Here is a 57,671-nt window from a genome sequence, read left to right as displayed (position 1 = left end):
TCCTTTGAAGTCGATGACGTATTTAAAACTTATATGGTTTTGCTTGGGTTTAAAGTGCAAAAAAAACATGCAGATGGGATTAAATCCTATTTAGCTGAACATTTACATGGTGAAAATGCTTTTTATAGTTGTAGTTTTTCTGGTGAAGAAGGTTTATGGGAACTAAATATCCCAATCGATTTTATGGAAGGTTTCCACGAAGAACAATCAATAGAACAAGTTTTATCGATTACTTATCACTTTTTAGATCAATTAACAAAATCAATTGAATATCAATAGAATGAAGGATGATTATTTGAATAACCTACAAGATTACGACACTTATATTTACACTTACGTTCACCATAAAGATGAATTCGATCTTTGTCGAATGGAGATGCGTTCCTTTTTTGGTACCGATACAACTTCAAATTATATGATTAGCGATGTTAAAGTAGACCCAAGTCGTAGCCCATTTATTGAAGAGCGACTACAAGTCATCTTTCAAGCCCACCATTTATCTGAGATAAAAGATTCTTTGAAAGAGATGCAAGAAACAGCTACTACCTTTAAAGTCGTTTGTTTAAACAAGATGGATATCGGGGAAACAAAAAAAATTCCCCATCCAGAGCGCCGGGCCATTGAACGTGAAGTTGGATTATGTATTGACGGAGAGCCAGATTTAGATCATCCTGAAATAATTTTCGGATTAATTTCGATTGAAAATAACTGGTATTTCGGAAAATACGAAAAAAGTATTTCCGTCTGGCGTGAACACTTACATAAACCAAACAGTTATTCTACTGCTTTAAACACGAGAGTGGCTCGAGCTATTGCCAATATTGCCGTTCCTAAACCAGCTGGTATTTCTGTCATTGATCCATGCTGCGGAATTGGAACAGTAGTGATTGAAGCTCTATCAATGGGGATTGATATTGTCGGAAGGGATATTAACCCCCTCGTATGTATAGGAGCAAGGGAAAATATCGCTTATTTTGGACTAGAAGGTACAATTACGAAGGGACCGATTTCGGAAGTTAACGAGCATTATGATGTAGCGATAATCGATTTACCATACAATATTTATACGCATATAACACGTGAACAACAATATGAAATTATTCAAAACGCAAGACGAATTGCAGATAAAGCGGTCATCGTAACCGTCGATACGATTGATCATTTAATTGAAAAATCCGGTTTTACAATTAGCGATCGTTGTGTTGCGAAGAAACATTTATTTGTTAGACAAATTCTGTTATGTGAATAATTTATCCATTGGAAAATCCATTAAAAAAGGCTTCAATCCTTAAAGGATTGAAGCCTTTTTTGTTGTAACAGATGCTTAATTCGTTGTTTTTTGACCATCCACTACTGATAAGCACCATGAGAAATTATCCCAAGCCGAATACCAACCACTAAAAACTTCTGAAGAATCATCCCAACGGACATCAAATTTTTTCTGACCATCCACGTCTATTAAATATAGTGCAAGGGTATCATCCGCTCTAGATACCGCTAATTTCATACCGTTTTCAAGTTCTTCTTCTGTAAATGGAACGTCGGAAACCGAACGTAATTGTGCTTGTTCAAATACTTGTTTGTTAATAATTTTGTAATTCATCGTAATCCTCCAATAAATCTTTAGTTAACGTTTAGGAGATGTTTCGTTAAAACATAACTTTAAAAGTATATTCTATTATCATCTTACACTTAAACAATAACTTCATATTTTATTTTTCTATTTGTTCTATGAATTCGTTCAAAAAACCTTTCAGTTTCTCAAAAAGTCTTCCATTTAGAACAATTATTTTCATATTGCAGCTCCCTTAAATAAGGCATAAATGATTACAATACGTATTTTGATAATAACATAGATAGCCGATAAAAAAAATCACCTCTTGATCATCAAAGGTGATTTACTAGATGATTGTTCACTAGTTGATAATTTTTCAAAATAGTAAGGGAATTGACATATTTTCCAATAGTGAATATACTATATGTAATTAACTTGAACGGAGGTGAAGAGAATGAATCAATTAGCTGTGACGACATGTGTGGAAATGAATTGTTACCACTATTTTGCACGTGTCATTACTTTCGATTTTGCCATTAACGGGATTAGTCTGCCCTTTTTTAATGAAATAAATCGAAAACACAGCTGATTAGCCATTCTTTTCACAATTAGGAAGAGACTGCTTGTTAATCGAGCAGTCTTTTTTGTTTGGCTTCACTGTGTATAAAATGGAGGAAATCACAGTGTCGATAAAAGCGGAAAACATAACAAAAATTTACGGTGGATCAATTATTTTTGAAAATTTAACGATTGATATTCATGAACGAGAACGAGTAGCTATTGTTGGACGAAACGGTTGTGGTAAAACAACGATTTTAAAAATGCTCGCAAATATAGAAACCCCTGACGCAGGACGAATCATTAAAAAGAAAGGGGCAACAATTGGTTATTTACATCAAATACCACCCTATGAAAATAGTTTCGTTTATGACGTATTGAAAGAAGCCTTTTCCCCTTTACTTCATATGCAACATCAAATGGAACAATTAGAAGGACAAATGGGAAATAGTAACAATTTACAAAAGTTATTAAAACAATACGGTGAAATACAGGAACAATTTATCGCCCAAGGCGGTTATGAAATGGATGCTCAAATTCAAATGATTGCAAATGGTCTTTCCATTAAAACCCTACTTAATACACCATTCCATTTACTAAGTGGTGGCGAAAAAACAAAAGTAATGCTCGGACAAATTTTATTAACAAATCCTGACATTTTACTTTTAGATGAACCAACGAACCATTTAGACATGGAAGCGATCGAATGGTTAGAAAGTTACTTGAGTCATTATTCAGGAACGTTAATTGTTGTTAGCCATGATCGACAATTTATGAATGAAGTCGTCACGAAAGTAATTGAAATTGATAATGGAGTTGCCTACCCTTATATAGGAAATTATGATGCCTTTATAAAAGAACGGGAAGCACGTATATTAAGCGAGTTTACACAATACGAAGAACAACAAAAGAAAATTACGAAGATGAAAGAAACCATTAAAAGGCTCAAACAGTGGGCAAATGAAGCGAATCCCCCAAACGCTTCCCTCCATCGACGAGCAAAAAGTATGGAAAAGGCGTTGGCGAGGATTGAGCTAGTGAAAAAACCTTCGATTGGGAAAAAAATGCAGCTTAAGTTACAAGTAAATGATCGTAGCGGAAAAGATGTCGTTCTATTCGAAAACGTTAGTAAAACCTTTGATAAATTGCTATTTCAAAATGTTTCATTCCAACTCAATTGGCAAGATCGTTTTGCAATTGTAGGTTCCAATGGCACTGGTAAATCTACATTATTAAAAATGATTACTGGTGATGTTATTCAAGATGAAGGGAAATGTCGAATCGGCAGTAATGTGAAAATAGGTTACCTTTCCCAACAGTTTTTATATAACGATGTAAACGCCCGATTAATTGATGTGTTTCGAGAGAATATATCTATGAACGAAGGCGATGCCCGACATATTTTAGCCAAGTTTTTATTTTATGGCTATGATGTATTTAAAAAGGTAAAGAACTTAAGCGGAGGCGAGAAAATGCGGCTTCGTTTAGCCCAATTAATGCAACAAGACATTAATTTGCTAATATTAGATGAACCAACGAATCATTTGGATATCGAATCCCGGGAAGTATTAGAGGAAACGATTCAACAGTTTGAAGGGACCGTTGTCGCAGTTTCCCACGACCGGTATTTTATCAATCAGCTGTTCCATCGAATCGCCTGGTTAGAAGCTCAACAACTGTTTTTATACGAAGGAAACTATAGTTGGGCTCGTCAAAAGCATAGTGAGCGTACAACCGTTCAAAAAGTTGATCGTCCATCTGAAGAAAAACAAGAAAAGACTATTTCAATTGAACAACAAATTGAACAGCTGGAACAAAAAATAGAAAAGAAAAAACAGCAATTTACTCAAACAAATAATATCACCTATCAAAAGGAATTAGAAAAATTAGAACATCGATTGGATGAACTATTAACCCTTTGGATTAGTGAATAACAAATAAGCACACTGTTATTGTTTAATAAATAGCAGTGTGCTTCGTTTTTCACACCGCAATCGGTGCTTTAATTGTTGGATGTGGATTGTAATTTTCAATTGTTATATCTTCTAATTCCATATCAAAAATCGATGTTTTATTTTTATTAATGTTCAACGTCGGCAACTCTTTCGGTTCTCTTTGTAGCTGTTCCTTTACTTGTTCCAAATGGTTTAAATAAATATGCGTATCCCCTAAACTATGAACAAATTCTCCTACTTCCAGTCCACATTCGTGGGCGATGAGATGGGTTAACAATGCATACGATGCAATGTTAAACGGAACACCTAAAAATACATCAGCGCTTCGTTGATATAACTGGCACGAAAGCTTACCATTTGCCACATAAAATTGGAAAAAAGCGTGACAAGGCGGTAATGCCATATCATCGACTTCAGAAGGATTCCAGGCAGTTACGATTAGTCTTCTTGAATCAGGATTATTTTTAATTTGGTCGATGACTTTTTTCAACTGATCGATCGTCTCACCGTTTGAAGTTGGCCATGAACGCCACTGTTTACCGTAAACAGGCCCTAATTCCCCATACTTTTCGGCAAATACATCGTCTTCTAAAACTTTATTGTTAAAAATAGACATCTGTTCCTCTAAAACTTTAGCAAACTCGGTATCCTTTGCTGCTCTCAAACCAAAGTTTGTCATATCTGGACCTTGATAATCCTCTGATTCTACCCATTTTTTAAAAGCCCATTCGTCCCAAATATGATTTTTATTTTGTAATAAATAACGAATGTTTGTATCTCCTTTTATAAACCATAACAATTCACTTGCAACTAGCTTAAAAGGCACCCGTTTTGTCGTTAATAACGGAAACCCCTTCGATAAATCAAACCGCATTTGATGCCCAAATACACTCATTGTGCCGGTCCCTGTTCTGTCTTCCTTTGTTACACCGTTGTCTAAAATATGTTGTAATAAATTTAAATAAGTAGTATCTGGATGTTCCATTTCTACCACACTCCTTGCTCTAATTTTTTCATTATAACAGATAATGTGGCCTTTAAAAATATGAGGGTAAAATACTTTCATAGATTTATGGTACATGTATAAGAGAACGATGTTCATAGTTATTCCGACCATGTTGTTTAATATAGTAGAGGGCAGCATCTGCTTCGTTTATACAATGAGTGATTTCCTCTTTTTTATAAATTCTCTTTGTACAAGCACCTATACTTACCGTTACTGTCGAAGAAATCGTAGATGAACGGTGATGAATATTTAAATTTGAAACTCCATCTTGTATTTTTTGACAAATATTGTCTACCTGTTGCTCTGAAACGTCCGTTAATAATAATATAAACTCTTCCCCACCCCATCGTGTAGTAAAACAATTCCATTGTTCGGATAGCTCTTTTAATAATATTCCGATTTGAATTAATACATTGTCACCTTCCATATGACCATATGTATCGTTGTACAATTTAAAACAATCGACATCAATCATCACGACTGAAAGTAAAATCGGTGATTGTAACGTTTGTAATTGCAACTTTTCCAAATATTCATTATAAGCCCTTCGATTATATAAATTCGTAAGTGGATCAAGTAAAGTTTGTAATTCTAGCTGATCATTTGCTTCTTTCAACTTCTCGGTTAAACTTCGAGTATGATTTCTTTCTTTTAACATTTCCAATTGACGATAAAAGTTTTTCTCAAAGGATACATAATGAGAACGGGAAAGTAAAAAGGAAGTCGGAAGCAGAATGGCGATATAAACCCATTGTAAATAAGAAACAGAGAACTCACCATGCTCACTATATAGGCCTATAAGTAAAATAAAACTTGAAATGATTAGCGGAAGTAGAAATTGTTTCGCTTTTAAAATTAAAAAGGAGCTACAAGTAAATAAAATAAATGTATAAATAAGAAAAGGATTATATAGAGTTAAATCTTTTATCGAAACGAGTGCTGCTAAAGATAATGAAAACGTAACATAGAAGTTAATAAAAAACGCCATTTTTTTATTATTCAATGGAGTTAAATGTATTTTACGGTATCGAAATATAGAATAAATGACTAAATGAAAAACAAGTAATAGGATATACCCCAAATGACTACCTGCATTTTGAGGAAATTGTAAAGAAGGAAATAAGGATAAAAAATTGATGACGAGCATGATTATCACAATGACAATAGTAAAAATCTGATTCATAACCTTCATTTTCCGAATGTTATGTTTTAATATTTCAACTTCTAAATCTTTAGTTTCATATTCACTATTCATCATCTCTTCACCCTCTTCATTTCTAGTTATCCATACTAAAAATGTATTATCCTCTATATTAGCACCAACCATTTTACTGACAACTGTTGCCTTCAAACGCCTTCCATTTCCTTTAGAAAGTTAATTTCATTTCTATTCTTTTTTCTTAATTAAACATATGTATAAAATATGAAAAATAGACCAATGATAATTTTTCTAAGCACAACTAAAGACTCCTATAGAGGGAAAGAAATTAGCAAATAGACTTAATGAAAAATTTGTGATATTCATCATTTTACTTATTACCATTAAAGTACTAACTGGGTTAGGCAATCATTTTATCTATTTCAAAACATTGTACCTTGCCACTATTCCCTTTTAAATATTGATGGGAATAGAATAAACATTAATAATGAAGTTTGCAGATATTTTTAAAGGAACTTGTAAAAGTGAATTTCATAACAAGAACATTTACAATTTTAGAGGAAGACTTCTTGTTAAAGAACAGGGTTTTAAACGATTCTTAAGTATCAAGTGCTAACCTAGATAAGGAATAATTTGTTTATTGCCCAAAAGGAAGCGGGTGCTGTAAGGTAGTCAATAGAGACTAGCTCTTATCCACTCTTCGGTCCGCACAGCTACTTTCCACTGACTATCGCCATATTCAAATTCATTCTACGTAAAAAAGGAGTAGACAAATTTTTGTCTATCCCATAATACAAACAAATAGATTACTCACTTTTTTCATCTAATCGCCGACGAGCTATTAAAGCTAAGATAGCAAAAATAACGAAAGCTATTGTTGAAGAACCAGTAACCATCTGCAACATATTTCCTATTGGGGATTTGAACAACAAAGGGATCGATATAATTAAAACGGCACCAGTTAAACCCATTCCTAAAATCGAGATTGCCAAAACTTTATTCATCTAATCACCTCACAGCTAATTGAAACGAACTACCACCACTACTAATAACTGTTTGCGCTGCATCCGAAAACCAACAAGCAGCAAATTCAATAATTCTAAATCTAATGGCGGATAGTTGTTATTAAATGTTTTCTCTGAAAATCAATTTGAGCAGTGAAAACGAACAAAATACAGAATTATCAGTCATTTAAAGTTGAATTTACAAAATGGACTATTTTCTTTTCATTTTTAATTTCGATACAATGAAGTCCTACATCTGAAGTTGGAAAAATAACCTGCTCATTTATAGAATGGTTAAGTAATATGTTCATAATGTGCGAAATAGTCCCACCATGACTTACAATTAATATCCGATGGCAATCTTTATGTTTTTCAAGCATCTCAAATATGACTTCTTCAACACGATGGCGAAAAGCCAATTCTGATTCACCTTCTTCAATTGCTTCTGTTAATGGGCGACCGTTTCGTGGCAACGGAAATTTCTCCATCACTTCTGCTCGTTTCATTCCAGCAAGTACACCATTATTCCACTCCATCAGTCTCTCATCAAACTCAACATACGTATCACAATATCTTAAAATATGCTCAGTTGTTTGTCTTGTTCTCGTCATCGGACTAGAAATAATGACGTCAGGTTGATAATGATTTGTAATGTATTTCGCTATTTTACTTGCTTGAAGGTAACCTTTTTTAGTTAATTGAAAATCTGCTCGTCCTTCATGAACATCGAGTAGATCTGCTTCTGTTTCACCATGTCTTAAAATAAATATGTACAAAACTAAACTCCCAATTGTGAATTTTATGTAATTATATTAGATTTGGATAAATAAACCAATAGGCATAAAACAAAAACAGGCGCTGCTCTTATTCCTTATGCTGAGCAGCGCCTTTAATCAAATGTGTCTAAATCATCATACAATTCAATTTGTTTTTCCAATTGTTATGTTGCCTCCCGTAAAATCTGTTTATTGTTTTCAATAATTTGAATAATTTGTTGAAGAATTTTATCTTCTACTTTCGGAGTTGAATTAACCTCCTTCATAATAATTTTGTTTAGTTCCAAAATTGTACTTACGTCGAGTTTATGTTTCTCTGCTAATTGAAACGCTCGCTCTAACTGACCGGTTATCATCGGCATCCTCCTCATTGTTTTAATATTCTTATTTTACCTTGTAATTAGAAATTTTTCACTATTTAAGCGTGAAATTAGTTTATTTATTTGTAATTTACTCATTTTATGCGACAGTTATTCGTTTTGTCTTTACTCTTTCACCCATTAATTATTTGCTCGTTTGTCACTTTTCAAAGTAGCAATTTTCATTAAAAAAACACCGCCTATGATGGGCAGCGTTTTAAGATAACCATTTTGGTGGAGTATTTTTCGAATAAAAAATATCACCTAATGAATGGTGGGCAACAAATTTATCTTTTGAAGTGTGGTAATGGAAATTGTAGTAATAACCGTCTTGTGGGCGTTTTTCAGTTCGCACATGGAAACGGATTAAATCTTTACCGCTTGTCCCATCGGAAATATGGAAAATTTTTTCTCCATATTGGCCACTTGGTCGATCTGTAATTGCTAAATATTTTATTGAGTCTTCGTCCAAACTAGATAATGTCATCGTAATGACTTCTTCTAATTTCGGGAAAATTTTTTCTTCAAATTCTTGACCAATAACTGGTGCGATTCTAGGTCCAAACTTTATGTATGATTGTTCTTTCGCTGCGAATAGGATGGAATCCAAATCTTGTTTATCTTCAGACTGTTCAATAGCATAACCATCTTCAACAACAGTTGTAACTTGTTCGTTTGAGGCATTACTTTGAATAGTACTATCTGAAGAACCGTTATTACCGTGTCCATTTTCTAATGCATCCCATATCTCATGGTTAGGCGTTATCAACCCAAACGTTAGTAATGCTACGGTTATAACAAGCGTTTTTTGTAGCCATTTTTTCATGGAATCACCTTCAATTTCGCACAATATTGTAAAAAGCTTCTATTAATATATACGTTTTACACATTAAAAGGTTTCAACTTTTTCTAATTCATTGTACAATAAGTAAGTAAATAAAGCTTGTTTTTTTCACAAGGGAGGTTCAACTGAATGACTGCTGCTATCGGAATTGGCTTATTTGTATTATTAGGTTATTTAACTTCAATGTGCTTTACCGACTAATAAAGGTAAATCCTAAGCTACTGTTTAGTAGCTTTTTTCATTCTGAAAATTAGACAAGGGGTGCCTGATTTATCAGGCACCCCTTTAGCATTCAAAGGTAACATATAAATAAATTAAATCTCAACCCTATCATCAGGGGAATTTTATAAATAGATGCACAACATGCATCGTTCTTAACCGCGGTAAAATTCCACTAAACGCCTTCTAACTTAAGCAACGCAAACCCTACCTACTTTCGCGTCCTTGCAAGCCTATACTTGCGCCAGTGTGAATAAGTATCTTCAAAAACTCTAGCGAAACGCCAAATTTATTTACCTGCTACCCTAAAATAGCATATAGACATTATAACATCATTTCACTGTAAAGTAAAATCCATTGATACTACAGCCGTTTAACACAATATTTCACTTATCTATTACGCCATAATGGAATTTCGAAGTAAATCGGATTTCCCTTTGAAAATGAAAGCGATCAAATAACTTTGATTTATAGTGGGCCTTTAAAACAATTCGTTTTTTAGCCACCCTTATCGCTTCCATCACCCATTCATCTGAAAGCTCAATATGACGTCCCGCTTCCCTTAATGCTTCGAAATTATTTGCTTCTTCAATAACTTCTTCAAACATTGGATCCATGTAGACAACGTCAAAGGAATCGTTTTTTTGATGTTTTAAAAAGGCAACTGCTTCACTTTGAACGACTTCAATATGACGCATACAGTTTGTTAATGGTAGTTCGGATGTATCGTAGGTTTTCATTCCATTACGCACAATGAAAGCTACATTCGGATCAGCTTCTAAGCCGACAACTCGCCCCTTTTCTCCTACCGCATACGCAGCTAACATGGCATCCGAACCCATTCCTAAAGTACAGTCTAAAAAAGAATGACCTTCTGCAAGTTGACAGCTTTGTAAAAAAGGTTCCTTTTCCCCACGGGCAACCCGCTTTAAACGAAAGGCTGCTGAATTAGGATGAAAAAAGAAAGGTGTTTGAGCACCTTTCGGATAATATTCATATCGATTTTTTCCTGCTACGATTACATTGGCGTCTAATAGTTGGCTTATTTTCGTAACAGATCGCTTTTTCCTTGGTTCGAAGGGTACATTTAATTCCTCACATGCTTTTTTAGCAAGCATCATGGATAACTCATCTGGTCTCCCAGCTGTTGTCACGACAGTTACTTGGCACATGCTTGTTTCAGAACACCAGCAAGATGATCCGTAATTTGCTCTACTGGATATCCTTCAATTTGTTCACGTGGAATAAAATACTCTAATTGACCGTCCCGTAAAATTGCAATAGACGGTGAACTTGGAGGAATTTCCTCAAAAAATCTGCGCATAGCAGCTGTCGCTTCACGATCTTGACCTGCAAATACCGTTACTAAATGATCGGGTTTTACTTCTTCAATAGCTTGGCGAACTGCTGGACGTGCTAACCCTGCTGCACAACCACATACTGAGTTAATAACTACTAAAGAAACTCCTTTTGTTGTCGCCATAAATTCATTTACTTCATCGGCAGTTGTTAATTCTGTGAAACCTGCATCTACTAATTCTTGGCGCATTGGTTGCACAATGCCTTTCATATATTCATCATAAGCGTTCATCATATATCGCCCTCTTTCTTTTTTATTACCAATTTCATTATAACAACTGTTTACTTTCATTTACACAAAGTTTGCTTACGATTCAACTTCCCATTTAATTTCTAAATGGTTTTAAAATAAATCCGTCACCAATTCGGACATTCGAATGATGAGTAAACTAATAAAAGTAGCTATAGTACGTAAAAGACCTGTTTTTATTAGTACAAACAGTCCAAAACCAATGACAATAACCATATTTATGACAGATAAAATACGAGTTAGTCCATTAAAAATATTTAGTTTTGCTAATAGAAACAAAAAAAGATAACATACAATTCCAATAAAAAATAGTTGAACCACTATTTAGCCTCACTTTTCATGACGTTCAAACTGTTGTTTCAGGGATGACAGTCAATTGATTGTCTTCTTCTTTTAAATAAATAACGAGTTCTTGTCGATAAACTCCATTTTCTAAATAATGGTCTAATGTATGAAAATCATATTGATAACTACCGAAGGGAAATGTTACACTATCCCCTTTTACTGCTGCAAGAAGACCAGCTACATCATTGGACACCATTTCCAAAATTTCTTCTCCCGTTTTCGTAATGACAAAAACAACGTTCATAAATTACACTCCTTCATTATGCGCCAACAAATAAAGTTGCTTGGCAAATTGCGATGAAAAATTCCGGTTTTTGGATTGGACTTTGATCATGAATATGTAGCACCATATGGAATTGATCTTCCATATACTCTGCTTTCCACTCAGCTATCACTTGATCATTATAAATAAACTTTGACCAGTCTTCCATTTCCTTTTCCAATTGAATTTTTATGTCTCCATCAGTTATATAAAGGGTTGGAATGCCAATTCGCCAATTTTCATAAGAAATAACATATTTTTTGTTTAATTGGATATCGTATCCTTCAAACCAAAGCTTTCCTCTTCTACTGATTTTTTTCACTGTGAATAGTTGTTTCCCCTCTGTATCCACAACATCGTATTTTAAAAAATAGCGATAATCAAATATAGAGTCAATGATCCGTTGAAAAAAATGTTTGTAAACCCGTCTTGAATGGGCTATTGTTTCTCCCTTGTCTTCTCTTATTGCCACTTCTCCCGTATATTCAATATTTTCCGGGTGTATGTATTCATATGTTTTCATTATTTCTTCACCAATATTTCAAATTATTTTCCACTATACAATACTAGATGAAAATGATGGTTTAAGAAAGTAAAAAGGTTCTACAGTATGTCTGTAGAACCTTCCTTATTTACGGCTAGTCATTTCCTAGCCGACTGTTATGGGAGCAAAAAATTCGTCGTAAAGGGCACGTAAAATTTGATTTTCCGTTTGCTGTAATACACCAAACACAAGACTCACTTCTGAAGAACCTTGATTAATCATTTCGATATTTGCTCCAGTTCTTGAAATGGCCGAAGTAGCACGAGCCGCAAGACCTGTATTGTTACGCATACCTTCTCCAACAATTACAATTAACGACAATCCATGACGGAAATAAACGTCATCCGCATGTAATTCCTCTTTTACCCGCTTAACAATACGTTCTTCCGCTTCATCTGTTAATTGTTTTGAACGAATGACAACAGAAATATCGTCTAATCCTGAAGGTGTATGTTCATAAGAAATATTTTCTTCCTCGATAATTTGAAGAAGTTTACGTCCAAATCCAATTTCACGATTCATTAAATATTTCGATACATATAAAATAGAAAATCCGCTATCCGCCGATATCCCAGTTACAGGACGCCCTGTTAAGGCACGTGTTGGCACAATTTTTGTTCCAGGGGCAGATGGGTTATTTGTATTTTTCACAGTAACTGGAATACCTAATTTATAGACAGGCATTAATGCTTCATCATGGAAAACGGTAAATCCAGAATAAGATAATTCACGCATTTCACGATACGTAATTTCAGAAATACCAACTGGATTATTAACAACTTTAGGATTGGCAGAAAATACACAATCAACATCTGTAAAGTTTTCGTACAAATCCGCTTTAACCGCTGCCGCAAGAATAGACCCTGTAATGTCTGAGCCTCCACGATCGAAAGTACGTAAAATACCTTCCCTTGTATAACCAAAGAATCCTGGGAAGACAATTACTTCATCGCCTTTACCTAGGTCTTTTAAGTTTTCATATGCTTCAGGAAGTGCAATTGTACGCTCTGGATAATCGTTTAATATTAATTTATTTTTGGGGCTAACATATTTTGCACGTAAACCAATGGCATTGAAATATTCCGCAATCAATTTTGCGTTATTGTCTTCTCCACTAGCTTTAATATTATCTATAAATAAAAATTCATTTGTTTTATCTAAAGCGACCCGTTCTTGCAAATCCTTTGCAATAACATCGCAAATTGAATCATCTATTCCAAGTTCTTCGGTAATTTCTTTAAATCGATCTACTACGATTTGTAATTTCCCCGAAACATCCCCATTATTTAAGGCTGCATCAGCTAGTTCGATTAAAAGATCCGTTACTTTAATATCATCGCCAAAACGTTTACCAGGTGCTGATACTGCAACAATCTTTCTCTCAGGATTGGCTCTCACAATATTCGCCACTTTTTTAATTTGTTCTGCGTTCGCAACGGAAGTACCACCAAATTTACATACTATCAATATCACCAAATCCTTACTATTAAAAATTGTATTTTCTGAAAAAACATTTGATTGTTCACAGTGTACAAATTTTATAAACTTGCGTCAAGCTTATTTAATGAAAAGGAACATAATGGACCTGAAAGAAGCCAAAATTGCAACTATATTATGGGAAAATTGGCCTTCAGTTACTCAGGTCAGTTTATTATATGTCATTTTCTATTGGATGGTAGCATACTTGCCTAAAACCAATAGAAATCAAAACAGCACCCGAAAATAAAAGATGCACACCGCTCCTAGACGATGCACAAAAGGATAATATCGTTGTACCAAGTAATAAACTAAAATAATTTCGTCAATTAATTATATACTATGTTGACGGTTTAGCAAGATAGAAATAATTGTTATATCCATACAAATTTTCTTATAAGACAACCATTCTAATCTTCCTATCCTATTAATAGGAGGATTTATGTTAATAGTCTTTAACGACAACACAAAAACTGAAAAATTTCTCCTTTATAACAATTCTTTCCGCTCTTTTATAACTTTTAAAAAGAATCCTAAATAGAAAATCCTTACTTTTTTTCAAAAATAAAACCTCTTCATCGTTAAAGAAATCATTACATTCATGTGTAATTTCTTAACTTAGAGAGGAAATATTTCATTCAATTTTTATTTAGTTCGGGATGGCGCGCTAAAAACAAATTCTAATTTTTCGCCATTTAGTTTTAATCGGGCTTTCCCCTTTTTACCACTTTTCCAAGTAAATCGGATTTCCCTTGTTTCCTTACCACTTAATAATTTTTTCGCATCGACAGGAGTAATTTTCCCCTTCATAATCGATTTACTGATGAAAAATTTACACCCTTTCTTCGTGCAACTATACCCTTTAAAACCTTCGACTACTGGACTGCCACATTGAATACAGTTCCCTACCACCTCAATGGTTTTTTCTGCAACATTCATATTTAAATTAATAAAACCTTGGGTCGTATTTTTTACGTATTGCAACATTTCTTTGTAAAACTGGCTTGAGCTAAGTTGACCATCAACAATATCTTTCAGTTTTTTACTCCATATCGCTGTTAATTCCGGTGAAACGATATCATGCTCCCCAATACTCGTAATCACATCAATTCCAAATTGAGTAGCCATAAAGGATTTCCCATTTCTTGCAATCATTCCAATAGAAATGAGCTTTTCAATGATTTCCGCCCGCGTTGCTGAAGTTCCAATTCCTTCTGCATCCTTTAATATTCTTTGCAGTTCCTTATCTTCAATAAATCTACCTGCGTGAAACATCGCATCTAATAAGGTACTATCCGTATATCGAGCGGGTGGTTCTGTCATTTTAGACAATAATTTTTTCTCAAAAATCCTTATTTCTTCATTAATTCGTAGTGTTGGTAGAGGCTCCTCCTGCTTCTTTTTAAATACTTCATAAAGAATCGTATATCCTTTATCAATGACTACATTACCGTTTGCTTTAAAGAAGTTTTCCTCAGACTGTAAAAGGATTTCCGATTTATCGATTACATATGGGGGCAAAAAGATTGCCAATAATCTTCTCGCAATAAGATGATAAATCTTTAACTCTGATGGAGAGAGTTTTTTCTTTCCAATCGGTACTTCTGTTACTGTAATCGCATGGTGGTCTGTTAACTTTTTATCGTCAACATATTTTTTAGAACGGATCGTTTTTTGCATTTGCCCTGGATTTTGTACAATTTGTTGAACAATTGCTTCATATTCCTCTAATGACCTTAAGGATTGTAAGTTCGTTTGAATATTTTGAGCAAAAGCTGTTGGTAAATGTTTTGACTCGGTCCTAGGATATGTAATCAGTTTCTTTTCATATAAACTTTGCGCAATTTTTAATGTTTCCGATGAAGTAAATCCAAAGAACTTATTCGCTTCCTTTTGCAACTCTAATAGTGAATGGAGTGGCGGAGCAGTCATTATTTTTCGTTCAGTTTTCATATCACGAACAATTACTGTTGATCCAATGTTAGAAAGAATTTGTTCCGCCTCTATTTTTGATTTCAATTTATTTTCATTTTTATCCGGATTAAACCATAGAGCTTTAAATTGCCCTAATTCAATTTCAATTTGAAAGTAAGGTTCCGGTTGAAATTGTTGAATTTCTAGTTCTCTTTTAACGACAATCGCTAGAGTCGGTGTCATCACCCGCCCAATTTTAATGACCCTTCCACCTTTTACAGTAGCCGCCCTCGTTAAGTTTAAACCAATTAACCAGTCAAAAATGGAGCGATACATGGCGGCATTTCGTAAGTTACGAATCAGTCCATCTTGTTCGTCGATTAGATGTAACAACGCTTTTTGGATAGCTCCATCTGTCGTTTGGGACGTCCAAAACCGTTTCACCGGAAGCTTGCAACCAACTTTTTTATAGAAGGAATAAAAAATGTTTTCTCCTTCCATACCGGCATCGCATGCATTAATAATAAAGTCATAATGATTCGTTTTTAATAATTGTTCAATCTCTTTATATACTTTATAAGCTGATTTTTTCACGCGAAATTCATATCGTTCTGGTATCATTGGCAAAACATTTAAATCCCACTTTTTCCATTCCGGTTTATATTCATGAGGTTCTTTCAATTCCACTACGTGACCGACAAAGGATGCAAAGTCGATTTCGAAAGGCAGCTGCAACTTTTTATATACTTTTTGTATATCACGCATAAGAGACGGTTTTTCTGCGATTAATAATGCTTTTGTCATTGACAGAATACCCCCTTCTTAATGATTAGTATAAAGTAGAATCCTATATTTTTAAAATCTTTCATTTAACGAAATAACTATTTAAAACTTAAATTTATTTTATACAAAATAATATACTAAGTGCTCGAAGTAGAAGATTTCAACATTTTATAGAAATAGTATACATAGATTGCTATAATATTTTTACATCAATAGGGGGGATAGTTTTGCAAAATGTTTCGAAACGTACCATTTTATGGATCGTACCAATTCTCATCATCGCAATCTTTTGGTATTTTTACGGACCGCAGGAAGAAATTACCGATAATGAGTACATTACGTACATTAAAGAAAAAACGATTAACGAAACTAGTAATCAAACATTTGACCAAGCTTTTTCTAATCATTGTAAAGAAGGAAAATGGGTTTATTTTAAAACCCAACGAAATCAACATGTCGTAGAATATAAAGGATCTTGTGATGTAGAAGGTAAATTATCCGAAGTCAACCTACAATACGTAGTTGAAGATGATCAAAAGGACTATCAAATCGGCGTTCTTCTTTTAGATGGCGAACAACAATCCGAAAAGATCCGTGATGACTTTATCCAGCACATGGCAATTCAATAACAAAAAATAACTTACATAAGTAACGAAAAGGATTAAGTTTTCATCAGCAAACTTAATCCTAATCTTTTTATATCATAATATTTTTACTCTCCAATTCTACACTCAAAAACTTTGCCACTTACAACCATCCAGTATTTTTATACCATTTCCCCTATAACCATAGACTTTTCTATTTTTTAAAAGAATAATCAAAAAAATTTGAAATTATATTATCTTTTTATGGTATTTTGCTATAGTGGTTAATGATTGAGGGTGAAAGTAGGGATTAAAATGAATATAGGTGCAGCCATTAAACTGGCAATTGCCATGGCCATCTTTGGCTCTATCGGTTTTTTTACGATTAATACTGGTATTCCAGCAGTAGAACTCGTTTTCATCCGTTGTATTTGTGCCACACTATTTTTAAGTATTTTATGGTACTTTACCGGTGGTCATAAAACGGAACAATGGAATAAAAGAGAAGTACTCCAAACGTGTCTTTGTGGGATATTTCTAGTATTAAACTGGGTATTTTTATTTAAAGCATTTAACGAAATGTCAATTTCTATAACCATTTCTATTTACAATTTAGCTCCAATAATAGTCCTTATTCTTGGAACAATATTTTTAAAGGAACGGATGACCGTAAAAGCTATACTCGCGACTGTCGTCTGCTTTATCGGTAGTATTTTGATAGTTGGAATAGATAATTTCCAATCAATAAATTCATTGATGAATTCTGGCTTTGTTTGGGCATTGTTATCTGCTATTTGTTATGCACTTACAATGCTTACAAGTAAAACGATTCACAATTTATCAGCCTATTCGATGACATACATTCAGACAACTGTCGGAATTGTTATACTTCTGCCCCTCTGTGATTTCACAGTTTTTAATGGGCTAACCGTTTCAAATTGGCTATACATTCTCGGAACAGGAATTATCCACACCGGTTTTGTTTATTATTTGTTTTTTGATAGTATACGAAATTTACCTACAATGGTCGTATCGGTCTTAACCTTTGTCGATCCTGTAGTGGCTATTTTACTTGATGTACTCGTTTTATCATTTATCCCTTCATTATTACAAACCTTTGGGATTATATTAATTTTTGGAAGCATTTTATATATCATATTTAAACCAACAACGACAATCGAAACAAATCCTTCTGAAGAAAAACAAGCAAGTACTTCGTAAAGGTATAGTTTTATAGCATCTAATTTAACCATTTAAAAACCGCTTGATGGATTCATCAAGCGGTCTTTCATATTATTCAGTTACATTTCTTTCTGTCATTTGCTTCCAAACAGAACCTTTTGCTTCTTCCCCTTGCTCGATACGCGCAATGGCCATTTTCACTTGGAGTTTCACTTCGAATTCCGGATCATTTTCAGCTTCATGCAGTGCAGGTAAACATTGTTCTGTACCTGTTTCAAATAGAAACATGGCCGCGCGCCAACGTACAAGTTTGTTTCGATCTTTTAACGCTTCAATCATGAATGGTTCAAACTCAGAAAAGCCTAAATCACTCATACAATCCCCAGCTGTACGGCGAACAGAAGAACTTTTATCCTTTAAAGCACGACTTAAATATGGTACAACCGCCACATCTTCAATCATTCCTAGATAAACCGTTGCTAGCCGCCGAATGGACATTTGGTCATCTTCTAATGCTTTTTCTAGAAGGGGTAAATCCTCTACTTCCGGATCTGGCATTTGATCTAATAATTGATAACGTTTTTGCCAATCACTAGCTGCGATAAACTGTTCCAACGTTACTTTTTCCCGTTCTAATGTAACGGTATTTTTCTTACTTGCGGCATCAACAATTTGAGCAATACGCTCTTCTGGATATGTCGCATAAATTTCTTCTACAATTTGATTAGCAATGTCTTCTTTGTCACCGTAACGTACTCCGAAATCTACCCATTTTCTTTCTAAAATATAGTTATCATCAAATTTATCTACTTCAATCGATTGGAACGCTTGTACAAATCGGTCACCGGTAGAAACTCGATGTTCTGATGAAGAATCAAACACTTTTACTTGAAGGGGTAGTCCTCTAAACATTTGAACATGGACAAATACTTCACCAAAATGATCGGCAGCTTGCACTTCTTGTTGCGTTGCTTCACCTTTTTCACCTAATGCTACCCGGACACCAGATAAGATAGATTCCCAATTATATTTTGCGTTACGTTCGACCGCTAAAAAATCGGCTACATGGTAGACACCTTTTACACCTTCAATTGCTAAAATCGAACGAATCGCTTCAGGAGCATCACTAACGTTTTCTTTTGTGTAATTATAGCTTTTACCAAAGGGTAGTTCTTCATCTACAATAACTTTCATTGAATTGGGGCTTGGTGTTGGTTCAATTGTTACAATTTTCATATATGATCTCTCCTATCCATTTACTATGTCGTCTAAGTAAGTCCATCTTTCAATTAAACGTTCATATTCTTTATTTAACTCATCAAGTGCTTCTGTAAGTTGCTGCAACTTTGTATAGTCAGCGCCAGCATTCGAAATATCCTCTTCTGTCTGAAGGATTTGTTCCTCCACTTTAGCGATATCATCTGAAATAGTTTCCCATTCCTTTTGCTCTTTAAAAGAAAGTTTTTTCTTTTCACTTTTGACTTTTTGTTGCTTAGGCTTTTCCTCTTTCACTTCTTTTAACTCTTTTGCTTCTACTTTTTGTGCCAATGCTTGTTTTTCCAAATAATCACTATAGATGTCAAGATTTACTTCAACATTCCCTTGGCCGTTGAGAACCCAAAGTTTTTTAGCTATTCGGTCAAGGAAAAAGCGGTCATGGGAAATCGTAATGACAACACCTGGAAAATGTTCAATAAAATCTTCTAACACACCTAACGTTTCAATATCTAAATCATTTGTCGGTTCGTCAAGTAGTAAAACATTTGGTTGTTCCATAAGTAAGCGTAATAAATGAAGTCTTTTTCGCTCCCCACCAGATAATTTTCCAATTGGTGTACCGTGGGTATGTAGTGGGAATAAAAATCTTTCAAGCATTTGAGCAGCAGAATATCTTACCCCTTCTGCATCTGTTATGTCATTGGAAGCTTCCCGAATATATTCAATCATTCGTTGATTTTCATTCATGCTAGGTAATACTTGTTTAAAATGAACTCTTTTAACCGTAGAACCAACAATTACTTCTCCACTATCTGGTTCAAGTTCTCCAGCTAAAATATTTAGCAAAGTCGATTTTCCATATCCGTTCGCACCGATAATACCGATACGGTCACCTGATTGTAATAAAAAATCAAAGTCCTTTAAAATGATTTTATTACCGAAAGCCTTTGATAATTTTTCACCCTCGATTACTTTTTTTCCAAGGCGGGTTGTCGCAAGGGATAATTCTAAATTCGCATCATTTGATCCCCGTTCAATTTTCGAATCCAATTCATCAAAGCGTTGAATTCTCGCCTTTTGTTTTGTTGTTCGAGCCTTAGCACCCCGGCGAATCCACTTTAACTCGGAACGATATCGGTTTCGTAATTTTTCTTGACTTGCTGCATGCATTTCCTCGCGAATAGCACGGGCTTCTAAATAATCTGCGTAATTCCCCGTATGGCGAAACAATGTTTGATTCGCCAATTCATAAATATGGGTAGAAATTTCATCTAAAAAGTAACGATCATGGGTAATGAAAATGACTGCTCCTTTAAGACGTAACACCATTTCTTGTAACCATTCCGTCGATTGAACATCTAAATGGTTCGTCGGCTCATCTAATAAATATAAATCGGCCGGTTCAATTAATACTTTTGCTAATGCAACACGTTTTTGTTGACCGCCAGAAAGTTTTGTAACTTGTTGGTCATACATATCAATTCCAAGTTTTGTTAATGCTTGTTTTGCTAGAGCATTAACATCCCATGCTTTCTCACTATCCATTTGCTGTTGCAATCGGAACAACTTATTTTGAAGTTCTTCTGATTGAGGATTCTCAGATAGTAAAGAGACCGTATCTTCATATTCTCTATTTAATTGTAAAATAGGGGAATCACCAGAGAATACAGCTTGTAATACCGTTTCCCCTTCTTGAAATTGGGGCTCTTGAGGTAAATAGGCAATCCGATACTTATTGGGATGGTCTAGTTCAATCACATCTGCCTCTTGTTCACCAGCGAGAATAGATAAAAGTGTTGACTTTCCCGTCCCATTAATTCCAATTAATCCGGCACGTTCCCCTTCATAAATGGTAAATTCGATATTTTTAAATAACGTCTTATCGCCTACTGTTTTTGTTAAATTCGATACAATTAAATGACTCATATTATTCCTTCTCTTCTGTTTTTTACAAATGAATATTGTAAAATTCCATTTTATTAAGCAATTTTATAGGTCAACCTTTTAGACTATATAGTTATTGTTTCATTATAATGGATTTTCTATTGAATTGCATTGCTTACGGTTTCCCAATGACACGTTGAACTATAAAACTACTACCTATATATGTATAAATAAAATGGAGAAATTATAATATTTCTAAATAATATGTAACAAATGTAATATTCAAGTTACACAAAAGAAAAGTAAATGAAATATAAATGACCTTGAGTGACAGTACGCTAATTGTTAAAGTTATAACTAGATTAAATTAGAAAATAAAGGTACATTTCATAAAAATTAAATATGGATAAAGGAGCTGGAAGTAATGAAAATTCACTCGAAAATGGGTGGAGTGCTTACTTTAAGTGCTTTAATAACATTCGGATCTACTTTCACAATGACATCAATCAACGCTCATGCTGAAACAGTTCAACAATTAGAAGCTGAAAAAGCGAGTGTTGATCAAAAAATACAACAATTAAATGATCAAATTGCATCTTTACAAAAAACTTTAGCCGTTAAATCGGAAGAATTTAATGCAACAACTAAAAAAATTGCAGAAATTAATGCTTCAATCGAAGAAACACAAAAACGAATCGAAGAACGTTCAACAATTATTTCTGACCGTTTAGTAGCGTATCAAAACCAAGATTCCGTTTTAGATACGTATATTGAAGTAATTTTTAGTTCTGATAGTATTGCAGATTTAGTTGACCGCGTATCTTCTGTTAAAACAATTGTAGACGCTGACCAACAATTAATTGCTCAACATGAAGCAGATAATAAAAAATTAGCTGATCAAAAAGAAGAACTTAAAAAAGTAGAAGAACAACAACGCGTTCAATTCCAACAATTACAAGAACAAGAAGCTGAATTAGATACAATTATTGCTGAAAATAAAGCTGAATCTTTACGTTTAAAATTAGAGATCGCTGATCAAAAGGAAAAAGAACGTTTAGAAGCTGAACAACGTCAAGCAGAACAAGAAGCGTTAGCTTTACGTCAATTACAAAACACTTCCTTTGTAGCAAATGCTCAAGGTCAAGGAACACAAAACTCTGCAAATACTGAAAGTCAAGGAACGAACAGTACGACAGAGACTAAAGCGAAAACAGAAACAAAACAAAAAGCTACAGAATCTTCTAAACCAGTTGCATCTGGTCTTTCAGGAGCTATCGCTGAAGCGAAAAAATACATCGGTATGTCTTATGTATATGGCGGAAGCAGCCCATCTACTGGATTTGATTGCTCAGGTCTTATCTATTGGTCATACAAACAAGCAGGTATTAGCTTACCAAGATCTTCTGGAGCACAATATTTAGCAACAACTCGCATTAGCCAAAGTGAAGCTACTGCAGGAGATTTAGTATTCTTTAGCTATGGTTCTGGTATTGCCCACGTTGGTATTTACTTAGGAAATGGCCAAATGTTAAATGCTCAAAATCGTGGTGTAAAAATCGAATCAATCAACGCAGCTTGGTGGAAACCATACTTAGTAGGTTTCGGACGAGTTTAATTCACTTATAGTTATTAGCCTTCTAAATGATCATTTAGAAGGCTATTTTTATTTATCTACAAATAGTCCCCTATTTACTATTTGCCGCTAAAAGTTTATTTCTTTTAATTAATCGATATTCACCCAAATGTTTTTAATTTCTGTATAGGCATCAATAGAGGCAAAACCATTCTCTCGACCTAATCCACTTTGTTTATATCCGCCAAATGGTGAACCTGGCTCTGTAATGTTGTACGTATTAATCCAAACATTTCCCGTTTTCAGAGCGTGGGCTACTTTATGCGCCTTACTTAAGTTTGTCGTACATATCCCCCCACCTAATCCATAGTCTGTATCATTTGCTAAATGGATTACTTCCTCCGTATCTTTAAATGGAATTCCTGATACGACCGGACCGAAAATTTCTTCCCGTGCAACAGTCATTGTATTATTGACATTTGCCAACACAGTTGGACGTACAAAGTGACCTTTGGCTAACGCGCCTTCTTTAACTTCCCCACCAACAATTAGTTCAGCCCCTTCTTGTTGGCCAATATCAATATAATTTAAAACCCGTTCTTTTTGTTTCGCTGAAATAACAGGTCCAATGACAGTTGTTGGATCAAAACCATTTCCTACTTTGTATTTCTTAGAGTAATCTGCTAAATCGGTTAAAAACTTATCATAAATTTTATCTTCAATAAATAGTCGCGAACCTGCAAAACATACTTGTCCAGTATTCCAGAACACTGCATTAGCAGCATTTTGTAAAGCTAATTCATAATCTGCATCTGCAAAAATGATATGAGCAGATTTGCCACCTAATTCCAGAGTAACTTTTTTAATGTTCGTCGCACTATTTTGAAGTATTTTTTTACCTACTGCAGTAGAGCCTGTAAACGCAACTTTATCTACATCAAGATGTGTGGCAATTGCTTCTCCTGCCGTTGGACCATAACCTGTTACGATATTCACAACACCATTAGGGAAGCCTGCCTCTTGAATTAATTCCCCTACCCTTAATAAACTGAGCGGTGTTTCTTCAGATGGTTTAATGACAACTGTATTCCCTACAGCTAAAGGAGCTGATAATTTCATCATCGCATTCATAAATGGAGCGTTCCATGGAACTATTGCACCACATACCCCTAACGGTTCACGACGTGTATAGTTGAATATATTACCCGGTTGACTTGATGGTATCGTTTCACCATTTAAACGGGTCGTCCATCCTGCATAGTAACGGAAATTATCCGCTGCTGCTCTAGCAAAATTTAACGTCGTTGATAATGGTTGACCATAATCCAATGTATCTAAATGAGCAATTTCTTCTCCATTTTCTTCAATCAAATCGGCTAACTTTAAAAGAAGCTTTGCCCGTTCATTTGGCTTCGTTGCAGGCCATGGACCTGTTTCAAATGCCTTTCTAGCAGCAGCAACTGCTAAGTCAACATCTTGTTTATCCGCCTCTGGAACAGTTGTGATTAAGGAACCATCTGCCGGATTTCGCACTTCTATTCTTTTCCCTGACTGTGCCTCTATCCATTCCCCACCAATGAACATTTTTAACGGCTTCGAAATAAACTGTGCAGCCTTTGAATTTAACTGAACTACTGTTGACATATTATTCTCTCCCATCTAAATAGTTTCTGTTTCCATCATGGCACTATCTAAAGTCTATGTTGACTATAATAGTATTATCATTATTTTTAATAGATTTTTATAAAAATTGATTCCGAAAAGCTTCATTATCAATTGCATCAAAAAATGCTGATGGAAATCTCCATCAGCATTTTTCATAATCCGAATATAATTTAATTTATTTTATACTACTTAAATGTTCATGAACTAACTTCCAATGTTGCTCATGATCTTTTACGAACACATTGGTCGCACGTCCACTTCCAGTTATAAAACTTCCATTAAATTGTCCTTCATAGTTGAAATTGTAAATACATGTTGCCGTATTTTCCTCAACTACTAACCATTGTATATTGGAAGCAGCGTATTTTTCTTCTTTTATTGTATTCCATGCATCTTCAAAATAATGTTGAATTTCTTCTAATGTGGTACAAGTTTTATCAGAGAACCAATAAATAGCTTTAGGGTGTAGTAATGGTTTAACATTTTCAAAATCATGGGTATTTGTTGCGGTAATATACTGCTCCAATGCATTCATAGCACTCATTGAATCCATTTCTCCTTCGTAATTTTAAAATTGTAAACTTAAAACTACTTTTATAATAGAAGAAGTTTGCTATTAAGCTTTTCCTGCCCTTTCCTTCTTCAACTGTTCTAAAAATCCTTCCATAAAGGCATGGCGATCCTGTGCCATTTGCTTCCCTTTCTCCGTTGTCATTAAGTCTTTTAGAAGTAATAGTTTTTCATAGAAATGGGTTACGGAAGCCGTATTTTTAGAATGGTATTCCTCTTCCGTCATTTGCACCCTCACTTCTTCTGCGTCGTCATATAATTTCCGCCCCTTTGCTCCACCATAGGCAAACGTACGTGCAATACCTACTGCTCCTATGGCATCTAAACGGTCCGCATCTCTCACAATTTTTGCTTCAATTGTCTTTGCTTCTACTTCATTTCCACCATTAAACGAAACACTTTCAATAATATCTTTTATATGTTGTTTCTTTTCTTCAGACAGATTTAAAAGGTTTAAAAGTTTTTCTTCAGTTTCTTTACTATCGCTATATTTTTTATCACTCACGTCATGTAATAAGACGGCAATTCGAACAATCTCCCCATCAGCATCAGGCTCCGTTGCAAGGATTGCCTCGGCATTTTGTAAAACCCGCTCGATATGCTGAAAATCATGACTAGCATCAAATTGGTCATAAATCTCTTGAACCGCAACTTTTAGTTCCTTTAACACAAAAATCATCTCCTCTTCCCATTATTATAATGGATGAAACTACTATATATATAGAAATGATTTCAACTAAATGAAGAACTATTTCCCTTAATCAGTATTATATTGGGACTAGCCACAATAAGATAATACAAAGAAGATTACGAGAGGGGAAAAAATATGTACAAAAATGAGGTTGGTGGATTGTTTTTAAGAATTGTGCTAGGAGGTATTTTTCTTCTACACGGTTTGACGAAGTTCCAAGAAGGAATCGCTGAAACGATTAGTAGATTTCAAGGCTATCAAATTCCTTATGCTGAAATTGTGGGATTTGGTGTAACTAGTATTGAATTAATTGGTGGATTCTTTTTAATTATCGGATTTTCAGTTCGTTTTGTTTCTATACTTATGATTGGTATTATGGTAGGAGCTATTGTTACTGTGAAATTTGAACAAGGTTTCTTTGATGGCTATGAATATAATGTTGCATTAATTGCAATGGCTCTTTATTTATTATTTTCCGGAAGCAAATTAATGTCTTTAGATCAACTATTTACGACAAAAGAAAAGAATAGTAAAGGGAAAATTCAATTCCGTAATTGAAGGAAATTAATAAAACTGCAGTAGTCATTGCTAAAAAAACAATGGTACTGCAGTTTTTGTTATTTTACTAATTCTAATTCAACGGGAACAAATTCTTCTACTTTTTCCCCATTTAAGTAAGCTACAGCAGTTTTAATAGCCGCTTTACCTATTTCTTCCGGTTTTTGAGCTACGGACGCTGCAAGTTTTCCTTCTTTAATTTTCGCAAGGGCATCATCTGTTGCATCAAAACCGATAACAACAATATTTTTACCGGCAGCTTCAATTGCTTCCAATGCACCTAATGCCATTTCATCATTTTGAGCGAACACTGCTTCAATTTCTGGATTTGCTTGAAGCATGTTTTCCATTACCGTTAAGCCTTCTCCACGGTCAAAATTAGCCGTTAAGCTTTTTACGATATCGACTTTCCCTTCCACTGCTTGAAGGAAACCTGCCCCACGATCACGGGCTGCCGATGAACCGGCAGTACCTTCCAGCATCGCTACTTTTGCCCCTTCACCCGCTAATTCAAGTAAATATTCTCCTGCTAATACACCACCGGCCACATTATCAGAAGCGATGTGCGATACAACTTCTCCGCTTTCTGCTGAACGGTCAACTGTAATGACTGGAATTCCAGCAGCATTGGCAGATTCAACAGCAGAACCTACTGCAGAAGAGTCAACCGGATTAATTAAAATTAAATCAACCCCTTGTTGAATTAAATCTTCCACGTCAGACGCTTGTTTCGAAGCATCATCTTGGGCATCGACGATTGAAATATCTGCCCCTTGCTCTTTTGCGTTTGCCTCTGCCCCTTCGCTTAATGTAACGAAGAATGGGTTATTTAACGTAGAAATCGAAAAACCGATTTTAAAGTTTTCATTTGTTGTACTTTCTTCCGCATTTTCTAAAAACGGTGATTCCATGGAACAGGCAGTGAGAACAAGTAACATTAACGTTGCAAATAATAATTTAAACTTTTTCATGTTTCGAAAACTCCTAAACAGTTTTTTTACGATCCATTAATACTGCAATTAAAATAACGATCCCTTTGACAACTTGTTGCCAGAAGGAAGAGACACCGATTAAGTTCATCCCATTATTTAATACACCGATAATTAATGCACCAATTAATGTTCCGAAAATCCAACCTTTACCACCGTTTAAGCTCGTACCACCTAATACAACCGCAGCAATTGCATCCAATTCATAGGATTCCCCAGCTGTTGGTTGAGCTGAATTTAAACGGGATGTAAGGATTAAAGCAGCTAATGCAGCTAAGAAACCAGTAATAGCATAAACTGCAATTTTCACTTTATCTGTATGAATCCCAGATAACTTTGCAGCCTCTTCGTTACCACCGACTGCATAAACACGGCGACCGAAAGTCGTTTTCTGTAATATAAAATACAAAATAACGAAGGCAATAACCATTGTGACTACCGGTACAGGGAAACCTAAAAAGTAACCTTTACCGAATAATTGGAATGAATAATGATCCCCTAAACCAGAAATAGGTCGACCATCTGTATATACTAAAGTTAATCCACGGTAAATTGTCATTGTTGCAAGGGTTGCAATAAATGGCGCCACTTTCCCTTTCGTTATAATAACACCGTTAATTGCTCCTAAAATTAAACCAATAATTAAAGCAATACCCATTGTTAAAAATGGATCTGTCCCACTTGCAAGAAGACTTGCAGCGATTGCACCGGTTAAAGCTAATGTGGACCCAACGGATAAATCAATACCGCCTGTCAAAATAACGAAGGTCATACCAAATGCGATAATAGCACTAATAGAAACTTGACGTAAAACGTTGAAAATATTTGCGATTGATAAAAAACTTGGATTTAAAATCGATACGACGATTATTAATAAAATTAACCCGAATAGTGGTCCAAGTTTTGATAACATTTCTTTCGATTTATGATTGGACAACTTTTTCTCCTCCTGTTGCGTACTGCATAATGATCTCTTGTGTCATTTGTTCTTTCTTAACTTCACCAGTTAACTTTCCTTCTTGCATAACAATAACGCGATCCGCCATACCGATAACTTCCGGTAATTCAGAAGAAATCATCAAAATAGCTACTCCCGCTTCTGCTAATTGATTAATAATATGATAGATTTCTTTTCTTGCACCGATATCTACTCCGCGAGTCGGTTCATCTAATATTAAAATATCTGGTTCTGTACCGAGCCATTTAGCAAGTACTACCTTTTGTTGATTCCCACCGCTCAAAGACTTCACCCTTTGATCTGGACCAGAAGTTCGAATTTTTAATTCTTCGATATATTTTGCAACCATCGAATTTTCTTTCGTTTGATTGACAATGCCTGATGAAGCACATTTATTAAGGTTTGTTAGCGTAATATTTTCTTTAATCGAAAAATCTAAAACTAATCCTTGTGTTTTACGATCTTCTGTTACAAACCCGATACCATGTTTCATAGCATCGATGGGCGACTTTATATTCACTTTTTTTCCATCAATTAAAATATCCCCACTACTAGCCTTTCGATAACCAAATAGAGTTTGAGCTACTTCTGTGCGACCAGCTCCCATTAAGCCAGCAACACCAAGTACTTCACCTTTTCGTAATTCGAAGGAAAGGTTGTGGAATAAACCATTGACAGTTAAGTTTCGTACTTCTAATTTCGTATCACCGATGACACTTTTTCTTACCGGGAAGCGTTCCCCAAGCTGGCGACCTACCATCATAGCCACAATTTCATCAAAATTCGTTTCAGGAATATTCCGAACCCCAACATATTGACCATCACGTAAAATCGTAATTCGATCGCAAATGGCAAAAATCTCTTCCATACGGTGGGAAATATAAACAAAGGAAATCCCTTTCGCTTTTAACTCACGAATCGTTTGAAATAAAGTTTCAATTTCCCGATCCGTTAGTGCGGCAGTCGGCTCATCCATGACAATTACTTTCGCATTACTTGCAATTGCTTTTGCGATTTCTATAATTTGTTGTTTCCCAACGGATAAGTCTCCAGTTCGAGTTTTCGGATTTATGTTCAATCCTAATTTTGAAAGTAATTGAGTTGCCTCTTTTTCCATTTGACGAGTTTTTAAAATACCGGTTTTCCCGTATGTTAATTCTTTTCCAAGAAATAAATTTTGTGCCACTGTTAAATCGGGCAACATATTTAGTTCTTGATGGATAACAATAATTCCAAGCTTTTCTGCATCTTTAGGTGATTTAAAATTGACTACTTGTCCATCTACTTTGATTTCACCGGCATCCTTTGTATAAATACCGCTTAAAATCTTCATCATCGTTGATTTCCCAGCACCGTTTTCACCCATCAATGCATGAATTTCGCCATCCGCTAATTCAAATTGCACATTATTTAAAACAACGTTTCCACTGAATGCTTTTGTAATGCCAGACATTTCAATCATGCAAAATCACCTACTTTTATTTTTCAACTTTTATTGTGTCCTTTAAAAAATAACGCCACATTGTAAAATCACATTGGCATACGGAGTTGTTTCTCCTGTCCGAATGATTAATTTCGCCTCTTTAGTTAGCTCTTTGAACTCTTCATGGGTTACATAGGAAATATTTGATAAGCTACTTGCTACTTCTTTTGCAACCTTTTCATTATTCCTTTGAATCTCTTCCGCCAATACCGCTGCTTCAACAATCAAGTCATCTAAAACGACTTCTAAAATGGAGAGGAATGTTGGTTCGCCTAATTTATAAGCCAAATCGATACACGGTACCTCTTTCGGTATTGGCAATCCACAATCGGCGATAACAATTCGATCAGTATGACCTAATTTAGCAAAATGTCCAGCTAATTCTCGATTTAAAATGCCATGTCTTTTCATTTCATTTCCTCCAAACGGATCATTACATCCTCTATTCGAGGCATACCACCTTGAGCTCCAAACTTTTCAACTGAAAGGGATGCAGTTATGTTTGCAAATCGTACGGCTTCTTCAATTGATTTTCCTTCTATAATGGCATGGGCAAAGGCACCGTTAAATGTATCTCCAGCGCCTGTTGTATCAACGGCCTTCGTTTTATAACCAGCTATTCGAATAATTTGATTCCCATCAAAGTAGGCTGCCCCTTCTCCACCTAACGTGACGATTATTTTATTTGGGTATTGTTTTAAAACGGTTTCATAATCTTCGCCAAACATAACTTCACACTCAGTTTCATTCGGTGTTAAGTAGGAAACTTTATCGATCCACTCTTGTTTAAAATTAGCGGCAGGTGCTGGGTTTAATAAAACAGGAATAGCCAAATCCTCACAAACTTTCAGCACGTACTCAATCGTTTCAACAGGAATTTCTAACTGCAACATGACTAAGGCACTTTGTTTAATTAACTCCAAATTGGCATCGATCATCTTTTGATCCACATCAAAATTGGCACCTGGAACGACAATGATACGATTATCATTGTTATGCAATAATATATTGGCAATCCCCGTTGAATTGTCCGTTTTTTGAATGCCGTCAACATGAACATTTTCATTTTTTAAATTCATATAAAGTTCTTTACCAAAGGCATCTTTACCTACCGCTCCAATGATTTGTACATCACTTCCAAGTCTAGCAGCCGCCACTGCTTGATTCGCACCTTTTCCACCTGGAATCGTTGTAAATAAATTTCCTAATACCGTTTCACCTTGTTTTGGAAAAATAGTTGTCTGGATAGCAATATCCATATTGATGCTACCAATTATTGTAATCATTTACGTTCTTTCCTTTCGAGTTGTTTCTCGCTCTATAAGCTTCGGATTAATACATACGGATGTATTTTCCAATGGTTTACCTTCTATTTGATGAATTAACATTTTCGCTGCAGCTTGACCTAATTGATAAATATTTTGTGCAACCGTTGTTAAACTCGGAGATACAACTTTCCCCATTTGTATCCCATCAAAACCTACAATTTGAATATCTTCAGGTACGGATAAATTTAATTTATGAATCGCTTTTAACGCACCTATTGCTGATGCATCACTACAGGCAAAAATACCATCGATAGTCGGATTATGTTTTAAATAATCGAAAATAATTGTTTCGGCTGTTTCAAAATCATAGGGACTTTCAATAATATGTGAATCAATTGGGTATTCTTTAATTATTTCTTGAAACCCTTCAACTCGTAATTTAGAAGAGCGAATTTCCTTTGGACCGCCAACACATAACAATGAAGTCGCACCTTTATCAATTAAAAATTGTGTAGCTAGCTTTGCACCTTCTATATTATTCGTTGTAACAGTCGGTATATTGATTTCTAATGGTCTATCTAAAGCAACCATTGGAATTTTTAATTTTTTAAAGTTCGTTCCTTGATCAAAAATAGAAGTCAGTATAATTCCTGCTACATATTTATTTGTCAAAGTTTGAAAATAATGTTTTTCCTTTAATTCATTTTCATCCGAATTACACAATATGACAGTATAACCATATTCAAAGGCAGTATCTTCTACTGCTCTAGCTAACTCGGGGAAAAAGGGATTTTTAATATCTGGAATAATAAGTCCGATAATATCCGATTGTTTTGTTGAAAGCGACCGTGCTACTTCACTAGGGACATAGTCTAATTCTTGAATCGCTTTTTTTATCGCTTCTCTTGATTTTTTCCCTACGTATCCGCTGTCATTTAAAAATCTAGAAACCGTCGCAACCGATACTTTGGCAAGTTTTGCAACATCACTAATCGTCGGCACTCATCATCACCCATTTCAAAAAAGTAAAACACAATATGGTATCGGTTACATATTTCATAAAAAGAAAAAACCATATGTAATCGGTTCCATCTTTTATTTTATCGTAAACCATTCCATATAAAATATCATTTAAAACTTTTTATAGTATGTCACATTTGAACCGTTTAAGCTATACTAAAATTTCAAATTCAACAAAATGTCATATTTTAATAGTGTAAAAAACCCTTTATAAACGTGATAAAATCAATATTTATTGATATCTAGAATGAGAAAAATATTTTTATAAAAAATCCGTACAATTGAAGAGATTTAAGTTGCATACAAAAAGAGGAGCACCTTTATAGATGACTCCCCACTATATTATTTGGAATTTTTCCTTTTATTTGTAATGAAATATGTTATAAAAATAATCATTAATGCACCTAATGATAAACCGATAATGATTGAAGTGGCTGTTATTCCCCCGTCTCTATCGTTTTCATTCAGGTTTACAATTTTTGCAGGTTTTTCCCCTTCACCTAGTTCATGAATGTCAGCTGATGCATCAACTAAAGGAGTTGTTCTTGAACAACTAATTACTTTCTTTTTTCCATTCTCATTATCACCATATACTAAATAGTCTTCATTGGCTGTAAATGAAAAACCGCAACTCGCTGATTCCCGCTCCGTAAAGACGATTACTTCCGTTTCATCTATCCCTTTCCACGTCTCATTCACTTTGAGATGAATTTCTAGTAAATCGGCAGACGATTTTATAATAGCGTGTTCATTTGGATCCATAATACTCTTTACCTTTCCTGAAAAAACAAAGTCCCGTCCATTTAATTCCTTTTGTGGAGACTCTGGTTGTACACAGGAACATGCATAACTTGACGTTCTCGTTAAATTGAATAGAAACGAAATGGCTAATAATGAACAAATGAATATTTTAAACTTCATCAATATGGACCCCTTTTTACCATTTGACTTAAAAATTAGTTGGAAGTTACATGAAAATTTAGATTTCGTTTAAAAAAACATGGTATATTGGAATAAAATTTCCAACGAGTGAGGATCTAACATTATATATTTTAATTAGTATAACTCTATTATTTGGCTTCTATTTGTACATTTACTTTACACAGAAGAAAAAGATTAAAAAATGATTGAAGCGGAGTGGAAAGAAAAAAGGATACTTTCTTCTCAAGACAATATAAAATCTATTGCTACTTATTGGATGATGCGTAGTAAAAATTCAAACTATATTGGAGTAGTTACGTGGCGAGACTTATCAATGGACGATGTTTTCTATAAAATCAACTATACCCAAACCTATGTAGTTCTATAAAGTGAAGAAAATCATGGAAATCATTTGTTTTCTTCACTTTTACTATTTTAGGAATTATAAATCCTTTGATAATCGAATCATATCTTTACATTGAATTCCATTTTCATAGATTTCTTCTTCATAATGTTTAACAAAAAAATCTATCTCTATATTAACGATTCGAAAACCACATTTTTGATAAAGGGCTAATTGATTAATACTTGAATTTCCTGTACCAAGTTCAATTGTTTGATAACCCATTGATTTGGCCACCTGTATGGCATTTAATACTAATTGTTTTCCTATTCCTTTACCTTGTTGTTCTTCAGAAACGGCAACATTAACTAATTCTACCGTTTTAGGTCTTGTTGGGAGTAATACATAAACACCTATAATCTTTTCCCCACTGTCCGCTACGAAACAATATCCCCGTTTTACATAATCATGAACTAGCTCTTCAGAAGGATCGGCTAAAAGCAACAATTCCATAGGTGCCTGTTCTCTTTCATTCAATTGCCTAATCTTCATGTCATCACCTTTATTATTATGAATAAAAAATTTTTATTAAATAACCTATTATCTTATTATACAAAATAGTATTTTCTTTAATAGCAGTTTGAATGAAAAAATGACTCCCAATGGAAGTCATTTTTTCAAACTATCCCTACTATTTCGTTAGTGATGTTACAATATCATCTACAATTTGTGAATTCGCAATTGGTCCTGTATATAACCAAGCTGTTTCTGCTGAGAAGGAGAAAACATTACCTTCTTTAACCGCCGGGATTGTATTCCATAAAGCATCACTTACCGCGTTTGGATTTTCAGTATTATCACTATTGATTAAGAATAGGTAATCCGCATCTAATTCTACTAATTTCTCTAAAGAAACGGCATTCCAACTTGCTGTTCCGCTAGCAGAAATTTCTTCTACTACAGGAGGCACTTCTAAGCCTAGATCTTCATACATTACTGCACCACTAGATAATTTGTCAGAAACGATATAGTAGCTTCCCCCTACTAACCAAATAGCCGCTACTGAAGGTTTCCCTACTGCTTTTTCTATTTCAGCTTTAGCAGTTGCTACTTTTTGATCATATTCTTCTAAAACTGCTTGAGCTTCTTTCTCTTTACCAAAAACTTCACCAACGACTTTCAATTCATCGCGCCAGTTATTATCATTTTCTTTACCAACTACATATGTAGGGGCAATTTTATTATATTGGGCGTATTTATCTCCTTCTACCATAGAAGCAGAATCCATTAAAATTAAATCTGGTTCGAAGCTTTGTACTGATTCAAAAGGTAAATCGTGAGGAATCGTAGGAATATCCTTTAACTTATCTTGTAAATAATTTTGGATGCTTGCTCCATCTCCTACACTCCATTGGGCTACTGGCGTTATACCTAAAGCGACTAAATAATCTTCTAAATAAGAAGCAATGACACGTTTTGGTTCATTCGGAATGGAAACCTCGTTTCCTAACGCGTCTGTAACGGTTCTTGTTTCGGATCCGGTTGTTTCAGTCTGCTCCGTTTTTTTTGTCGTTGTATTGTCTTCTGAACTTGAAGAGTCATTTCCACATGCTGCTAATGATAATGCTAATAAGCTAGCACAAATTAACCCTACTTTTTTCTTATTAAATAAGTGAATTGACATTTTCATCCTCCTAAAAATGTGATATAATTCGACATTGATAATCATTCTCATTAAAATTACAGTAATCAAGAACGATTGTCAATATGATTATGTAGGAGTTTTTTTGAAATGGCTGAAAGAAATCTATTTATTAAAATTGGAAGTTTTTTAATCGGACTTATCATCATTCTATTAGCAGTCATTCTTTCCATTCGTTTCGGTGCTAATGACATCACCTATTCTACAATTTGGAAATCTATATTTCAGTATGATGCTTCCGATTCAAATCATATATTGATTCATCAACTAAGAATTCCAAGGGCAATTGCTGCCATTTTTGTAGGGGCTGCCCTTGCAGTTTCAGGTGCGATTATGCAAGGAGTTACTCGTAACGCTTTAGCTTCCCCTTCTATTATGGGCGTTACTGCCGGAGCAACATTTTTTGTTGCGATCGTTTTTGCCATTTTCCGTGACCCTTCTTATTCGGCCATTGTTATCGGTGCTTTAGTAGGTGCAGGTTTAGGTGTTGGTCTTGTATTTCTATTTACTTCTATTGCAAAAGGGGGCATAACCCCTGTTAAATTAGCATTAGCTGGGTCAGCCATTACATCCCTATTAAGTGCCTTATCTACCGCTATAGGTTTGAAATTTGATATATCAAAAGATATGAGTTATTGGTATGCTGGTGGACTTAGTAGTATTCAACCGATTCATGTTCAAATTGCTGTTCCGCTCATTTCCGGAGGGATTATTCTTGCAATCCTTCTTTCTCGTTCTATTTCAGTTGCAAGTTTAGGGGATGAAGTAGCAAAAGGACTTGGGTTAAAAACGAACTTTGTTCGAATACTCAGTACGATTGCCGTACTCATTTTAACAGGAACAGCCGTATCAATTGCAGGAATGATTGGATTTGTCGGATTAATTGTTCCCCATATCGTTCGAATCATTGTCGGTGTTGATTATCGATGGATTATCCCTATGTCCGCAATCTTTGGAGGCGCACTTTTACTTGTAGCTGATATTGTAGGTAGGGTTATTAATGATCCCTTTGAAACGCCTGCAGGAGCTGTCACTGCACTAATAGGAGTTCCATTTTTCTTATATTTAGCCCGGAAAGATGGGAGAGGTTTATAATGCAAATATTAAAGAAAAAAATCCCTTTCACCCTTTATATCAGCAGCTTACTCGTACTTATTCTTGTCATGATATTTATTAGTATCAACGCCGGATACATAGAAGTTCCTTTTCAAAATGTACTAAAAACCTTCATTGGACAAGGAACCGATTCTGATGAGTTAACAATAGTTAATTTTCGATTACCTCGTATTATAATGGCCATATTAGTCGGAGCTGGTATTTCGGTTTCTGGTGCTATATTACAAAGCATTTCAAGAAATCCTTTAGCTGACCCAGGAATTCTTGGCATTAATTCCGGTGCAGGATTTATGGTTGTGTTCTATATGTTTTTCATTCAAGGAAACGTATTTTATCAATCTTGGGTTTCGGTGTTTTTAATGCCCTTAATTGCACTCTTTGGTGCTTTTAGCGCTGCGCTCATTATTTATTTGCTAGCGTGGAAAAAAGGGACAATAAAACCAACGCGAATGATCCTTGTCGGCATAGGTGTTAATGCAGCTTTTAGTGCCGGATTAACCATCTTTCAATTGAAAATGGAACCAGCCGATTTTACAAAAGCGCTCATTTGGATATCAGGAACGATTTGGGGGTCTACTTGGACCTATGTATGGGCCATCATTCCATGGTTAATGATTCTTATACCATTTGTAATTTATAAATCTCGTACTTTAGATTTGTTAACATTAGGTGAAGTGCCTTCCATTGCGGTCGGTATATCCGTAGAAAAGGAACGACGACTACTGCTATTTGTTTCCGTAGCGTTAGCAGGCGCTTGTGTAGCGGTTGGTGGTGGTATAACGTTCGTTGGACTAATCGCTCCCCATATGGCACGAAAACTTGTTGGAGCAAGCCATCGTCGAATTATTCCGATTAGTTTATGTCTAGGAGCATTATTAGTTTTAGTAGCAGATACAATCGGACGGGTACTATTAGCCCCTGTTGAATTGCCAGTAGGTATTGTTATTTCAGTTATTGGTGCCCCTTATTTTATTTATTTGCTGTTATTTAAACAATAAGAAGGTAAAAGCCGCTTATACCTTTTTTGGAGTAAGCGGCTTTCATTTTCATAAATGATTATATCAATAGATTTGTTGAGTAATCGATTTTCCCACTTTAAATAGAACAGGAATGAGACTTAGCAATACGATACCAACAATGATTGTTGATAAAATTAAACCGGTAATCGTTATTTCGTTTCCTTGAATAAATCGAAGGATAATCAAACTATTGATGGGTATGTTCAATAATACTCCAGTTACAACACCAGGTGCATATCGTTTTAATAAAATTGTCGCAAGCAAATGAGGAAAAATAGCATTCACTACCATAGAACCGAGGAAACCAATTAAAATATATTTAATGAAAGTCAAATTTGGGTAACACAGATAAAGGAAAGAAGACAAATATGCTAATGAAGTTATGACAATTACTGCAAAATGAAATTCATTTTTCCCAACTGGTCTATGAAATTTAGAACTATGCTGGGACCAAGTTGGTAACCATAATGCTTCTTCTAAATTATGTAATGTAATGGCAAATAAAAATAAAATGATAAAATCTTCCAACATACCCCTCCTTTCTATCTACTTACAACTTAAGTATTTTCTATCCTGAAAACTGCTTAAAAATAGAGATTATTGAATATCCTAAAAGAAAGTTGAAAGAATTTATACAATATATTTTTACGAATTGTACAGTTCTATTCCTCATTTTTCCATTTCATTTATTTACGAAAATGTCAAAATGTTGACACTATTTTTATAATAATGTATATTTTAATTCGTAACAAGCTTCATAATAAAGATGCCATTACTATGGAATAGGAGGAGAACGCCTCTATGCACCAAGGAAAAGTGAAATGGTTCAATAACGAAAAAGGTTACGGTTTTATTGAGTGTAACGATGGTGAAGACGTTTTCGTTCACTTCACTGGCATTAAAGAAGAAGGATTTCGTACATTGGAAGAAGGGCAAGCGGTATCATTCGATATCGTAGAAGGTAACCGAGGCCCCCAAGCTTCAAATGTTGTTAAATTATAGAGAGATGGGTACCAGTCAAAATATGTTGACTGGTTTTTTATAATTTTTCATTAAAAGAGCTGGTTTAGTATTCTTAACTAAACCAGCTCTTTTCCCATTTATTAACCGTACATATTTGGTACAATTTCTTTTGGTATCGGGTTAATATATGTATCTTTTACTTGTTCTTGTAGCTCTTTTTTCGCTTGCTCAATTAATTCAGGGTTTTGTAAAAGCTCTAAACCAGTTAGTGCCATTACTTTACTTGCATAAATCATCCCTTTATGGGCAAGACCCGTTTTACCTTGAGAGACAAGCTGCCAACTATGAAGCGGTGTCCCTAGTACAAAACAAGTTGCAAAAAATTGGGCAGTTGGTACGACCCAACTTACATCTGCTACATCGGTAGAACCTGCCATTGACGCCTTTGACTTTTGGTAAGGAACCACTACAGGATAAAATACGGATTCGCTCCCCTTTTCCTTTACCACTGGGTTATCTTCAGACATCGTTTTAATTTCATCCAAGGCACTAGAAAATTCAGCTGGACTAATCGTTTCAGCCATTTTCCTCGCATACTCCAATTCAGCCTCATTATACGTAGGTAACCCTACTAACTGTAATTTTTTATAAATAATTTGGTTGATCGTATCATTAGGGATATAATTCGAACATGCTTTATCAAATTTTACTTTTACTTTCGTTTCAGTCATTAATGCAGCGCCCTCTGCAATTTTCACAATTCGTTTATAAATCTCATCTACTTCTTGAATTGTATTAGCACGGATTAAATATAAAACTTCAGCTTCCGCTTGAACGACATTTGGGGACATCCCACCAGAGTTCGTAATCGCATAATGGACTTTTGCATCCTTCGAAATATGTTCCCGTAAATAGTTCACCCCAACATTCATTAATTCAACCGCATCTAATGCACTTCTTCCTAAATGGGGAGAATTTGCTGCATGGGAAGCGATCCCTTCAAACTCAAAATATACTTGATAGTTTGCAAGGGAAGAAAAATTAAATACACTTGTAAAAGAGTTCGGATGCCAAGTTAATGCCACATCGACATAATCAAATACCCCTTCACGGACCATAAAGGTTTTACCTGAGCCACCTTCTTCGGCAGGGCATCCGAAGTAGTGAATTTGACCTTCGACTTCTCCTTTGTCAATTAACTCCTTTAATACGACAACCGCTCCTATGCCAGCTGTGCCAAGTAGATTATGACCGCAACCGTGACCATTTCCACCTTCAACTAGCGGTTCTCTTATCGGACTGCCTGCTTTTTGACTTAACCCAGGGAGGGCATCATATTCACCTAATATTCCAATAACCGGACCTTCTGTACCATATTTTGCAACAAAGGCCGTGTCGATGCCACCTACACCCATTTCAATTTCGAATCCGATTTGACGTAAATAGGTGGTGAATACTTTAACAGATTCTGTTTCTTTAAAACGGGTTTCAGGATGTTCCCAAATACGATCAGAAAGATGAATCAATTCCTTTTCATATTGGTCATATAGATTTTCAACCTCTTCTACTATGTTAGCCATTCTCTTTCATCTCCTCATAAATTTTGAATGGCACGTTTAACCAAATTTCAAGGGCTGCAAGCATATCATCTTCTTCAATATCAAATTTTTCGTGATGATGATCTGCAGCTAACGTTGTCCCAATAATGGAGTAACATGCTAATCCACCTTGTTCTTGTACATGCTTCATTAAAAACGTTGCATCTTCAGAACCGGAATTAAATTCTTTATACTCGACAATCTCATGAATCGCCGATTGGAATTTAGCCGTTTCCTTTAACGTTTTGGCCAATTTTTGATCTGAAGGAATATTTAACGCATATCCTACTTTTTCTACTTGAATGTCAACATCATACATTGCTCGTATCCCATTGAAAATCTCTTGAACACGTTTTTCATAAAAGTCATGAATCGCTGTTGTTTCTCCGCGAATTTCCAATTCCATTTTTGCTAAAGACGGGATAATATTACGTCCACTTCCAGCTTGTAACGTTCCGACGTTCACACGTGCTACCCCTTCACTATGGGGAGGCAAACTATGTAATGCGAGTGTTGCTTGAGCACTGGCTAACAAAGCATTTTTTCCTCTTTCAGCATTAATTCCCGAATGGGCGGCAACACCTTTAATCGTTACATCAAATTTCGATGTCGCTAAAAAACCATCTACTCCTGCAACAAATGTCCCTTTTGGTACACCCGTTCCAATATGGAGGGCAAATAAATAATCAATATTTTCTAACAATGGAGAAGAAACGATAGCACTTCCTCCCCTTACACCTTCCTCTGCAGGTTGGAAAATAATAATGAACTTTCCACGAAGCATTACTTTTCTTTCCATTAATTGTTGTGCCAACCCTAATCCAATTGTTGCATGACTATCATGACCACAAGCATGCATAAACCCTTCATTTTCAGAACGGAAATTTAATTTTTCAGGCATGTGATCTTCATCTGCTGATTCAAGAATAGGAAGCGCATCTATATCGACACGATAAGCAATCGTCGGTCCTTCAATACCTGTGTCGAAGGTAGCTATCACACCGGTTTTACCAGCCTCCATTTTTTCTAACCATTTTGATGAAACATTACTTTGTACCGCTTTTTGATAAAATGCCTGTTCTAATGATTGATTTGGTACACCTAATGAAATACCGTTAACAATCTCTTTCCCTACATATACATCATATCCCCAAGATTTGAGTTTTTCGGCGATTATTGCAGAAGTGCGGAACTCTAACCAACCTGGTTCAGGAAATTTGTGAAAATCCCTTCTCCATTCTTTTAAAACTTGTAAATAATCCTTTTCTAACGTAAGAAAATTCATGAACGTCATCTCCTATTTTAATAAGTAGTGAACACCCGGACCAATTGGAATATTAAACATTACAAACACTAACATTAAAAGAATCCATGCAATTAAAAAGATAATTGTGTATGGAATCATCAATGACATCAATGTACCTATTCCTGCTCTTTTGTTATAAATAAGCATGAAACCTAGTATTATCGCAAAATATTGATTTAATGGTGTTACCATATTTGTAGATGATTCCCCAATACGATATGCTAATTGAACGAAGGCAGGATGATAACCTAATAACATAAAAGTCGGTACGAAAATTGGAGCCACAAGGGACCATAGGGCAGATCCACTAATAATAAATAAACTTAATACAGCTACAAGCAATGTGAATAACACGATTGCAAAGACATTTGTTAAATTAATAGCCGTTAGAATGTTAGCTAAATGGACTGCCATCCACGTAGCGATATTCGTCCAGTTAAAATATCCGATAAATTGGCCAATCATAAAAATTAAAACGATATAGCTTGAAAGATCGCGAATCGCCTCTGCCATTAAATTCGGAACATCAGCTATTTTCTCAATTTTTTTAACTGACATACCGTATGTAATACCTGTTACTAAGAAAAATGCAAAAAGAATTGGTACTATACCTGATAAAAATGGTGAGCGTAATAGTGTACCGTCATCGTTTAATAACGGTGAATTCGGAATAAACATTAAAACTAATATGAACCCGATAAATAATAAAGCAGCGATTCCTGTATTACGAAGAGCTTTGTTTTCTAATGGTGTCAATTCATGTAAATCGGCTTTCTTTTCTCCATTATATGTACCTAAACGGGGTTCCACTATTTTATCCGTAACGATCGCACCTAAAAAAGCTAATAAAAATGTAGATGCGCTCATAAAGAACCAGTTATCTAATGGTGAAACGACCATCTCACTATCAATTGACTTAGCGATTTCTGTAGTAATACCCGAAAGTAAAGCATCTGTGCCGGCAACTAAAATATTTGCCGTAAAACCGATTCCGGCTCCAGCTAGTCCAGCTGCTAAACCTGCTAACGGATGTCTTCCTAGTGATAAAAAGACTAAAGCAGCTAAAGGAGGAATGACTACAAAGGCTGCATCAGAAGCAATATTTCCTAAAATACCGATGAATACGACCATAAAGGTTACGATTCGTTTAGGGGTTTTGATAATTGCCTTTGTCATTAATGCAGAAAATAGTCCTACTCGTTCAGATAAACCAATACCAAGCATCATTGTTAACACTAAACCTAATGGTGCAAAACCGGTAAAGTTTGTTAGCGTATTACCTAAAATATAGCGAACGCCTTCTTTTGAGAGCAAATTGTTAACCGCTACCGTTTCACCCGTATTAGGATGAATAACAGAGGCATTCATAACGCCTAAAATAAATGAAATTGCAACGAGAATAAGTGTAAGATAGAAGAAAAGCATAAATGGATGGGGTAATTTATTACCGATTTTTTCAACAGTGTTTAAAAATTTGTTGAAAGCACCATTTTTGGCAGTTTCTATTTCCTGATGATTGTTCATATTTTTACTTCCCCCTTTTTATTTTTGGACTATTTTTTACAATGTCTTTAAATTAGGTTAAAATATTTTGAAAATTACCACAATAGTGACAACGGAGGATATTAAATGTATAACGTATGCGTCTTTTCGACTAAATATTCATACAGATGGTTAAAAAATTGTGAAACGATTCAAATTGATAATATTAATCTGCAAATCTTCTTTTATGAAAATTTAGTTGATTTAGAAATGGCATTTTTAGAAAAAGTGAAAACCTTTGATGGAGTTATTTTCAGTGGTCAAATTCCTTACTTACATATCCAAAGAAACCTTCCTGACCATTTTTCTAAAGTACCATGTGCCTATTTTGACATTTCTGAACGAGATTTTTATTTTAAAATCGCAGAAATCCAATATAAATATCCGGATTTCTCTTTTAAACATTGCATCATTGATTTTTTATATAAAGAGAATAATTATTTAAGATTAAAGGAAATTATATCGCCAGAAGATTTCCCCTACTTACTTGGGGATACGGTGGAAGTTTTTGGACATCCGAATGCGTACGATGTCGTCTATGAAGCCCATTCAAAACTTTGGGAGGAACAAAAAATTCGTTTCTCTTTGACTCGGTTAACGAATTTACATTCCTTTTTTGATGATCAAAATATAAATCTTATTCTTGTCACACCTACTTTAGAAAGTATGAAGTCGACCATTTTAGAATTGTTAAAAGAAATAGAAGTAGCTGATTTAATGAACAGTCAAGTCGTTGCAGGATTTTTAGAATTTTCCATGTCTCAAAATGATCCTACTGAAATTGAATACAGGCAAATTGCTCTTTACAAAGCAATTTTAGACTTTAATCGAAAATTAGGAATTTCATTAATTACATATAGAAGTGCTATCCACTACGAATTAATAACGAACTACAAAGACTTTTTATTGATAACAAATCATCAAGAAATGTGTTCCCTTGTTGAGTTTTTAAGAAATCAATTGTCCTTCAAAGTAAAAATTGGTTGGGGAATCGGTAAAACATTACAAGAGGCAAGAATACAAGCAGAGAAGGCAGCAACCTATTGTACTGGTTCACTTACAGAGGCTTATATTTTAACGAAAGAAAATCAACTAATCGGACCACTGGATGGCAATGCTACTGCTACGATGAACGATTTTGATAACGAAAAATTAGTAAAAATTGCGGAAGATACGAATATATCCCTTCTCCATTTACAAAAAATTTATAGTTTAGTTTACAAGCTGAAACGCGAGGCGATAACAGCTGAAGATTTGAGTATCCATTTATCTGTTTCCATTCGCACTGCCAATCGATTGTTAAAACGACTAGAAGAAACGAACTATGCGACTTCCATAACAAATAAAGTTACAAAAGCAAAAGGACGGCCAAGCAAAATTTATCAATTGAATTTTTAATTAGTAAAAGAGCATGGATACCCATGCTCTTCTCACCAATTTTATTTTAATTCAACTCTACGCTTCACTTTAACGTACAGGCACAAACCCAGTTTTTTCTAAAATTTCTTGTCCCTGTGAGGATAAAATCCATTCAATAAATGGTTCTACATTTGGATTATCAGTACCAGCTGTTACAATATAAAATTCTGTTGAAAGGGGATAAGTTCCATTTTGAATCGTTTCTTTTGTCGGTGCTATGCCATCAATTTCTAACAATTTAATTTGGTCATTCTTAACCATTTCCTTCACATAAAAACGGAAAGTATAGCCAATTGCATTATCATAATTTCTATAGTTAGCAACCTCTTCAATAATGTCTCCCATGCCAGAAGCAACATTTTCTGTTGGTGCCTCCATAATGGCCTTATCACCCATTAAACGTTGCAACGCCGATTGGGAACCACTATCTTCAGGACGTTGAAATGCTCGTATCGAATCATTCTTTCCTCCAACATCTTCCCAATTTTTCACTTTACCCGAATAAATATCTTTTATTTGATCTATAGTCAATCCGTTGATTTGATTCTTTTGATTCACAAAAAACACAAACGCTTCGCGACCAATTGGCGTCATTTCAAGTTCAAGTCCCTTATTCTTCGCTACTTTTTTCTGGGAATCAGATGGAGCAGCGACAAAAATCATGTCTACTTCTCCATTAAATAATTTCTCGTAAGCATTAGGGGTTTGATTGACCATCACTTCACTGAAATAAGGGTCATAGTCTTTTTTAGGAAATGTAGCTTGTACGAAGGCAGAATACAAAGGATAAAGAGCAGTAGCTCCATCAATTTTCGGTAAGTCATCTGTTACTTTGAAAGATGATTCCTCCTCTAACGTTGCTATTCTTCCGTTTTCAGAGAACGGTATATATTGATAGATATCAACTTCCATATTTCCAATGATTTTTGAACTATCATATGCACGGTAGATTGGTTGAATAGATGCAATGATAATAGCGATTATTGAAATCGATATAAATACCCTTTTCCTTTTTTTCGTCTTGAAAAAATGAGACATAAAAAAAACAAACAGTAAGTAAAGTATACAAGCAACAACAACAATCAATCCTATATAATATATTTCACCTGATAATAAAGTAAAAATTACTACGATAAACGTAACAAAAACCATGCAAATAAACAAAAAAATAGCGTTAATCATGACACATAACCCCTTTTAATAAACACCTGCTATAAGTGAAGCCCTCATACTCACTTCGTAAATTTGTACAACCCGCACTCTAATTGAACCATCTTTTCTTCTATAGCACCTGAAATGACAACTTGATCAATATTGTTGCGTTCCCCTTCTTCCTGGAGGTTTTCATAAAAAGTAAAGTTACAATTAGACGTTCGTAATGTAATGCATGAATCATTTTTTTCGATAGCAAATCCGAAAACGTCCGCCCATTTTTGTGGGATTTGTAAATCTTCCACCTGATAGACTACTTCTGATATGCGAAGATCGCCTAAAGGGTGGTTTCCGATAGTACCCCTTTTAACTAAATCATCCAAACGAGCCTCATCCGTTTCTTCCCATTGGATTAAAAACGGCCATTCTACTATCGTGTTTTCTTCACCTATATGTAATAGTTTCCAAGTTAAAACCGAACCATCAGGACGTGTCCTTGAGAAGGTTTCCGGTCCACAAACGACTAACCCTACTTGTCTTAACCGAAGAGCGTCTTCTTCAATGGAATTTGTTCGTAGCGCCATACGTGTGAAGCCATTGCTCCTATTACTCTTTTTATAAGTTTCATGTAAGGTGTAAGGTTCTTCCGCCGCCCTCTCAAATAACTCGTTATTAAAGATCCCGATGAATTCTATGTACGTTAACCCAAAGTAACATAACGTGTTATAAGTTCCCCACATTTCATGTTTACCGCCATTAACTGTATAAAGCCCGATTTCCTTCGTTTGATCGATAAGATATTCAGGTTTTTCTACAAAATGTACAATATGATCTAATAAGTACATAACGAACTCCTTTCCATATCAATAAAATGAAATTGACGTCTTTTCCTCAGTACCGGCCTCACTTACATCTTGATCCCACCCTTTACTTACATCTACCCAAGCAATAGTGCTCGAATATTCTTCTAATTCATGGCAAGTTAACTCGATTGCGGAATGATCATGACCACATGCTGGGAAAACCGTAGAAAATCGTTGTAAAGATTGATCTAAATACACTTTCAAATCCTTAGCCAATCCAAAAGGACATACACCGCCAACCGGATGTCCCGTTTGCTCCTCTACTTCATCGGCATTCAACATTTTAGCCTTCATATTAAATTGATTCCGAAATTTTTGATTATCAATCTTCGCATCGCCTGCAGTAACAATTAATAAGCCATTTCCCTCTTTATCTTTAAAAGATAATGTTTTGGCGATTCTGGCAGGATGAACATTTAATGCTTCGGCAGCCTGTTCCACCGTCGCACTAATTTTATCAAATACTAAAATATCTTGTGCACGATGAAATTTCTCTAAATGTTCTTTTACGCTTTGTAATGACATTGTATCCGTCCTTTCAAAGATTTTATTTTAGAATATACACAGAAATTTCTGAAATCAAATGATAAAATAGACTAGAAATACTAGTCTATAAAAGTTAATTGTCCGCTAATAATTCAATTAGCTTTTTAGCTGTTTTTTCTTTTCCCTCAACTTTTAATACTTCCCCCTCTTTTGAGATGATAAAGTGGGGTTCTTCTACTCCATAAAGAGAGTTAGAACTGTTGGCAACCATATATTCTGCATTGGAAGATTCCATTCTTAACTTAGCTCGCTCGATTAAATAATCAACATCATCCGTTGCCTCTAATTTAAAACCAATTAATGTTGTGTTCGGCGACCAACCTTTAATTTGACCTAATACTTTTGGTGCTTTTTTAAAATGAATAATTGGTGGTTCATCTGAGGGCATTTTCCCCTTTTCTTCTAACAAATTGCCGGATTGGTCATATACTTTATCGATTACCCAATCGGAACCAGCAGCAGCCATAATAACGAAATCAATGACTTCCCCTTGAACAATTGATTTTATTTTTTCAGCTAAATCTTCTATCCCTTCAAATAAAACTGTTCTCATTTCCGATACATGTTGGGGGAGATTAGCAAAATAGCCGTGCATATAAATAACTTCTGCCCCTGCCGCTAAAGCTTCTTCTGCAAGAAAACAACCCATCGTTCCTTTGGATAAATTTGTATGTCCACGCACCCGATCCCATTTTTCTAATGTACCACCACTTGTAATTAACACTTTCTTACCTTGTAATGTTTTCAACCGTATCACCTAATTTTATTGTAGTTATTATATTGATTTTATCATTTACTATATTGCCATTATATATGAATCGTTGCCTATAAGATATATTTCGGTTTTATATTAATAAACACAAAGAAAATCTATTATTTGATTCAATTTAATAGATTTTAATTCTATTTTTTCCATATAAAACATATAAATAATAATAAGTCCGATATTTCAAATAGTTTAAAATAAACTTTCATTTTTCATCGGATAGTAATTTTCGATATTATTATGAATGCATAGTAATAAATATAAAATTACTAAACCATGTAACTATTCAACTAGATTTTAAGAAAAGGAAGTGTTCGTATGGTAGGACGTAACGACCCATGTCCATGTGGAAGTGGAAAAAAATACAAAAAGTGTTGTGAAGGTAAAGAACAAGTTACTACCGAACAAGTGTTTTTAGAAGAAATAGAACAAGTTCTTCAAACTTTTTATAACATATATCCCGAAAGAAAAGATGTAAAAGATTACTTAGATATTGTAAAAGAATGGTCGCCCCAATTAGAAACCCACCTACAGCGTGAGTTAATCGAAGCGGTCGCCCTTGACGACTTCTTCTTCCATAAACGATTAGATATTTGGACAAATTATATTAAACGTACGATGAAGAAAACGATTCGTCCAGCGATTGTGGAGTTATTGAATCAATGGCAACAGCCGAAAATGTTTATCGGAGAAGTAGAAGCTGTAGAGGAACGATATTTTAAAGCGGTAGGATCGATTACAAATGAACCTATTTTTATTCGTCGTGAATCAAACCGCGTTATACCGGAAGGAATGCAAGTTTTCGCCTTTTTACTACCAGATGGTTCAAAAAAAGAGAACCATTACTTAGCGGTGTCGACATTGATTTTCTTCCCAACAAATTATAAACAAGCCTTTGAAAGCTTTGCAAAAACATATGATCAATCGAACGGAACAGTTGAGCAATTTTTACAAAATAACCATCTACAATTTTGGACGAATCTCGTTGCTTCAGGGTATAGCGGCGAAGAATATACTTCTTTCGAAATCGAAGTCGTGGAACAAGCGAAACAATTTTTAGAGGAACGTCAAATTGAAGCGAACCAATTATTAGAACAATTGGAGGATTATTTAGTTGTTAAAAAACCAAAAGCTAGAAAAGCTGCGGCAATTGCAGCGGGTGCTATTCGCTTCGGACAAGAAAAGGATCTTTTCCATGGCACAACATTTACGATAAAAGAAATTGCTGAATACTTCGGCGTATCTTCCTCTTCATTAAATAAATATTATCAAGAACTTCTTGAATATAATACAGTGCTCATTTAATTCGAGACGAATTGGTCCTATAGGATGGATAGAAACCTATAGGACTTTTTTGTATCTCGATCCCAACCATCAACAAAAAATCGTCCCCAATTTTCGGAGACGACCTCTAATTGAAAAATTTATTTACATGTATATAAATGAAAAGAAAGTTTCATTATTGTTCCCCAACTTTACTTCTTCTCATAAATTTTCATTAATTCATTCCCTAAAAATTGTAATTGTTCCCCAACAGAACATTGTTCAATACAAAAACGATGTGCACCTGATTTTCCCCTCTTATTGCGTAAATCCCGTTTAATTGGACAATCGTTGCAATAAGTATCGGTTAATTCATCAATATCTTTTATTACAGTATTTTTATTCACAATACTCCCCCTTTACACAACGTTTTCCTATTTTACTACTATCATTTTTCATTTGTCAAAGTGAAGGCTACTTTCATCATTACTAATAATTTTTTAAAATTCCCTAAAAGTAAGTTATAATATGTTCAAAATAATGATGAAAAAGTAGGGATAGTTTGTTAGAAGTTTATATCGACGGTGCTAGTGCTGGAAATCCGGGACCAAGTGGCATTGGCATCTTTATAAAAGGTGAAGGTCATCACATTAAAATAAGTGAATACATCGGTGAAACAAATAATCACATTGCTGAATTTACTGCCTTACAACGTGGGTTAGAAGAAGCATTGAAATTAGGTTCTTCCTTTATTTCCGTTCGGTCCGATTCAAAAATTGTTGTATCTTCTATTGAAAAACAATATGTGAAAAATGAGCAATATAAACCATTTTTAGAAAAATCCCTTCAGCTATCAGAACAATTTGACTTATTTTTTATCAAATGGATTCCAGATAACGAAAATAAAGCAGCAGATGCTTTAGCCCGCGAAGCCATTTTAAAGGCAAAATAATTGTCATCTTATTATGTTCAATTTTCCACCTTCAATAAACGATTCATGAAAAACTGTTTTTTGTATATGCTATGCAAATCAAGCTAAAATGAACAGGTTAAAAGGCTTTCAAGCAAGTAAAAGTTGCTTAAAAGCCTTTTCAATTAAGGTTGTGTAATATGGGACTGTTCTACTTTGTTTAATAAAGCACCAATAGCACCTGTAAAACCACAATCATCTAAAAAAACAGGTTTATGTTTTTTCAATATTGTATAGTTGGAAATAACTTCTTTTAAATGATCATTATTCGTTAAAGTTGACCCGATATAAATAATTTCATTTGCTTTTTTCTCTTCAGCAAATTGAATGCTCAACGTCGTAATCACTTCTCCGACTAACCCTTGAATAGTCGCTAATAAGTCATTTGTTTCATATTTCGTATCTTTTAAAATACTAACATTCCCAAAATTACTTGCTGTTAAATGTCCTTCAATAGGGGGCTCCATTCCTTGGAAAATATCTTTTACAAACAAATCAATATTTTCCCGACTACCTAAAGCTGCATTTGAAGTAATTTCATTGAAATCCGAAACACCGGTCATAATCGTTGAAAGGCCCGTTAATGTACCTCCACCAATGCCCGTACCTCCGACTCGAATATGGCTATAACCTTCCATATAGTGGATAGAAGTACCTGTACCAATGTTTGAAATAATGGCATTTTCAATGTCATACCCATTTTTATTTAATAAATATTTAACACCTTTGAAAGTAGCTTCAAACTCAACTAAATATTGAATGGATTTCATTGTTTTTAACACGTTCAATAATTGTTTTGTACGGCCACCCGTTAACCCAATTTCTTCTATATGAGGATGATTTTCAAGCCAATTTTTTACTTTTGAAAAATCATTGGACGGAAATATTTCAAAATCCATTTCATTTTGCTCATTAATATAAGCTAATTTTGTTAAAGTTCCCCCTGCATCAATACCAATTACATTTTGCATAAAAGTTCTCCTTTATTTTCTCCCTTTTTAAACTTTAACTGTCTTATTACTATTGTGCAATGATTTTATCTTATTTCAATTCAATGATTTTACAAAATTGGATTTTTAAGAAAAAACCTCTAGGCACTAGTTTATATATCCACTTTTTCTTTTACAAATAAATTTCTTTTCTCAAATTCTGCTATAATTTCTTTTTCATATTTCCCTATCAACTGTTGAAGTTTCATTTCATAAGTTGTAACAGTTAACTGACTAATCGTAAATTCATTTACAGCCTCTTCTTTTTGAAGTAAATGTTGTAACGTCATAACTTCTGTTTTTGGAAATACAACATGATGTAGCCGATTAATTTTCCCTAGTTGTTTTAAACCACTGCGAGTAATTAATACTTTATCCTGTATATCTTCCATAACCATTTTTAAAAAAGTTTCGACCTCAGCATTTGGTTGGATAATTGTACGATGAATCGTTTCGATTTCCCCGTCTTCCAATTCCCTTTGTTCTTCTTTTATATCAAAAAATAGTTGTTTATGAATTGTTTTAACAGATTGCACATCTATAAAAGTTGGCCATACTCGACCTGAGATATATGAAAGATAAAGTTCATACATTTCTTCCTGTTGTCGAAATTCACTTAATATTAAACCAAACTCATCGGTTTTATGTTTTTCAATTAGTTCTTCACCATTTACCTCTTTAAAAACTTGAAATAAACTAATCGCATCAGCTAAAGCACGATGGTTTATATCTGAAGTAATGTCATATGTCTCTAATAATTTTTTTAGACTTGGTTGCTCTTTCAGTTGAAATTCAATCATATATTTTTGTTGAAAATCAACAATTGGATATAAAAAACGAACATCCATATGATTTCGTATTAGCTCCTCCTCTAAAACTTTTCGATCAAATTCACCGAAGGTTACGATAACCGAATTTCCTTCACACCACTGGATGAATTTAGGCATGACCTTTTTAAATGAGGGAGCATTTAATATTTGTCCCGTCGTAATGCCTGTTAGTTTTTGAATATGGGAGTTTAACTTTTTAAATTTATACGGTTGAATTAGCTGCGAAAAACGTTCAATCGTTCCATCTGGCAACCATTTAATTGCACCGATTTCAATAATGTGTTGTTTGCCACGGATTAATGTAGCCTCTACATCGACAAAAATGTAAGTATTTTTACGCACCATCATTCCACCTTTAACTGTTAGAGAAACACAATTGAGCACATATGGAAAGATAAATAACGATGTTATACTATATTGATATATTTAAAATCCCATTATCTATTTCAATATTAATATTGCTTCTCTCTTGTAATTTCTATTATTTATTGTAACGAAATTTTATAATACTGACATAACAATGTCACAAAGACATTATAACACCTATAAAAGTAGAATATAATAACTTTTAATTGGAGAAACGTTATCATACAGAAATTAATTTCATGTAAAAAATTAGAGTTTCTATTTCTCAATTGAAGAAATTTAATGTAACATAATATAGATGTATGTGATGAACGGAGGAACATGTGAATGAATGACAAAGAACTCCTAAAAGATGCAATGCGAGTATTAAAGGAAACGAGTCGGACTTTTTATATTCCAATTACATTTTTACAAAAAGAGTTGAAAACGGCTGTTGCTACTGCTTATTTAATGATGCGTGCAATCGATGAAATTGAAGATAATGAACATGCAGAAGTATCAAACGAATTAAAATACGCCATGTTGGCAGATGTTAGTGTCTTGTTAAAAGAGAAAACTTTTAATGAGGAAAAATATTTAGAAATTCTTCGTCCTGTAAAAGATTTTATGCCCGAGGTTACTTTACGACTTGCCGATTGGATTCGTTTAATTCCCGCAGGAGCTGAACAAATCGTAAAAGATGCAACGAGTGAAATGGCAGATGGCATGGGGAAATGGTCTAAATCTAATTTCCAAGTTCGTACGAAAGAAGACTTAGATGAATATACATATTATGTAGCTGGACTAGTAGGCGTCATGCTTTCAGAACTTTGGGAATGGAATGCAGGGATAAAAACGGATCGGGAATTAGCTATTGGATACGGTCGCGGTCTACAATTAGTAAACATTTTACGTAACCAACAGGAAGATATGGAAGAGCGGGGTGTAAGCTTCGTTCCAGAAGGTTGGACACGTAATGATTTATTTGCATATGCTGAAGAAAATTTAGAAAAAGCCGATTTATATATGAAAGATATTCATAAACGATCTATTCTTTTGTTCTGCCGACTGCCCCTTGCATTAGCCCATAAAACGTTAAAGGCAATGAAAAATGGCCAAGAAAAAATGACAAGAGAAGAAGTAGAACGAACTGTAAAAGAAGTTCAAGCTGACTAATTAAAATGCCCTAGACGTAAACGTTTAGGGCATTTTTTTAATTGCTGTTTTGTAAATATTGTTGTCTTTGATCTATCGGCACCATATTACCACCAGTTGACCAAATAAGATGGGTCGCTTGTTCCATTTTATCGGATAATTGATTACGTTCGATATATTGCTGCCCATTTTTAAATAAGGCGATGGGACCGTAAATCCCTGCATGGGCAGAAGGTTCTGCAAAAATTTGTTCCATTTCATTTAACCGTCGTAAGCTTTGAAATAAGAAAGATTCATCCACAGTATAGCAACCGCTAATGATTGGCTCCATTACTTTCCCAACAAATTTCGAAGCCCTTCCTACTGCTAATCCATCTGCTTCGGTTTTATTCGTTAGACCAATGTCAGCAACAGAGATTTCATCATGTAAACCTGTCATCATACCGATTAACATACAAGGAGATTGCAGTGGTTCACCAAAAAATATATGTACATGTTCCCCATAAAGTTGCTTTAATCCATAGGCAACTCCACCAGGACCTCCCCCTACTCCACAAGGTATATAAACAAATAGGGGATGATTTGCATCGACTTTAATATTAGCATCCGCTAATTGTTTTTCTAACCTTAAGGCTGCAACGGCATAACCAGCAAATAAATCCTGTGAATTTTCATCGTCGATAAAATGACACTTTAGATCTAGCTCTGCTTGTTTTCTACCTTGTTCCACTGCTTTACTATAATCAGACATATATTCAATGACTTCTACACCTTTTTGACGAAGTAATTGTTTTTTCCATTCCTTCGCATCAGCAGACATATGTACGGTTACTTGGAAGCCTAGCTTCGCTCCTATAATACCGATGCTTAACCCTAAGTTCCCAGTTGAACCGACTGCGATTTTATACTGGTTAAAAAATGTTCGGAAAGATTCAGAATGAAAAATGGAATAATCATCTTCTAGACGAATCATTTGATTTTCTAAAGCAAGTTGTTCGGCAAATTTTAATACTTCGTAAATACCACCTCTCGCTTTAATCGAGCCAGAAATAGGTAAGGCATGGTCACACTTTAACAATAGTTTCCCCTGTATGCTAACATCACCACTCTTTTGTAACCAATGTCTAAAATTCGATATGTTTTTAATATCCGATTCAATAATACCGTTACAGTATTCAGTTTCAGGAAAGGCTATTTTTAAATAAGACGAAAAGCGTTTAAGCCTTTGTTCTGCATCTAATACTTTATGAAAAGAAAAAGATTCTACTTTTTTATCACGGGCTTCAAACGGATTAAGCCACAAAACCTTTTTCAGAGAAGCGATTTTCTTCAGTAAAGGATGTTGTTGATATAATTGATTTATTTGTTTATTTTCCCTCACCGATTTCCTTCCCCCTTTACTAATACAGCTTTTTCACATATTCGTTGAAAGGAATTTTTAAAGTTTAAATTATTTTGTTCTGTCCTTTTTTTCGGTCCTTTTGTTCTTCCACCTGCACGCCTTAATTTTGCATTTTCATAACGGATAGCAAGCAACTGATCAATATTTTCTGACGTCATTTCTCGACCGTTTTGATCAACAACAAAGGCACCCTTAGCTATACACATTGCTGCAAGGCCATAGTCTTGAGTAATAACAATATCATGTTTATTGATTGCGTTTACCAATTTAAAGTCTACGGAATCCGGTCCTTTTGGTACTATAATTGTCATCGCATTTTCCCTTTCAATCCGATGGGAAGTATCACAGAATAAAATCGGTTTAATATCGTATTGAGATGCGACAGTTAGCGCTAAATCAATAACTGGACATGCATCAGCATCAATTAGTAATTGTAAAATCTCTAATCCCCTCCTATAATAAATCATTTTACATTGATTCCTTACATTATATTCTATCTAAATTAACAAATTAAATGTTCGAATTTTCGCTCAATAGATATTCATATTGAAAAGTTTATGGTACAATTTATTTCGACTACCGGAATAAGGGAGGAAAAGGAATGTTAAAAAGAAGCGAAGTTAAATTAGAAGAAACTTGGGATCTATCCCATCTTTTCGAAACAGAACAAGCCTTTGAAGAAGCAATGAAAAACGTTCTAAAAGTATCCAATCAAATTGAAGAAGAATTTAAAGGGAAAATCGATAGTGCAAAAAAAGTTACCTTAGTTCTAACAGCTTACCAAAATTTATATGAAAAAATGGTCCCTATTTCAACCTATGCAAGTCTTTCATTAAGTGAAGATCAAACAAATGATGAAGCACAAATGCGTTCAGCTAAAGTAGGGCAAAATTATTCAAAAGTTCGCGCTCAACTTTCTTTCATTACAAGTGAACTTCTTCAATTGAATGAAGACGTTTTAATGGAGGCTAAAAAGTTAGCACCTCAATTTGAACATTACATTGATGACGTGTTACGTCAAAAACCTTATCAATTGCATCCAGAAGCAGAAAAAGCTTTAGCCGCTTTCGGTTCTACCTTTGACGGACCTTATGAACTATATAATACGACGAAATTAGTAGATATGAAGTTTGATAATTTCGAAGTAAATGGGGAAAGTTATCCACTTAGCTACAATTCCTTTGAAGGAGATTGGGAATTAGAAAGTGATACAGCCATTCGCCGCGCTGCATTTGAAGCCTTCTCTACTAAGTTACGTGATTATCAACATACGACAGCTAAAACGTATGACAACCATTTAAAAATTGAAAAAACAGATGCTGATTTGCGTGGTTTCGATTCCGTTTTTGATGCCCTCCTTTTTGATCAAAAGGTTGACCGCGAACTTTATAATCGCCAAATTGATTTAATTACAACAGAGTTAGCTCCACATATGCGTCGTTATGCAAAGCTATTACAAAAAGTACATGGATTAGAGAAAATGACGTTTGCAGATTTAAAAATTTCTTTAGACCCGACATATGAACCAAAAATTTCAATTGAAGAATCGCGCCAATATATGCTCGACGGTTTAGCCGTTATGGGGGAAGATTATCAAAACATGTTAAACCGTGCCTTTGATGAGCGTTGGATTGACTTTGCTCAAAATCAAGGAAAGTCAACGGGTGCCTTCTGTTCAAGCCCATATGGGTATCATCCATACATTTTAATTTCATGGACGAGCCGTATGAACGAAGTGTTTGTCTTAGCCCACGAATTAGGTCATGCGGGCCATTTCTATTTAGCCCATGGCGAACAAAACATTTTCAATTCAAGACCATCTTTATACTTTATCGAAGCACCATCTACAATGAATGAAATGTTAATGGCCAATCATTTACTTGCAAATTCAAATGATCCTCGCTTTAAACGTTGGGTTATTTCAACAATTATTGCCCGTACTTACTATCATAATTTCGTTACCCATTTACTTGAGGCTGCTTACCAACGTAAAGTTTACGAAATCATCGATGAAGGTGGTAGTGTAAATGCATCGATTTTAAATCAAATTAAACGCAACGTATTAGAAGATTTCTGGGGAGACGCTGTTGAAATTACTGAAGGTGCAGAGCTTACTTGGATGCGCCAACCACATTATTATATGGGCTTATATCCATACACTTACTCAGCTGGACTAACTATCGCTACTCAAGTTTCTCAGCGCATTCTTCAAGAAGGAGAGACAGCTGTACAAGATTGGATCAATGTATTGAAAACTGGTGGAACAAAAACTCCAGTAGAACTTGCTAAAATGGCAGGAGTCGATATTACGACAGATCAACCATTAAAAGATACAATCGCATTTATCGGTTCTTTAATAGACCAGCTTGAACAATTAACAAATGAAATAGTAGAAGAAACAAAGGCATAAGAGGAAAAGGACTACACTGATCTATTTGAAAAAATAGATCATGTAGCCCTTTTTTTAAATTACTAATTCGCTATTTAATGACTGTTTATATAAAATAGATACACCGGTTTGAATAGCTGTTTTTCCAACCGCTTTTGCTACCACTTGAGCTACCCGTTCATCCATCGATTTTGGAATAATAAAGTCTTCACTTAACTCTTCATCTGATACTAATGAAGCAATTGCTTCTACTGCAGCTAACTTCATTTCTTCATTAATCGCCGTAGCTCTTACATCTAAAGCACCTCTAAATATTCCTGGGAAAGCTAACATATTATTTACTTGATTTGGATAATCTGAACGTCCTGTTCCAATAACACGAACCCCCCAAGCCTTTGCATTTTCATAGGTGATTTCTGGATTTGGATTTGCCAAGGCAAATACGATGGAATCAGACTTCATTGATTGTATATGCTCTTTCGTCAATAAATTAGCTACAGAAACACCAATAAATACATCCGCTCCAATTAATGCATCACTAAGACTACCTTGTAAATTTTCAGGATTTGTTAAATGGGCAATTTTATCTTTCATTGGATTCATTCCAGTTGGTCGACCACTATAAATAATACCCTTCGTATCACAAATAACAACATTGTTAAATCCTAAATGTAATAAAATACGTAAAATAGCAATTCCAGCAGCTCCTGCCCCATTAATGACAATTTTCATATGATCCATTTTTTTGCCCACTAACTTCATTGCATTCAACAAACCAGCACCTACCACAATTGCTGTTCCGTGTTGATCATCATGGAATACTGGAATATTACATTCATTCCGTAACCGTTCTTCAATTTCAAAACAGCGAGGAGCTGAAATATCTTCTAAGTTAATTGCACCAAAAGTTGGAGCAATTAATTTTACCGTTTGAACAATTTCATCAACATCCTTTGTATTTAAGCAAATTGGTACTGCATCTACATTACTAAACCTTTTTAGCAACAATGCTTTTCCTTCCATAACCGGTAATGCAGCCTCTGGTCCGATATCACCTAATC

The 57,671-nt window shown here is 34.7% G+C and carries 58 protein-coding genes (2 of these 58 running past the window's edge); 16 read left to right on the top strand and 42 right to left on the bottom strand.

Going from position 1 to position 57,671, the window contains the following annotated elements:
- Positions 1–279: the 3' portion of a hypothetical protein gene (locus ACH0B5_RS02140; RefSeq protein ID WP_122971719.1), read on the top strand. Its footprint begins 171 nt before the window's first position; the window shows 279 of its 450 coding nt (coding positions 172–450); its start codon lies beyond the left edge, outside the window; its stop codon occupies positions 277–279.
- Positions 280–295: 16 nt separating this feature from the next.
- On the top strand, positions 296–1,249 hold the full coding sequence (locus tag ACH0B5_RS02135) for a TRM11 family SAM-dependent methyltransferase (protein ID WP_406927333.1): 954 nt from the start codon (positions 296–298) through the stop codon (positions 1,247–1,249).
- A gap of 75 nt (positions 1,250–1,324) precedes the next feature.
- Here ACH0B5_RS02135 and ACH0B5_RS02130 read toward each other — a convergent pair whose 3' ends face one another.
- Positions 1,325–1,603 carry a hypothetical protein gene (locus tag ACH0B5_RS02130; protein ID WP_122971718.1) on the bottom strand — a complete coding sequence of 93 codons (279 nt, stop codon included), beginning with the start codon at positions 1,601–1,603 and terminating at the stop codon, positions 1,325–1,327.
- Between the two features lie 406 nt (positions 1,604–2,009).
- Between ACH0B5_RS02130 and ACH0B5_RS02125 the strand changes: the two genes are divergently transcribed.
- Positions 2,010–2,144, top strand: coding sequence for an RAxF-45 family protein (locus ACH0B5_RS02125; protein WP_277749712.1), 135 nt, complete (start codon positions 2,010–2,012; stop codon positions 2,142–2,144).
- A 94-nt stretch (positions 2,145–2,238) separates the two neighbouring features.
- Complete coding sequence (abc-f, locus tag ACH0B5_RS02120; protein ID WP_122971717.1) at positions 2,239–4,047, top strand: ribosomal protection-like ABC-F family protein; 1,809 nt, start codon at positions 2,239–2,241, stop codon at positions 4,045–4,047.
- 49 nt (positions 4,048–4,096) lie between these two features.
- Here the strand turns inward: abc-f and ACH0B5_RS02115 are convergent, their stop codons facing one another.
- From ACH0B5_RS02115 to ACH0B5_RS02055, 13 genes are all read right to left on the bottom strand, one after another.
- A complete protein-coding gene (locus ACH0B5_RS02115; protein ID WP_122971716.1) occupies positions 4,097–5,053 on the bottom strand; it encodes a thymidylate synthase in 957 nt (318 codons plus the stop codon).
- Between the two features lie 85 nt (positions 5,054–5,138).
- A complete protein-coding gene (locus ACH0B5_RS02110; RefSeq protein ID WP_406927332.1) occupies positions 5,139–6,425 on the bottom strand; it encodes a GGDEF domain-containing protein in 1,287 nt (428 codons plus the stop codon).
- Between the two features lie 614 nt (positions 6,426–7,039).
- Entirely contained in the window at positions 7,040–7,237 is a 198-nt protein-coding gene (locus ACH0B5_RS02105; RefSeq protein WP_122971714.1) for a hypothetical protein, read from the bottom strand.
- A gap of 179 nt (positions 7,238–7,416) precedes the next feature.
- Positions 7,417–8,013 carry a histidine phosphatase family protein gene (locus ACH0B5_RS02100; RefSeq protein WP_158599683.1) on the bottom strand — a complete coding sequence of 199 codons (597 nt, stop codon included), beginning with the start codon at positions 8,011–8,013 and terminating at the stop codon, positions 7,417–7,419.
- 164 nt (positions 8,014–8,177) lie between these two features.
- The gene (locus ACH0B5_RS02095) at positions 8,178–8,369 is read right to left on the bottom strand and encodes an ABC transporter permease (RefSeq protein WP_122971712.1); all 192 of its coding nucleotides are present in this window, start codon (positions 8,367–8,369) and stop codon (positions 8,178–8,180) included.
- A 220-nt stretch (positions 8,370–8,589) separates the two neighbouring features.
- Positions 8,590–9,198 carry a YpjP family protein gene (locus ACH0B5_RS02090; RefSeq protein ID WP_122971711.1) on the bottom strand — a complete coding sequence of 203 codons (609 nt, stop codon included), beginning with the start codon at positions 9,196–9,198 and terminating at the stop codon, positions 8,590–8,592.
- 623 nt (positions 9,199–9,821) lie between these two features.
- Positions 9,822–10,607, bottom strand: a complete 786-nt coding sequence (locus ACH0B5_RS02085; protein WP_122971710.1) for a class I SAM-dependent methyltransferase — start codon at positions 10,605–10,607, stop codon at positions 9,822–9,824.
- Complete coding sequence (locus ACH0B5_RS02080; protein WP_406927335.1) at positions 10,595–11,026, bottom strand: BrxA/BrxB family bacilliredoxin; 432 nt, start codon at positions 11,024–11,026, stop codon at positions 10,595–10,597. The genes ACH0B5_RS02085 and ACH0B5_RS02080 overlap by 13 nt, the downstream gene beginning before the upstream one ends.
- Before the next feature lie 111 nt (positions 11,027–11,137).
- Positions 11,138–11,365, bottom strand: coding sequence for a hypothetical protein (locus ACH0B5_RS02075; RefSeq protein WP_122971709.1), 228 nt, complete (start codon positions 11,363–11,365; stop codon positions 11,138–11,140).
- A 25-nt stretch (positions 11,366–11,390) separates the two neighbouring features.
- A complete protein-coding gene (locus ACH0B5_RS02070) occupies positions 11,391–11,633 on the bottom strand; it encodes a thymidylate synthase (RefSeq protein WP_122971708.1) in 243 nt (80 codons plus the stop codon).
- Positions 11,634–11,649: 16 nt separating this feature from the next.
- Positions 11,650–12,174 (bottom strand): tubby C-terminal domain-like protein, encoded by a 525-nt coding sequence (locus ACH0B5_RS02065; RefSeq protein WP_122971707.1) that lies wholly within the window; start codon positions 12,172–12,174, stop codon positions 11,650–11,652.
- A 126-nt stretch (positions 12,175–12,300) separates the two neighbouring features.
- On the bottom strand, positions 12,301–13,662 hold the full coding sequence (locus ACH0B5_RS02060) for an aspartate kinase (RefSeq protein WP_122971706.1): 1,362 nt from the start codon (positions 13,660–13,662) through the stop codon (positions 12,301–12,303).
- Positions 13,663–14,316: 654 nt separating this feature from the next.
- On the bottom strand, positions 14,317–16,389 hold the full coding sequence (locus tag ACH0B5_RS02055; protein WP_341362028.1) for a type IA DNA topoisomerase: 2,073 nt from the start codon (positions 16,387–16,389) through the stop codon (positions 14,317–14,319).
- 206 nt (positions 16,390–16,595) lie between these two features.
- Between ACH0B5_RS02055 and ACH0B5_RS02050 the strand changes: the two genes are divergently transcribed.
- Together ACH0B5_RS02050 and ACH0B5_RS02045 are read left to right on the top strand one after the other, a co-directional pair.
- A complete protein-coding gene (locus ACH0B5_RS02050; protein ID WP_341362027.1) occupies positions 16,596–16,997 on the top strand; it encodes a glucosamine 6-phosphate synthetase in 402 nt (133 codons plus the stop codon).
- A gap of 270 nt (positions 16,998–17,267) precedes the next feature.
- The gene (locus ACH0B5_RS02045) at positions 17,268–18,173 is read left to right on the top strand and encodes a DMT family transporter (RefSeq protein ID WP_341362026.1); all 906 of its coding nucleotides are present in this window, start codon (positions 17,268–17,270) and stop codon (positions 18,171–18,173) included.
- A 72-nt stretch (positions 18,174–18,245) separates the two neighbouring features.
- On the opposite strand, the gene ACH0B5_RS02040 is transcribed toward ACH0B5_RS02045, so the two are convergent.
- Positions 18,246–19,370, bottom strand: coding sequence for a conserved virulence factor C family protein (locus ACH0B5_RS02040; protein WP_341362025.1), 1,125 nt, complete (start codon positions 19,368–19,370; stop codon positions 18,246–18,248).
- Between the two features lie 12 nt (positions 19,371–19,382).
- Complete coding sequence (locus tag ACH0B5_RS02035; RefSeq protein ID WP_341362024.1) at positions 19,383–21,278, bottom strand: ABC-F family ATP-binding cassette domain-containing protein; 1,896 nt, start codon at positions 21,276–21,278, stop codon at positions 19,383–19,385.
- 382 nt (positions 21,279–21,660) lie between these two features.
- On the opposite strand from ACH0B5_RS02035, the gene ACH0B5_RS02030 reads away from it, so the two are divergent.
- Entirely contained in the window at positions 21,661–22,851 is a 1,191-nt protein-coding gene (locus ACH0B5_RS02030) for a C40 family peptidase (protein ID WP_341362023.1), read from the top strand.
- 108 nt (positions 22,852–22,959) lie between these two features.
- Here the strand turns inward: ACH0B5_RS02030 and ACH0B5_RS02025 are convergent, their stop codons facing one another.
- From ACH0B5_RS02025 to ACH0B5_RS02015, 3 genes are all read right to left on the bottom strand, one after another.
- Complete coding sequence (locus ACH0B5_RS02025; RefSeq protein WP_406927331.1) at positions 22,960–24,453, bottom strand: aldehyde dehydrogenase family protein; 1,494 nt, start codon at positions 24,451–24,453, stop codon at positions 22,960–22,962.
- Positions 24,454–24,649: 196 nt separating this feature from the next.
- Complete coding sequence (locus ACH0B5_RS02020) at positions 24,650–25,018, bottom strand: YybH family protein (protein WP_122970980.1); 369 nt, start codon at positions 25,016–25,018, stop codon at positions 24,650–24,652.
- Between the two features lie 72 nt (positions 25,019–25,090).
- A complete protein-coding gene (locus ACH0B5_RS02015; RefSeq protein WP_341362022.1) occupies positions 25,091–25,723 on the bottom strand; it encodes an HD domain-containing protein in 633 nt (210 codons plus the stop codon).
- Positions 25,724–25,870: 147 nt separating this feature from the next.
- Here ACH0B5_RS02015 and ACH0B5_RS02010 point away from each other — a divergent pair, with 147 nt between their 5' ends.
- Positions 25,871–26,293 carry a DoxX family protein gene (locus ACH0B5_RS02010; protein WP_341362021.1) on the top strand — a complete coding sequence of 141 codons (423 nt, stop codon included), beginning with the start codon at positions 25,871–25,873 and terminating at the stop codon, positions 26,291–26,293.
- Positions 26,294–26,352: 59 nt separating this feature from the next.
- On the opposite strand, the gene rbsB is transcribed toward ACH0B5_RS02010, so the two are convergent.
- From rbsB to ACH0B5_RS01965, 9 genes are all read right to left on the bottom strand, one after another.
- Positions 26,353–27,264, bottom strand: a complete 912-nt coding sequence (rbsB, locus tag ACH0B5_RS02005) for a ribose ABC transporter substrate-binding protein RbsB (protein WP_122970977.1) — start codon at positions 27,262–27,264, stop codon at positions 26,353–26,355.
- Positions 27,265–27,277: 13 nt separating this feature from the next.
- Positions 27,278–28,195 (bottom strand): ribose ABC transporter permease, encoded by a 918-nt coding sequence (gene rbsC, locus ACH0B5_RS02000; RefSeq protein ID WP_122970995.1) that lies wholly within the window; start codon positions 28,193–28,195, stop codon positions 27,278–27,280.
- A gap of 10 nt (positions 28,196–28,205) precedes the next feature.
- Positions 28,206–29,702: a sugar ABC transporter ATP-binding protein gene (locus tag ACH0B5_RS01995; protein ID WP_122970976.1), complete on the bottom strand. Its 1,497-nt coding sequence runs from the start codon at positions 29,700–29,702 to the stop codon at positions 28,206–28,208.
- Between the two features lie 42 nt (positions 29,703–29,744).
- Positions 29,745–30,134 (bottom strand): D-ribose pyranase, encoded by a 390-nt coding sequence (gene rbsD, locus ACH0B5_RS01990; RefSeq protein ID WP_122970975.1) that lies wholly within the window; start codon positions 30,132–30,134, stop codon positions 29,745–29,747.
- On the bottom strand, positions 30,131–31,009 hold the full coding sequence (gene rbsK, locus ACH0B5_RS01985; protein ID WP_341362020.1) for a ribokinase: 879 nt from the start codon (positions 31,007–31,009) through the stop codon (positions 30,131–30,133). Before rbsK ends, rbsD begins: the two co-directional genes overlap by 4 nt.
- Positions 31,010–31,993 carry a LacI family DNA-binding transcriptional regulator gene (locus ACH0B5_RS01980; protein ID WP_122970973.1) on the bottom strand — a complete coding sequence of 328 codons (984 nt, stop codon included), beginning with the start codon at positions 31,991–31,993 and terminating at the stop codon, positions 31,010–31,012. It abuts the gene before it with no gap.
- A gap of 360 nt (positions 31,994–32,353) precedes the next feature.
- Complete coding sequence (locus ACH0B5_RS01975; protein ID WP_122970972.1) at positions 32,354–32,932, bottom strand: hypothetical protein; 579 nt, start codon at positions 32,930–32,932, stop codon at positions 32,354–32,356.
- A 442-nt stretch (positions 32,933–33,374) separates the two neighbouring features.
- Positions 33,375–33,827 carry a GNAT family N-acetyltransferase gene (locus ACH0B5_RS01970; protein WP_122970970.1) on the bottom strand — a complete coding sequence of 151 codons (453 nt, stop codon included), beginning with the start codon at positions 33,825–33,827 and terminating at the stop codon, positions 33,375–33,377.
- 139 nt (positions 33,828–33,966) lie between these two features.
- Entirely contained in the window at positions 33,967–34,959 is a 993-nt protein-coding gene (locus ACH0B5_RS01965; protein ID WP_174232644.1) for an ABC transporter substrate-binding protein, read from the bottom strand.
- 108 nt (positions 34,960–35,067) lie between these two features.
- Between ACH0B5_RS01965 and ACH0B5_RS01960 the strand changes: the two genes are divergently transcribed.
- Complete coding sequence (locus ACH0B5_RS01960; protein ID WP_122970969.1) at positions 35,068–36,072, top strand: FecCD family ABC transporter permease; 1,005 nt, start codon at positions 35,068–35,070, stop codon at positions 36,070–36,072.
- On the top strand, positions 36,072–37,091 hold the full coding sequence (locus tag ACH0B5_RS01955; protein WP_406927330.1) for a FecCD family ABC transporter permease: 1,020 nt from the start codon (positions 36,072–36,074) through the stop codon (positions 37,089–37,091). The genes ACH0B5_RS01960 and ACH0B5_RS01955 overlap by 1 nt, the downstream gene beginning before the upstream one ends.
- Before the next feature lie 63 nt (positions 37,092–37,154).
- On the opposite strand, the gene ACH0B5_RS01950 is transcribed toward ACH0B5_RS01955, so the two are convergent.
- Positions 37,155–37,643 (bottom strand): HXXEE domain-containing protein, encoded by a 489-nt coding sequence (locus ACH0B5_RS01950; protein ID WP_406927329.1) that lies wholly within the window; start codon positions 37,641–37,643, stop codon positions 37,155–37,157.
- Positions 37,644–37,913: 270 nt separating this feature from the next.
- Here ACH0B5_RS01950 and ACH0B5_RS01945 point away from each other — a divergent pair, with 270 nt between their 5' ends.
- The gene (locus ACH0B5_RS01945; RefSeq protein WP_122970966.1) at positions 37,914–38,114 is read left to right on the top strand and encodes a cold-shock protein; all 201 of its coding nucleotides are present in this window, start codon (positions 37,914–37,916) and stop codon (positions 38,112–38,114) included.
- 101 nt (positions 38,115–38,215) lie between these two features.
- Here the strand turns inward: ACH0B5_RS01945 and ACH0B5_RS01940 are convergent, their stop codons facing one another.
- From ACH0B5_RS01940 to ACH0B5_RS01930, 3 genes are read right to left on the bottom strand one after another with little or no spacing between them, the layout of a single operon-like run.
- Entirely contained in the window at positions 38,216–39,655 is a 1,440-nt protein-coding gene (locus tag ACH0B5_RS01940) for a M20 family metallopeptidase (protein WP_122970965.1), read from the bottom strand.
- On the bottom strand, positions 39,648–40,958 hold the full coding sequence (locus tag ACH0B5_RS01935) for an amidohydrolase (protein WP_406927328.1): 1,311 nt from the start codon (positions 40,956–40,958) through the stop codon (positions 39,648–39,650). The genes ACH0B5_RS01940 and ACH0B5_RS01935 overlap by 8 nt, the downstream gene beginning before the upstream one ends.
- Positions 40,959–40,970: 12 nt before the next feature.
- Positions 40,971–42,503: an AbgT family transporter gene (locus tag ACH0B5_RS01930; protein WP_122970963.1), complete on the bottom strand. Its 1,533-nt coding sequence runs from the start codon at positions 42,501–42,503 to the stop codon at positions 40,971–40,973.
- Between the two features lie 105 nt (positions 42,504–42,608).
- Here ACH0B5_RS01930 and ACH0B5_RS01925 point away from each other — a divergent pair, with 105 nt between their 5' ends.
- On the top strand, positions 42,609–43,919 hold the full coding sequence (locus ACH0B5_RS01925; protein ID WP_341362016.1) for a helix-turn-helix domain-containing protein: 1,311 nt from the start codon (positions 42,609–42,611) through the stop codon (positions 43,917–43,919).
- Positions 43,920–43,988: 69 nt separating this feature from the next.
- Here the strand turns inward: ACH0B5_RS01925 and ACH0B5_RS01920 are convergent, their stop codons facing one another.
- The 4 genes from ACH0B5_RS01920 to ACH0B5_RS01905 form a co-directional block, all read right to left on the bottom strand.
- Positions 43,989–45,122 (bottom strand): PstS family phosphate ABC transporter substrate-binding protein, encoded by a 1,134-nt coding sequence (locus ACH0B5_RS01920; RefSeq protein WP_406927327.1) that lies wholly within the window; start codon positions 45,120–45,122, stop codon positions 43,989–43,991.
- Between the two features lie 50 nt (positions 45,123–45,172).
- On the bottom strand, positions 45,173–45,937 hold the full coding sequence (locus ACH0B5_RS01915; RefSeq protein ID WP_406927326.1) for a VOC family protein: 765 nt from the start codon (positions 45,935–45,937) through the stop codon (positions 45,173–45,175).
- An 18-nt stretch (positions 45,938–45,955) separates the two neighbouring features.
- On the bottom strand, positions 45,956–46,480 hold the full coding sequence (locus ACH0B5_RS01910) for a YbaK/EbsC family protein (RefSeq protein WP_406927325.1): 525 nt from the start codon (positions 46,478–46,480) through the stop codon (positions 45,956–45,958).
- A gap of 94 nt (positions 46,481–46,574) precedes the next feature.
- Positions 46,575–47,249: a phosphopantothenoylcysteine decarboxylase domain-containing protein gene (locus tag ACH0B5_RS01905; RefSeq protein WP_406927324.1), complete on the bottom strand. Its 675-nt coding sequence runs from the start codon at positions 47,247–47,249 to the stop codon at positions 46,575–46,577.
- 336 nt (positions 47,250–47,585) lie between these two features.
- On the opposite strand from ACH0B5_RS01905, the gene ACH0B5_RS01900 reads away from it, so the two are divergent.
- Positions 47,586–48,572, top strand: a complete 987-nt coding sequence (locus ACH0B5_RS01900; RefSeq protein ID WP_122970958.1) for an SEC-C metal-binding domain-containing protein — start codon at positions 47,586–47,588, stop codon at positions 48,570–48,572.
- A 170-nt stretch (positions 48,573–48,742) separates the two neighbouring features.
- Here ACH0B5_RS01900 and ACH0B5_RS01895 read toward each other — a convergent pair whose 3' ends face one another.
- Positions 48,743–48,937 (bottom strand): zinc-finger domain-containing protein, encoded by a 195-nt coding sequence (locus ACH0B5_RS01895; protein WP_122970957.1) that lies wholly within the window; start codon positions 48,935–48,937, stop codon positions 48,743–48,745.
- A gap of 155 nt (positions 48,938–49,092) precedes the next feature.
- Here ACH0B5_RS01895 and ACH0B5_RS01890 point away from each other — a divergent pair, with 155 nt between their 5' ends.
- Positions 49,093–49,482 (top strand): ribonuclease HI family protein, encoded by a 390-nt coding sequence (locus tag ACH0B5_RS01890; RefSeq protein ID WP_122970956.1) that lies wholly within the window; start codon positions 49,093–49,095, stop codon positions 49,480–49,482.
- 143 nt (positions 49,483–49,625) lie between these two features.
- Here ACH0B5_RS01890 and coaW read toward each other — a convergent pair whose 3' ends face one another.
- Positions 49,626–50,471: a type II pantothenate kinase gene (gene coaW / locus ACH0B5_RS01885; protein ID WP_122970955.1), complete on the bottom strand. Its 846-nt coding sequence runs from the start codon at positions 50,469–50,471 to the stop codon at positions 49,626–49,628.
- Positions 50,472–50,602: 131 nt separating this feature from the next.
- Entirely contained in the window at positions 50,603–51,661 is a 1,059-nt protein-coding gene (locus ACH0B5_RS01880) for a 3'-5' exonuclease (protein ID WP_406927323.1), read from the bottom strand.
- Between the two features lie 351 nt (positions 51,662–52,012).
- Here ACH0B5_RS01880 and ACH0B5_RS01875 point away from each other — a divergent pair, with 351 nt between their 5' ends.
- Positions 52,013–52,840, top strand: coding sequence for a squalene/phytoene synthase family protein (locus ACH0B5_RS01875; RefSeq protein ID WP_122970953.1), 828 nt, complete (start codon positions 52,013–52,015; stop codon positions 52,838–52,840).
- A 37-nt stretch (positions 52,841–52,877) separates the two neighbouring features.
- Here the strand turns inward: ACH0B5_RS01875 and ACH0B5_RS01870 are convergent, their stop codons facing one another.
- Positions 52,878–54,200: a D-serine ammonia-lyase gene (locus ACH0B5_RS01870; RefSeq protein ID WP_122970952.1), complete on the bottom strand. Its 1,323-nt coding sequence runs from the start codon at positions 54,198–54,200 to the stop codon at positions 52,878–52,880.
- Positions 54,197–54,688 (bottom strand): YaiI/YqxD family protein, encoded by a 492-nt coding sequence (locus ACH0B5_RS01865; RefSeq protein ID WP_122970951.1) that lies wholly within the window; start codon positions 54,686–54,688, stop codon positions 54,197–54,199. Before ACH0B5_RS01865 ends, ACH0B5_RS01870 begins: the two co-directional genes overlap by 4 nt.
- A gap of 134 nt (positions 54,689–54,822) precedes the next feature.
- Here ACH0B5_RS01865 and pepF point away from each other — a divergent pair, with 134 nt between their 5' ends.
- Positions 54,823–56,631 carry an oligoendopeptidase F gene (pepF, locus tag ACH0B5_RS01860; RefSeq protein WP_122970950.1) on the top strand — a complete coding sequence of 603 codons (1,809 nt, stop codon included), beginning with the start codon at positions 54,823–54,825 and terminating at the stop codon, positions 56,629–56,631.
- A gap of 54 nt (positions 56,632–56,685) precedes the next feature.
- Here the strand turns inward: pepF and ACH0B5_RS01855 are convergent, their stop codons facing one another.
- Positions 56,686–57,671, bottom strand: the 3' portion of a protein-coding gene (locus tag ACH0B5_RS01855; RefSeq protein ID WP_122970949.1) for an NAD(P)-dependent malic enzyme. The gene runs 223 nt beyond the window's last position; 986 of the gene's 1,209 nt are visible here — the last part of the coding sequence; its start codon lies beyond the right edge, outside the window; the stop codon is at positions 56,686–56,688.

The sequence above is a fragment of the Ureibacillus sp. 179-F W5.1 NHS genome, from assembly GCF_045369345.1.
GTDB lineage: Bacteria > Bacillota > Bacilli > Bacillales_A > Planococcaceae > Ureibacillus > Ureibacillus halotolerans.
This window is presented reverse-complemented; position numbering and strand designations above follow the sequence as displayed.

What these genes read in the sequence shown, in the direction of transcription:
- ACH0B5_RS02130 (WP_122971718.1), bottom strand. Translation starts at nt 1,603, where the DNA reads ATGAATTACAAAATTATTAACAAACAAGTATTTGAACAAGCACAATTA.
- ACH0B5_RS02125 (WP_277749712.1), top strand. Translation starts at nt 2,010, where the DNA reads ATGAATCAATTAGCTGTGACGACATGTGTGGAAATGAATTGTTACCAC.
- ACH0B5_RS02115 (WP_122971716.1), bottom strand. Translation starts at nt 5,053, where the DNA reads ATGGAACATCCAGATACTACTTATTTAAATTTATTACAACATATTTTA.
- ACH0B5_RS02105 (WP_122971714.1), bottom strand. Translation starts at nt 7,237, where the DNA reads ATGAATAAAGTTTTGGCAATCTCGATTTTAGGAATGGGTTTAACTGGT.
- ACH0B5_RS02095 (WP_122971712.1), bottom strand. Translation starts at nt 8,369, where the DNA reads ATGATAACCGGTCAGTTAGAGCGAGCGTTTCAATTAGCAGAGAAACAT.
- ACH0B5_RS02090 (WP_122971711.1), bottom strand. Translation starts at nt 9,198, where the DNA reads ATGAAAAAATGGCTACAAAAAACGCTTGTTATAACCGTAGCATTACTA.
- ACH0B5_RS02085 (WP_122971710.1), bottom strand. Translation starts at nt 10,607, where the DNA reads ATGTGCCAAGTAACTGTCGTGACAACAGCTGGGAGACCAGATGAGTTA.
- ACH0B5_RS02080 (WP_406927335.1), bottom strand. Translation starts at nt 11,026, where the DNA reads ATGAACGCTTATGATGAATATATGAAAGGCATTGTGCAACCAATGCGC.
- ACH0B5_RS02070 (WP_122971708.1), bottom strand. Translation starts at nt 11,633, where the DNA reads ATGAACGTTGTTTTTGTCATTACGAAAACGGGAGAAGAAATTTTGGAA.
- ACH0B5_RS02065 (WP_122971707.1), bottom strand. Translation starts at nt 12,174, where the DNA reads ATGAAAACATATGAATACATACACCCGGAAAATATTGAATATACGGGA.
- ACH0B5_RS02055 (WP_341362028.1), bottom strand. Translation starts at nt 16,389, where the DNA reads ATGACAAAAGCATTATTAATCGCAGAAAAACCGTCTCTTATGCGTGAT.
- ACH0B5_RS02045 (WP_341362026.1), top strand. Translation starts at nt 17,268, where the DNA reads ATGAATATAGGTGCAGCCATTAAACTGGCAATTGCCATGGCCATCTTT.
- ACH0B5_RS02040 (WP_341362025.1), bottom strand. Translation starts at nt 19,370, where the DNA reads ATGAAAATTGTAACAATTGAACCAACACCAAGCCCCAATTCAATGAAA.
- ACH0B5_RS02035 (WP_341362024.1), bottom strand. Translation starts at nt 21,278, where the DNA reads ATGAGTCATTTAATTGTATCGAATTTAACAAAAACAGTAGGCGATAAG.
- ACH0B5_RS02030 (WP_341362023.1), top strand. Translation starts at nt 21,661, where the DNA reads ATGAAAATTCACTCGAAAATGGGTGGAGTGCTTACTTTAAGTGCTTTA.
- ACH0B5_RS02025 (WP_406927331.1), bottom strand. Translation starts at nt 24,453, where the DNA reads ATGTCAACAGTAGTTCAGTTAAATTCAAAGGCTGCACAGTTTATTTCG.
- ACH0B5_RS02020 (WP_122970980.1), bottom strand. Translation starts at nt 25,018, where the DNA reads ATGAGTGCTATGAATGCATTGGAGCAGTATATTACCGCAACAAATACC.
- ACH0B5_RS02015 (WP_341362022.1), bottom strand. Translation starts at nt 25,723, where the DNA reads ATGATTTTTGTGTTAAAGGAACTAAAAGTTGCGGTTCAAGAGATTTAT.
- ACH0B5_RS02010 (WP_341362021.1), top strand. Translation starts at nt 25,871, where the DNA reads ATGTACAAAAATGAGGTTGGTGGATTGTTTTTAAGAATTGTGCTAGGA.
- rbsB (WP_122970977.1), bottom strand. Translation starts at nt 27,264, where the DNA reads ATGAAAAAGTTTAAATTATTATTTGCAACGTTAATGTTACTTGTTCTC.
- rbsC (WP_122970995.1), bottom strand. Translation starts at nt 28,195, where the DNA reads ATGTTATCAAAACTTGGACCACTATTCGGGTTAATTTTATTAATAATC.
- ACH0B5_RS01995 (WP_122970976.1), bottom strand. Translation starts at nt 29,702, where the DNA reads ATGATTGAAATGTCTGGCATTACAAAAGCATTCAGTGGAAACGTTGTT.
- rbsD (WP_122970975.1), bottom strand. Translation starts at nt 30,134, where the DNA reads ATGAAAAGACATGGCATTTTAAATCGAGAATTAGCTGGACATTTTGCT.
- rbsK (WP_341362020.1), bottom strand. Translation starts at nt 31,009, where the DNA reads ATGATTACAATAATTGGTAGCATCAATATGGATATTGCTATCCAGACA.
- ACH0B5_RS01975 (WP_122970972.1), bottom strand. Translation starts at nt 32,932, where the DNA reads ATGAAGTTTAAAATATTCATTTGTTCATTATTAGCCATTTCGTTTCTA.
- ACH0B5_RS01970 (WP_122970970.1), bottom strand. Translation starts at nt 33,827, where the DNA reads ATGAAGATTAGGCAATTGAATGAAAGAGAACAGGCACCTATGGAATTG.
- ACH0B5_RS01965 (WP_174232644.1), bottom strand. Translation starts at nt 34,959, where the DNA reads ATGTCAATTCACTTATTTAATAAGAAAAAAGTAGGGTTAATTTGTGCT.
- ACH0B5_RS01960 (WP_122970969.1), top strand. Translation starts at nt 35,068, where the DNA reads ATGGCTGAAAGAAATCTATTTATTAAAATTGGAAGTTTTTTAATCGGA.
- ACH0B5_RS01955 (WP_406927330.1), top strand. Translation starts at nt 36,072, where the DNA reads ATGCAAATATTAAAGAAAAAAATCCCTTTCACCCTTTATATCAGCAGC.
- ACH0B5_RS01950 (WP_406927329.1), bottom strand. Translation starts at nt 37,643, where the DNA reads ATGTTGGAAGATTTTATCATTTTATTTTTATTTGCCATTACATTACAT.
- ACH0B5_RS01945 (WP_122970966.1), top strand. Translation starts at nt 37,914, where the DNA reads ATGCACCAAGGAAAAGTGAAATGGTTCAATAACGAAAAAGGTTACGGT.
- ACH0B5_RS01940 (WP_122970965.1), bottom strand. Translation starts at nt 39,655, where the DNA reads ATGGCTAACATAGTAGAAGAGGTTGAAAATCTATATGACCAATATGAA.
- ACH0B5_RS01935 (WP_406927328.1), bottom strand. Translation starts at nt 40,958, where the DNA reads ATGAATTTTCTTACGTTAGAAAAGGATTATTTACAAGTTTTAAAAGAA.
- ACH0B5_RS01930 (WP_122970963.1), bottom strand. Translation starts at nt 42,503, where the DNA reads ATGAACAATCATCAGGAAATAGAAACTGCCAAAAATGGTGCTTTCAAC.
- ACH0B5_RS01925 (WP_341362016.1), top strand. Translation starts at nt 42,609, where the DNA reads ATGTATAACGTATGCGTCTTTTCGACTAAATATTCATACAGATGGTTA.
- ACH0B5_RS01920 (WP_406927327.1), bottom strand. Translation starts at nt 45,122, where the DNA reads ATGATTAACGCTATTTTTTTGTTTATTTGCATGGTTTTTGTTACGTTT.
- ACH0B5_RS01915 (WP_406927326.1), bottom strand. Translation starts at nt 45,937, where the DNA reads ATGTACTTATTAGATCATATTGTACATTTTGTAGAAAAACCTGAATAT.
- ACH0B5_RS01910 (WP_406927325.1), bottom strand. Translation starts at nt 46,480, where the DNA reads ATGTCATTACAAAGCGTAAAAGAACATTTAGAGAAATTTCATCGTGCA.
- ACH0B5_RS01900 (WP_122970958.1), top strand. Translation starts at nt 47,586, where the DNA reads ATGGTAGGACGTAACGACCCATGTCCATGTGGAAGTGGAAAAAAATAC.
- coaW (WP_122970955.1), bottom strand. Translation starts at nt 50,471, where the DNA reads ATGCAAAATGTAATTGGTATTGATGCAGGGGGAACTTTAACAAAATTA.
- ACH0B5_RS01875 (WP_122970953.1), top strand. Translation starts at nt 52,013, where the DNA reads ATGAATGACAAAGAACTCCTAAAAGATGCAATGCGAGTATTAAAGGAA.
- ACH0B5_RS01865 (WP_122970951.1), bottom strand. Translation starts at nt 54,688, where the DNA reads ATGATTTATTATAGGAGGGGATTAGAGATTTTACAATTACTAATTGAT.
- pepF (WP_122970950.1), top strand. Translation starts at nt 54,823, where the DNA reads ATGTTAAAAAGAAGCGAAGTTAAATTAGAAGAAACTTGGGATCTATCC.